Annotated in this window: 52 protein-coding genes, 1 pseudogene and 1 riboswitch (2 of these 54 running past the window's edge); of the genes and pseudogenes, 33 read left to right on the top strand and 20 right to left on the bottom strand. The window is 72.7% G+C overall.

All coding sequences use genetic code 11. The annotated features are described in order from the left end of the window. Positions 1-446 carry the final stretch of an amino acid permease gene (locus ACODT5_RS24145; RefSeq protein ID WP_422521370.1) on the top strand. Its footprint begins 1033 nt before the window's first position, so 446 of the gene's 1479 nt are visible here — the last part of the coding sequence; its start codon lies beyond the left edge, outside the window; the stop codon is at positions 444-446. A gap of 10 nt (positions 447-456) precedes the next feature. Further along, the gene (locus ACODT5_RS24140; RefSeq protein ID WP_243334460.1) at positions 457-912 is read left to right on the top strand and encodes an Lrp/AsnC family transcriptional regulator; all 456 of its coding nucleotides are present in this window, start codon (positions 457-459) and stop codon (positions 910-912) included. 243 nt (positions 913-1155) lie between these two features. Here ACODT5_RS24140 and ACODT5_RS24135 read toward each other — a convergent pair whose 3' ends face one another. From ACODT5_RS24135 to ACODT5_RS24115, 5 genes are all read right to left on the bottom strand, one after another. Continuing rightward, a complete protein-coding gene (locus ACODT5_RS24135; RefSeq protein WP_422521369.1) occupies positions 1156-2289 on the bottom strand; it encodes an LLM class flavin-dependent oxidoreductase in 1134 nt (377 codons plus the stop codon). Positions 2290-2350: 61 nt separating this feature from the next. Further along, a complete protein-coding gene (locus ACODT5_RS24130; RefSeq protein ID WP_422521368.1) occupies positions 2351-3718 on the bottom strand; it encodes an NtaA/DmoA family FMN-dependent monooxygenase in 1368 nt (455 codons plus the stop codon). Positions 3719-3744: 26 nt separating this feature from the next. Then, on the bottom strand, positions 3745-4959 hold the full coding sequence (locus tag ACODT5_RS24125; RefSeq protein WP_422521367.1) for an LLM class flavin-dependent oxidoreductase: 1215 nt from the start codon (positions 4957-4959) through the stop codon (positions 3745-3747). Between the two features lie 61 nt (positions 4960-5020). Beyond that, positions 5021-5131: a putative leader peptide gene (locus ACODT5_RS24120; protein WP_323182381.1), complete on the bottom strand. Its 111-nt coding sequence runs from the start codon at positions 5129-5131 to the stop codon at positions 5021-5023. Positions 5132-5223: 92 nt separating this feature from the next. Continuing rightward, positions 5224-5931, bottom strand: coding sequence for a GNAT family N-acetyltransferase (locus ACODT5_RS24115; RefSeq protein WP_422521366.1), 708 nt, complete (start codon positions 5929-5931; stop codon positions 5224-5226). A 285-nt stretch (positions 5932-6216) separates the two neighbouring features. Between ACODT5_RS24115 and ACODT5_RS24110 the strand changes: the two genes are divergently transcribed. The 3 genes from ACODT5_RS24110 to ACODT5_RS24100 all read left to right on the top strand — a co-directional run bounded on the left by ACODT5_RS24110 (position 6217) and on the right by ACODT5_RS24100 (position 9482). Beyond that, positions 6217-6726, top strand: coding sequence for a glutathione S-transferase family protein (locus ACODT5_RS24110; RefSeq protein ID WP_422521365.1), 510 nt, complete (start codon positions 6217-6219; stop codon positions 6724-6726). Between the two features lie 177 nt (positions 6727-6903). Continuing rightward, positions 6904-7704, top strand: a complete 801-nt coding sequence (locus ACODT5_RS24105; protein WP_422521364.1) for a carbon-nitrogen hydrolase family protein — start codon at positions 6904-6906, stop codon at positions 7702-7704. Between the two features lie 80 nt (positions 7705-7784). Beyond that, on the top strand, positions 7785-9482 hold the full coding sequence (locus ACODT5_RS24100; RefSeq protein ID WP_422521363.1) for a flavin monoamine oxidase family protein: 1698 nt from the start codon (positions 7785-7787) through the stop codon (positions 9480-9482). 370 nt (positions 9483-9852) lie between these two features. On the opposite strand, the gene ACODT5_RS24095 is transcribed toward ACODT5_RS24100, so the two are convergent. The 3 genes from ACODT5_RS24095 to ACODT5_RS24085 form a co-directional block, all read right to left on the bottom strand. Further along, positions 9853-10503, bottom strand: coding sequence for a DUF5995 family protein (locus ACODT5_RS24095; protein ID WP_422521362.1), 651 nt, complete (start codon positions 10501-10503; stop codon positions 9853-9855). A gap of 76 nt (positions 10504-10579) precedes the next feature. After that, positions 10580-11992 carry a uracil-xanthine permease family protein gene (locus ACODT5_RS24090; protein WP_422521361.1) on the bottom strand — a complete coding sequence of 471 codons (1413 nt, stop codon included), beginning with the start codon at positions 11990-11992 and terminating at the stop codon, positions 10580-10582. 80 nt (positions 11993-12072) lie between these two features. Continuing rightward, positions 12073-13290: an MFS transporter gene (locus tag ACODT5_RS24085; RefSeq protein WP_422521360.1), complete on the bottom strand. Its 1218-nt coding sequence runs from the start codon at positions 13288-13290 to the stop codon at positions 12073-12075. A 54-nt stretch (positions 13291-13344) separates the two neighbouring features. Between ACODT5_RS24085 and ACODT5_RS24080 the strand changes: the two genes are divergently transcribed. Continuing rightward, a complete protein-coding gene (locus ACODT5_RS24080) occupies positions 13345-14523 on the top strand; it encodes an ROK family transcriptional regulator (RefSeq protein ID WP_422521359.1) in 1179 nt (392 codons plus the stop codon). A gap of 140 nt (positions 14524-14663) precedes the next feature. Here ACODT5_RS24080 and ACODT5_RS24075 read toward each other — a convergent pair whose 3' ends face one another. Then, positions 14664-17027 carry a chitinase C-terminal domain-containing protein gene (locus tag ACODT5_RS24075; protein ID WP_422521358.1) on the bottom strand — a complete coding sequence of 788 codons (2364 nt, stop codon included), beginning with the start codon at positions 17025-17027 and terminating at the stop codon, positions 14664-14666. 332 nt (positions 17028-17359) lie between these two features. Next, positions 17360-17490: riboswitch (FMN riboswitch) on the top strand. A 151-nt stretch (positions 17491-17641) separates the two neighbouring features. Here ACODT5_RS24075 and ribD point away from each other — a divergent pair. The 11 genes from ribD to ACODT5_RS24020 all read left to right on the top strand — a co-directional run bounded on the left by ribD (position 17642) and on the right by ACODT5_RS24020 (position 27066). Then, entirely contained in the window at positions 17642-18808 is a 1167-nt protein-coding gene (ribD, locus tag ACODT5_RS24070; protein WP_422521357.1) for a bifunctional diaminohydroxyphosphoribosylaminopyrimidine deaminase/5-amino-6-(5-phosphoribosylamino)uracil reductase RibD, read from the top strand. Beyond that, on the top strand, positions 18809-19432 hold the full coding sequence (locus tag ACODT5_RS24065) for a riboflavin synthase (protein WP_422521356.1): 624 nt from the start codon (positions 18809-18811) through the stop codon (positions 19430-19432). It abuts the gene before it with no gap. Continuing rightward, positions 19429-20082: a nicotinamide mononucleotide transporter family protein gene (locus ACODT5_RS24060; RefSeq protein WP_422521355.1), complete on the top strand. Its 654-nt coding sequence runs from the start codon at positions 19429-19431 to the stop codon at positions 20080-20082. The genes ACODT5_RS24065 and ACODT5_RS24060 overlap by 4 nt, the downstream gene beginning before the upstream one ends. Next, positions 20079-21383, top strand: a complete 1305-nt coding sequence (locus tag ACODT5_RS24055) for a bifunctional 3,4-dihydroxy-2-butanone-4-phosphate synthase/GTP cyclohydrolase II (RefSeq protein WP_422521354.1) — start codon at positions 20079-20081, stop codon at positions 21381-21383. The genes ACODT5_RS24060 and ACODT5_RS24055 overlap by 4 nt, the downstream gene beginning before the upstream one ends. A 54-nt stretch (positions 21384-21437) precedes the next feature. After that, positions 21438-21926 carry a 6,7-dimethyl-8-ribityllumazine synthase gene (ribH, locus tag ACODT5_RS24050; protein WP_150520523.1) on the top strand — a complete coding sequence of 163 codons (489 nt, stop codon included), beginning with the start codon at positions 21438-21440 and terminating at the stop codon, positions 21924-21926. Positions 21927-21958: 32 nt separating this feature from the next. Then, complete coding sequence (locus tag ACODT5_RS24045; protein WP_266876437.1) at positions 21959-22237, top strand: phosphoribosyl-ATP diphosphatase; 279 nt, start codon at positions 21959-21961, stop codon at positions 22235-22237. Positions 22238-22359: 122 nt separating this feature from the next. Then, entirely contained in the window at positions 22360-23208 is an 849-nt protein-coding gene (gene hisG, locus ACODT5_RS24040) for an ATP phosphoribosyltransferase (RefSeq protein WP_422521353.1), read from the top strand. Positions 23209-23278: 70 nt separating this feature from the next. After that, positions 23279-23743, top strand: coding sequence for a PH domain-containing protein (locus ACODT5_RS24035; protein WP_385379730.1), 465 nt, complete (start codon positions 23279-23281; stop codon positions 23741-23743). A 199-nt stretch (positions 23744-23942) separates the two neighbouring features. After that, positions 23943-25352, top strand: a complete 1410-nt coding sequence (locus tag ACODT5_RS24030; RefSeq protein WP_422521352.1) for a hemolysin family protein — start codon at positions 23943-23945, stop codon at positions 25350-25352. Then, complete coding sequence (locus tag ACODT5_RS24025) at positions 25349-26428, top strand: hemolysin family protein (RefSeq protein WP_422521351.1); 1080 nt, start codon at positions 25349-25351, stop codon at positions 26426-26428. The genes ACODT5_RS24030 and ACODT5_RS24025 overlap by 4 nt, the downstream gene beginning before the upstream one ends. Before the next feature lie 86 nt (positions 26429-26514). Continuing rightward, entirely contained in the window at positions 26515-27066 is a 552-nt protein-coding gene (locus ACODT5_RS24020) for a hypothetical protein (RefSeq protein WP_422521350.1), read from the top strand. Positions 27067-27114: 48 nt separating this feature from the next. Here ACODT5_RS24020 and ACODT5_RS24015 read toward each other — a convergent pair whose 3' ends face one another. Together ACODT5_RS24015 and ACODT5_RS24010 are read right to left on the bottom strand one after the other, a co-directional pair. Further along, on the bottom strand, positions 27115-29067 hold the full coding sequence (locus ACODT5_RS24015; protein WP_422521349.1) for an AAA family ATPase: 1953 nt from the start codon (positions 29065-29067) through the stop codon (positions 27115-27117). Positions 29068-29466: 399 nt separating this feature from the next. Next, on the bottom strand, positions 29467-30102 hold the full coding sequence (locus ACODT5_RS24010) for a uridine kinase family protein (RefSeq protein WP_422521348.1): 636 nt from the start codon (positions 30100-30102) through the stop codon (positions 29467-29469). A gap of 427 nt (positions 30103-30529) precedes the next feature. On the opposite strand from ACODT5_RS24010, the gene ACODT5_RS24005 reads away from it, so the two are divergent. The 3 genes from ACODT5_RS24005 to ACODT5_RS23995 all read left to right on the top strand — a co-directional run bounded on the left by ACODT5_RS24005 (position 30530) and on the right by ACODT5_RS23995 (position 32748). Then, positions 30530-31960: a C39 family peptidase gene (locus ACODT5_RS24005; protein WP_422521347.1), complete on the top strand. Its 1431-nt coding sequence runs from the start codon at positions 30530-30532 to the stop codon at positions 31958-31960. Between the two features lie 83 nt (positions 31961-32043). Then, complete coding sequence (locus ACODT5_RS24000) at positions 32044-32469, top strand: SPW repeat protein (protein ID WP_250741537.1); 426 nt, start codon at positions 32044-32046, stop codon at positions 32467-32469. Positions 32470-32589: 120 nt separating this feature from the next. Further along, complete coding sequence (locus tag ACODT5_RS23995; RefSeq protein WP_243341628.1) at positions 32590-32748, top strand: SCO1431 family membrane protein; 159 nt, start codon at positions 32590-32592, stop codon at positions 32746-32748. Here the strand turns inward: ACODT5_RS23995 and ACODT5_RS23990 are convergent. The 3 genes from ACODT5_RS23990 to ACODT5_RS23980 form a co-directional block, all read right to left on the bottom strand. Next, entirely contained in the window at positions 32745-33035 is a 291-nt protein-coding gene (locus ACODT5_RS23990; protein ID WP_422521346.1) for a hypothetical protein, read from the bottom strand. The genes ACODT5_RS23995 and ACODT5_RS23990 overlap by 4 nt on opposite strands. A gap of 617 nt (positions 33036-33652) precedes the next feature. Continuing rightward, on the bottom strand, positions 33653-34642 hold the full coding sequence (locus ACODT5_RS23985; RefSeq protein WP_422521345.1) for a DUF6114 domain-containing protein: 990 nt from the start codon (positions 34640-34642) through the stop codon (positions 33653-33655). After that, the gene (locus ACODT5_RS23980; protein ID WP_422521344.1) at positions 34633-35181 is read right to left on the bottom strand and encodes a DUF6230 family protein; all 549 of its coding nucleotides are present in this window, start codon (positions 35179-35181) and stop codon (positions 34633-34635) included. Before ACODT5_RS23980 ends, ACODT5_RS23985 begins: the two co-directional genes overlap by 10 nt. On the opposite strand from ACODT5_RS23980, the gene ACODT5_RS23975 reads away from it, so the two are divergent. From ACODT5_RS23975 to ACODT5_RS23955, 5 genes and pseudogenes are all read left to right on the top strand, one after another. After that, positions 35141-35440, top strand: coding sequence for a hypothetical protein (locus ACODT5_RS23975; protein WP_422521343.1), 300 nt, complete (start codon positions 35141-35143; stop codon positions 35438-35440). The genes ACODT5_RS23980 and ACODT5_RS23975 overlap by 41 nt on opposite strands. Continuing rightward, a pseudogene (locus ACODT5_RS23970) lies at positions 35433-35954 on the top strand (TetR/AcrR family transcriptional regulator); the annotation flags it as partial. The gene ACODT5_RS23975 and the pseudogene ACODT5_RS23970, both read left to right, overlap by 8 nt. 525 nt (positions 35955-36479) lie before the next feature. Beyond that, the gene (locus tag ACODT5_RS23965) at positions 36480-37649 is read left to right on the top strand and encodes an acyl-CoA dehydrogenase family protein (RefSeq protein WP_422521342.1); all 1170 of its coding nucleotides are present in this window, start codon (positions 36480-36482) and stop codon (positions 37647-37649) included. Positions 37650-39552: 1903 nt separating this feature from the next. Further along, complete coding sequence (locus ACODT5_RS23960) at positions 39553-40686, top strand: Rv3169 family protein (RefSeq protein WP_422521341.1); 1134 nt, start codon at positions 39553-39555, stop codon at positions 40684-40686. A 71-nt stretch (positions 40687-40757) separates the two neighbouring features. After that, entirely contained in the window at positions 40758-41861 is a 1104-nt protein-coding gene (locus ACODT5_RS23955; protein WP_422521340.1) for a phosphotransferase family protein, read from the top strand. Positions 41862-41897: 36 nt separating this feature from the next. On the opposite strand, the gene ACODT5_RS23950 is transcribed toward ACODT5_RS23955, so the two are convergent. Beyond that, positions 41898-42353 carry a hypothetical protein gene (locus ACODT5_RS23950; protein WP_422521339.1) on the bottom strand — a complete coding sequence of 152 codons (456 nt, stop codon included), beginning with the start codon at positions 42351-42353 and terminating at the stop codon, positions 41898-41900. 218 nt (positions 42354-42571) lie between these two features. Here ACODT5_RS23950 and ACODT5_RS23945 point away from each other — a divergent pair, with 218 nt between their 5' ends. The 4 genes from ACODT5_RS23945 to fxsA all read left to right on the top strand — a co-directional run bounded on the left by ACODT5_RS23945 (position 42572) and on the right by fxsA (position 46737). Beyond that, positions 42572-43012 (top strand): Lrp/AsnC family transcriptional regulator, encoded by a 441-nt coding sequence (locus ACODT5_RS23945; protein WP_327309536.1) that lies wholly within the window; start codon positions 42572-42574, stop codon positions 43010-43012. A gap of 216 nt (positions 43013-43228) precedes the next feature. Next, on the top strand, positions 43229-44890 hold the full coding sequence (locus ACODT5_RS23940) for an amidohydrolase (protein WP_422521338.1): 1662 nt from the start codon (positions 43229-43231) through the stop codon (positions 44888-44890). 309 nt (positions 44891-45199) lie between these two features. Next, a complete protein-coding gene (locus ACODT5_RS23935) occupies positions 45200-46033 on the top strand; it encodes a polyprenol monophosphomannose synthase (protein WP_422521337.1) in 834 nt (277 codons plus the stop codon). A gap of 110 nt (positions 46034-46143) precedes the next feature. Further along, positions 46144-46737, top strand: a complete 594-nt coding sequence (gene fxsA, locus ACODT5_RS23930; RefSeq protein ID WP_422521336.1) for an FxsA family membrane protein — start codon at positions 46144-46146, stop codon at positions 46735-46737. A 121-nt stretch (positions 46738-46858) separates the two neighbouring features. Here fxsA and ACODT5_RS23925 read toward each other — a convergent pair whose 3' ends face one another. The 3 genes from ACODT5_RS23925 to ACODT5_RS23915 form a co-directional block, all read right to left on the bottom strand. Continuing rightward, positions 46859-47233, bottom strand: coding sequence for an RNA polymerase-binding protein RbpA (locus ACODT5_RS23925; protein WP_007262928.1), 375 nt, complete (start codon positions 47231-47233; stop codon positions 46859-46861). A gap of 330 nt (positions 47234-47563) precedes the next feature. Next, entirely contained in the window at positions 47564-48946 is a 1383-nt protein-coding gene (locus ACODT5_RS23920) for an MFS transporter (RefSeq protein ID WP_422521335.1), read from the bottom strand. A 67-nt stretch (positions 48947-49013) separates the two neighbouring features. After that, positions 49014-49784, bottom strand: a complete 771-nt coding sequence (locus ACODT5_RS23915; RefSeq protein WP_422521334.1) for a glycerophosphodiester phosphodiesterase family protein — start codon at positions 49782-49784, stop codon at positions 49014-49016. 308 nt (positions 49785-50092) lie between these two features. Here ACODT5_RS23915 and ACODT5_RS23910 point away from each other — a divergent pair, with 308 nt between their 5' ends. Continuing rightward, positions 50093-51595: an SCO1417 family PLP biosynthesis transcription factor gene (locus ACODT5_RS23910; protein ID WP_422521333.1), complete on the top strand. Its 1503-nt coding sequence runs from the start codon at positions 50093-50095 to the stop codon at positions 51593-51595. A gap of 27 nt (positions 51596-51622) precedes the next feature. Here the strand turns inward: ACODT5_RS23910 and ACODT5_RS23905 are convergent, their stop codons facing one another. Both ACODT5_RS23905 and ACODT5_RS23900 read right to left on the bottom strand, forming a co-directional pair. After that, positions 51623-53260, bottom strand: coding sequence for a P-loop NTPase family protein (locus tag ACODT5_RS23905; protein ID WP_422521332.1), 1638 nt, complete (start codon positions 53258-53260; stop codon positions 51623-51625). Positions 53261-53311: 51 nt separating this feature from the next. After that, entirely contained in the window at positions 53312-53506 is a 195-nt protein-coding gene (locus ACODT5_RS23900; protein WP_007262923.1) for a hypothetical protein, read from the bottom strand. Positions 53507-53786: 280 nt separating this feature from the next. Here ACODT5_RS23900 and ACODT5_RS23895 point away from each other — a divergent pair, with 280 nt between their 5' ends. From ACODT5_RS23895 to ACODT5_RS23885, 3 genes are all read left to right on the top strand, one after another. Beyond that, positions 53787-54248, top strand: a complete 462-nt coding sequence (locus tag ACODT5_RS23895) for an ankyrin repeat domain-containing protein (protein WP_422521331.1) — start codon at positions 53787-53789, stop codon at positions 54246-54248. Positions 54249-54425: 177 nt separating this feature from the next. Then, entirely contained in the window at positions 54426-54557 is a 132-nt protein-coding gene (locus ACODT5_RS23890) for a hypothetical protein (protein WP_385379524.1), read from the top strand. Between the two features lie 46 nt (positions 54558-54603). Then, on the top strand, positions 54604-55952 hold the 5' portion of the coding sequence (locus tag ACODT5_RS23885) for a HEAT repeat domain-containing protein (RefSeq protein WP_422521330.1). The gene runs 49 nt beyond the window's last position; the window shows 1349 of its 1398 coding nt (coding positions 1-1349); its start codon is at positions 54604-54606; the stop codon falls past the right edge of the window.

Here is a 55952-nt window from a genome sequence, read left to right as displayed (position 1 = left end):
ACGGCCAGACCCGCATCCTCTTCGCGATGTCCCGCGACGGCCTGATGCCCAGGGCCTTCGCCAAGGTCGACCCGAAGACCGGCACCCCCCGCGTCAACACGATCATCGTCTGCCTCTTCTGCGGACTCCTGGCCGCCTTCATCCCGCTGGGCGAGCTGGCGAACGCCACCAGCATCGGCACGCTCTTCGCCTTCGGCCTGGTCAACATCGCCGTCGTCATCCTGCGCTACACCCGCCCGGACATGAACCGCACCTTCCGGGTCATGCTCTTCCCGGTCACCCCGATCCTGGGCTTCCTGTGCTGCGGCTACCTCATGACGGAACTGCCGGGGGTCACCTGGTTGGTCTTCGGTGGCTGGATGGCCGTCGGGCTCGTGATCTACTTCCTGTACGGCATCCGCCGCTCCCGTCTGGCCGTCGCAGACCCGGCCGCAGCAGAGAAGTGATCCACGCGCAGTGCGACTGAACGATCTCGACGAACGCATCGTGCACGCCCTCGCCAAGGACGCCCGCCGCTCCTTCGCGGACATCGGCTCCGAGGTCGGACTCTCGGCCCCCGCCGTGAAGCGGCGTGTGGACCGGCTGCGCGCCGAAGGGGCCATCACCGGCTTCACCGTCCGCGTGGACCCCGCCTCGATGGGCTGGGAGACCGAGGGCTTCATCGAGATGTACTGCCGCCACAACACCTCGCCGGACGACATCCGGCGGGGGCTGGAGCGCTACCCCGAGGTCGTGTCCGCGTCCACCGTCACCGGTGACGCGGACGCCCTCGTCCAGATCTTCGCCTCGGACATGCGGCACTTCGAGCGGGTCCTGGAGCGGATCGCGGGCGAGCCCTTCGTGGAGCGCACCAAGTCCGTACTCGTGCTCTCCCCGCTGCTGCGCCGCTTCACCTCGGGCGCACCGGCGTAGGGCCTGTCGTCACATTCCCGTCTGCCTCCCTTCGGGCGACGACGGGAATGTGACGGCGGCCCGGAGGAGTTCCTCCTCCTCGCCCGCGATGGTGAGGGTGCAGTTCAGTTCGCTCGGGTACTCCCTGCAGTCCAGACCTTGCGCATGATGTACCTCCCGGGATGGCAGGCGCCGGTGGACTCACCTCCCACCGTCCTCCCCCCGGGCCGGGGGCGAAAGCCGGGACCTCACCCCGCCGGGAGCTCACCCCCGCCGGGCCCACTCCCCGGCCAGCAGCTGGTACGACCGCACGCGGTCGGCGTGCTCGTGCGTGATCGTGGTGATCAGCAGCTCGTCCGCGCCCGTCGCGTCCCGCAGCCGCTCCAGCTGGTCGGCGACGGTGGCCGGCGAACCGGCGAACTGCGTCTCCACCCGGTCGGCGACCAGCTCGTGGTCCGCCGCCGACCAGCCCCCGGTCAGCGCACGGGCCTCCTCCGGAGACGGGAAGGGGATCGCCCCCTCGCCGGACCGGATGCTGTGCACCCACGGCGCGTACCCGGTCGCCAGCTCCCGGGCCTCGGCGTCGTCCGGGGCCACCACGACATCGGCGGACACGGTCAGGTGCGGCCGGTCCAGCCCGCCCGGCCCGGCCGAGGGCTTGAAGGCCGCCCGGTAGGCATCGGCGGCCTCCAGCACGCTCGCCGGGCTGACGTGGTAGTTCGCCGCGAACCGCAGCCCGTTCGCGCCCGCCGTCTCCGCGCTCACCCCCGCGCTGCTGCCCAGGACCCACACCTGTACCTCGGCGCCCTCCCCGGGCACGGCATGCGCCTCCACCCCGTCCGGCGAGCGGTACTCCCCGCGCAACAGGGCCAGTACGTCCCCCACTTGCTCGGAGTACTCCTGCGCCGTGGCCCCCGGCAGCTGCAGCAGCCGCTGCTGGAGCGCGATGCGCGGGTGATCGCGCAGGTGCGCGAAGGAGAAGGGCTTCGGTATGCGCAGCCCGTTCTCGGTCGTGTACGCCACCGGCGGCTCGGCCCCGGCACGGCGGGCCGGCGGGCCGCCCGCCGAACGGCCCAGACCCAGGTCGATCCGCCCCGGGTGCACCGCGTCCAGCAGGCCGAACTCCTCGACCGTCGACAAGGCCGTGCGGTGCCCGAGCTGGACCGCCCCCGAGCCGATCCGGATCGTGGAGGTGGCCGAGGCGGTCAGCGCCAGCACGACGGCGGGAGAGGTCCCCGCGACGCCCGGATTCAGGTGGTGCTCGGCGAACCAGTAGCGGGCGTAGCCGAACCGCTCGCTCTGCCGGGCGAGGTCGACGCTGTTGCGGAGCGCCTCGGCGGCGGTGGCGCCGGAGGCGACCGGGACGAGGTCGAGGACCCCGAGCGGGATACCGGGCATGGTGTTCCCCCTTCTTCGTGACGGTTGGAGACGGGCTTCGGGTGCTGTCCTGCGGCGGCCGTCAGCCGCGGGCAGGGGCCAGCGCGCGCGGAGCCGCCAGCCCGAGGTGGTCGCGCAGCGTCGGGCCGGTGTACTCGCGGCGGAACACCCCGCGCTCCTGGAGCAGCGGGACGACGGTGTCCGCGAAGGCGTCGAGCCCGCCGGGGGTCAGGTGCGGGACCAGGATGAAGCCGTCGGCCGCGTCCGCCTGGACCAGGGCGTCGATGCCCTGGGCGACGGTGAGGGGCGAGCCGACGAAGGACTGCCGCTCGCTCGTTTCCATCACCAGCTCGCGGATCGACAGCCCCCCGGCGGCGGCCCGCTCCCGCCACTCACGGGCCACGGCCACCGGATCCCGGTGCATGCGCACGCTCGCCCGGCCCAGCGCGATGGTGTTCTCCCCGGGCACCGGATCGACGTCCGGGAGCGGCCCGTCCGGGTCGTAGCCCGAAAGGTCCCGGTTCCACACGTGCTCCAGGCGCTTGATCGCGGTGGCCCCGCTCACCTGCTGGAGCCGGACCTCGCGGGCCAGTTCCTGCGCCTCGGCATCGGTGTCGCCCAGGACGAAGGTCGCCGCCGGCAGGATCTTCAGCTCGTCGGGGGTGCGCCCGTACCGGGGCAGGCGCCCCTTGACGTCCGCGTAGAAGGCGCGGCCCTCGTCCAGCGTGCCGTACCGCCCGAAGATGGCGTCGGCGGCGGCCGCCGCGAACTCCCGCCCCTCGTCCGAATCGCCCGCCTGGAAGACGACCGGCCGCCCCTGGGGGCTGCGCGGCACGTTGAAGTGCCCGGAGATGTCGAACTGCTTCCCCCGGTGGGCGAAGGCACCGGGGCCCGCGTCCCGCAGGAACTCCCCGGAGACCGGGTCGGCGAGGATCTCGCCACCGTCCCACGCGTCGAACAGCTCGCCGGCGGTGTCCAGGAACTCCCTTGCCCGCTCGTAGCGTTCCTCGCGCGGCAGGAACCCGCCGCGCCGGAAGTTCTCCCCGGTGAAGGCGTCCCAGGAGGTGACCACGTTCCAGGCGGCCCGGCCCCCGGACAGATGGTCGAGGGAGGCGAACTGGCGGGCCACCTCGTACGGTTCGTTGAAGGTGGAGTTGATCGTCCCGGCCAGTCCGAGGTGTTCGGTGACGGCGGCGAGCGCCGCCAGCACCGTGAAGGTGTCGGGGCGGCCCACCACATCCAAATCGTAGATCTCACCGCCCTGTTCGCGCAGGCGCAGGCCCTCGGCGAGGAAGAGGAAGTCGAACTTCGCGCGCTCGGCGGTCCGCGCGAAGTGGACGAAGGAATCGAAGTCGATCTGGCTCCCGGCGGCCGGGTCGCTCCACACGGTGGTGCTGTTGACCCCCGGGAAGTGCGCCGCGAGGTGGATCTGCTTGAGCGGCTTGCTCATGGCTGCTGTCGGTCCTTCCTGGGGAATCAGGCGGCGGGTGAAGCGGCGGGCGAAGCGGTGGCGGCGGGAGCCGCCGGGGCGGCGGCGTACCGGCTCGCCGGGCGCGGCAGCCCCAGCAGGCCGCGGAGCGAGGAGGCCTCGTAGGACCGCCGGAACGCCCCGCGCCGCTGGAGCTCCGGAACCAGGCCGCGGGTGATTGCCGGCAGGTCGTGGGCGAGCACCCCCGGCCGCAGCCGGAAGCCGGTCAGCCCGGCCTCCTGCCCCTCCAGCAGCAGGTCGGCGAGGTCCGCAGGAGTCCCCGCGAAGATGCGGGCGGCACTCGTGTACGCGGCCCCGTGCACGGCGTCCAGCCGCTGGAGCCGTCGCTCCGCCGTCGCGGCCTTGTCGTCGAGGAAGACCGTCAGCTCGCCGAACAGGTGCGGGGTGCCGGGGAGCGCGGCGACGGCGGCGCGGACCTCGCCGGCCCGCGCGGTCACGTAGCCGATGTCGGCCGACCGCGCGAGGAAGGGGTACACGGCGGCGTCGGAGGCCAGCGCGCCGACCGGGGGCAGTCCCTGGGGCGGCCGGGGGGTGATGGACGGGCCCTTCACGCTGAAACGGGGGCCCTCGAAGTCGATGTAGTGCAGCTTGGCGCGGTCGACGAACCGTCCGGTGGCCACGTCGCGGATCTCGGCGTCGTCCTCCCAGCTGTCCCACAGCCGCCGCACCACCTCGACGTGATCGGCGGCCTCGCCGTACAGCTCGGCCGGGTCCAGGGGGTCCGTGCGCCGCCCGAAGTGGGCCACCTCGTCCGGCCGTTCGGAGATCTGGATGCGCAGCCCGGCGCGTCCGCGGCTCACGTAGTCCAGGGTGGCGAGCGCCTTGGAGACGTGGAAGGGCTCGGTGTGGGTGGCCACCACGCTCGGCACCAGCCCGATGTGCCGGCTCAGCGGCGCCACCCGGGCGGCGACCAGCACCGCGTCGAGCCGGCCCCGCACCAGGTCGGTACGGCCGTCGGGCCCGGCCGGATCGGTGGACTGCAGGCTCAGCGAGTCCTCGAAGGTGACGAAGTCCAGCAGTCCGGCCTCGGCCTCGGCGACGAGCGCGGCCCAGTAGCCGGCCGTGAACAACCGGTCGGCGTCCGCGCCCGGTTCGCGCCAGGCGGCGGGATGCCAGCCCGCCCCGTCGAGGGCCACGGCGAGGTGGAGCGCGGGGGAGGGGGCGGAGGACGGGGAAGGAGAGGGAGAAGGGTGCACGGGCATGGCGGAACTGCCTCCTGATCGGACGGCGCGGCGAAGGACGAATCGGATCGCGGAACGCTGATCAGGAACGACAGAGGGAGCCGGCGACGCGCAGGAGGTCGATGTGCGCGCGGGAGTGCAGGTGGACGGCACGGCGCGGGGTGAGGGCGTCACCGGCGGTGCGTACGGTCATGCCCGGCCACCCCCTTCACCTCGTGTTCCGGTCGTCCCTCCGACGCTAGATCAGGGGGGACCGGGCCACAACGGATGGAATGTCAATCCGTGTTAACGCTTCGTGTCGGGCGTGCGAAGCCCGATGAAGACCGGCTCGCGGCGCAGGGTGAACCCCATCGAGAGGTACAGCCCCACGGCCGAGGTGTTCTGCGCCGCGGCGTGGAGGAACGGGGTGTCCCCGCGCTCCTCCACGGCGGCCACGACCGCGCGGATCAGCCGCCCGGCGAGCCCTTCGCCCCGGTGCTCGGGGTGCGTGCACACGGCGCTGATCTCCGACCAGCCCGGTGGCCGCATCCGTTCGCCCGCCATCGCGACGAGCCGGCCGCCGCGGCGGATCCCGAGGTACGTGCCCAGCTCGACGGTGCGCTCCCCGAACGGGCCGGGCCGGGTCAGCTCGACCAGCTCCAGCATCTCGGGCACGTCGGCGGGCCCCAGCAGGACCGCCTCCGGCTCCTCCTTGCCCCGTACCGCCCGGCCGTCGAGCTGTACGCCCGGTATGGACATCAGGGTCTCCCAGCCCGCGGGCGGGGTCGGCAGCCCGGTCACCCAGACCTCCTGCCCCGGGCCGACGAGCTCGGCCAGATCCGCCCAGGCCCGCGGATCCTCCGGGTCGGCGAGCGCGGCGAAGGGCGATACGCCGGCCGGGTACCGGGCGGCGAGTCCGGCGGGACCGCTCTCGGCGAAGCCCCGGTGCGGGCCGTCGAGCGCGGCCCAGACGGGATTGTCGAGGACCGCACCGGGCCGGGACTCACGGGACATGGGCGGGAGCTTCCTTTCCTGGGCATCAAGCACTCTTGCGGGCGGTCTTGACGGCCCCTGACGGTGCCACGAGACTGCGAACGCCAGCCTAATGGGGGCAACGGACAGGAAGGGGGCCCGGTGGACCAGCGCGCCACACCCTCCTCCTCCACCACCCCGCTGCGCCGCTCCTGGCTCACCCGCAGGCTGCACATCGATCTCCTCCGCGTCTGCAGTGCCACGGCCCCGGCCTCCTGAGGCCCCGCCGAGCACGCACGTACATACGCACGCAGACCCAGGAGAGCCATGCCCCAGACCCATGTCCAGGCGCATGCCCAGAGCCATGTCCAGGCCCCTGCGCAGAGCCGCGCCCAGGCCCCGGCCACTGCCCCCGCTCCCGCCCAGCCGTCCGTCCCGTCGCCCGCCCAGCCCCGCCGGCCGGAGCTCCTCCGGGGCCGGATCGGGACCGGGTTCTCGCCCGTACCGCACCGGTACCGGCTCTACGTGGCCGCCGACGACTGTCCGAGCTGCCTCGGCGTCACCGCCGCCTTCGCCGAGCTGGGCCTGCGGGACACCGTGGCCCTGACCGTCCTGCGGCCCGGCTCCGACCCCGCGGGGCACGACGCGCTCCGCCGCGCCTACGAGGCCGCCGGGCACGACCACGACGGCACGCTCACCGTCCCCGCCCTCTGTGACGGCTGGAGCGGCCGGGTGGTCTCCAACCACGCCCCCGACATCCTGGAAGACCTCCGCAGGCTGAGCGTGCACCCGGCCTTCGGACCGGCCTTCGGACCGGCCTTCGGACCGGCCTCGTAGGACCCCGGAATAGGCCTTTCGGACCGTCCGCGCGGACTCCGCGCAACGAATCGCCGCCTTCGCCCGCCCATACGCAACGAATCGATGCGCGGCACGCAACGGTCACGCCTTGTCCCGGTCGAACGCGCGAACGTACCTTTTAAGGACCCCCACCCCTCCTGCCACAGAGGTTCGCCCATGCCCCCGCTGCGCACCGCCCTCCTCCAGAGTTCCGGACGGATCGGCGACACCGCCGACAACCTGAAGGCGCTCGAAGAGGCCGCGACGCGCGCCGCACAGGCGGGGGCCGGGCTCCTCGTGACCTCGGAGATGTTCCTGACCGGGTACGCGCTGGAGATCGAGGACATCGCGCGGCTCGCCGAACCGGCCGACGGCATGTCCGCCCGCGCCATCGGCGAGATCGCCCGCCGGCACGGGCTCGCCGTGCTCTACGGCTACCCCGAGCGGGACGGGGACGCCGTCTACAACGCGGCGCAGCTCGTCGGCCCCGACGGGGAACGGCTCGCGAACTACCGCAAGACCCACCTCTTCGGCGGCTTCGAGCAGGCGGCCTTCACCCCCGGCGACACCCCGGTGGTCCAGGCGGACCTCGGCGGCCTCCGCGTGGGCATCATGATCTGCTACGACGTGGAGTTCCCCGAGAACGTCCGGGCGCACGCGCTGGCCGGCACCGACCTCCTCCTGGTGCCGACCGCGCAGATGCACCCGTTCCAGTTCGTCGCCGAACAGCTGGTCCCCGTACGGGCCTTCGAGAACCAGATGTACATCGCGTACGTCAACCGCACCGGTCCGGAGGGCGAGTTCGAGTTCGTCGGCCTCAGCTGCCTGGCGAGCCCCGACGGGACCACCCGGACCCGGGCCGGCCGCGGCGAGGAGCTGGTGTTCGGCGAGGCCGACCCCGAGCTGCTGCGCGTCTCGCGCGAGACCAACCCGTACCTGCGCGACCGGCGGCCAGGTCTGTACGCCTCGCTCGTCTGACCGCGGTCCCGCGAACCGGCGTCGCCCACCCCCCCCGCTTGCCCTTCCCCCCTGCCCCACCCCGCTAGGAGTCGTACCCCATGACGTCCACGGTGCCCACCACCGCCGTCCCGCACAGCGACGGTCAGATGCCGATCACGATGTTCGGACCGGACTTCCCCTACGCGTACGACGACTTCCTCGCCCACCCGGCGGGCCTCGGGCAGATACCGGCGACCGAGCACGGCACCGAGGTCGCCGTCATCGGCGGCGGGCTGTCGGGCATCATCTCCGCGTACGAGCTGATGAAGATGGGCCTCAAGCCCGTCGTCTACGAGGCCGACCAGATCGGCGGCCGGCTGCGCACCGTGGGCTTCGAGGGCGCGGGCACCGAGGAACTGACCGCGGAGATGGGCGCCATGCGCTTCCCGCCGTCCTCCACGGCCCTCCAGCACTACATCGACCTCGTCGGCCTGGTCACCGAGCCCTTCCCGAACCCGCTCGCCGAGGCCACCCCCTCGACGGTGGTCGACCTCAAGGGCGAGACCCACTACGCCGAGACCATCGCCGACCTCCCGCAGGTCTACCGCGACGTGTCCGCCGCGTGGAACGCCTGCCTGGACGAGGGCGCCGACTTCTCCGACATGAACACCGCGATGCGCGAGCGGGACGTCCCGCGCATCCGCGAGATCTGGGCGAAGCTCGTCGAGAAGCTCGACGACGAGACCTTCTACGGGTTCCTCTGCAAGTCCGAGGCCTTCAAGTCCTTCCGCAAGCGCGAGATCTTCGGCCAGGTCGGCTTCGGCACCGGTGGCTGGGACACCGACTTCCCGAACTCCATCCTGGAGATCCTGCGCGTCGTCTACACCGAGGCCGACGACCACCACCGCGGCATCGTGGGCGGCTCGCAGCAGCTCCCGCTGCGCATGTGGGACCGCGAGCCCGAGAAGATCGTGCACTGGGCCCAGGGCACCTCCCTCTCCTCCCTGCACGGCGGCACCCCGCGCCCGGCGGTCACCCGCCTGCACCGCACGGCGGGCAACCGCATCACGGTCACGGACTCCTCCGGCGACATCCGCACCTACCGCGCCGCGATCTTCACGGCGCAGTCCTGGATGCTGCTGTCGAAGATCGCGTGCGACGACACGCTCTTCCCGATCGACCACTGGACGGCGATCGAGCGCACCCACTACATGGAGAGCTCCAAGCTCTTCATTCCGGTCGACCGCCCCTTCTGGCTGGACAAGGACGAGGAAACGGGCCGCGACGTCATGTCGATGACCCTGACCGACCGCATGACCCGCGGCACGTACCTCCTGGACAACGGCCCCGACAAGCCGGCCGTCATCTGCCTGTCCTACACCTGGTGCGACGACAGCCTGAAGTGGCTGCCGCTGTCCGCGAACGAGCGGATGGAGGTCATGCTGAAGTCCCTCGGCGAGATCTACCCGAAGGTCGACATCCGCCGCCACATCATCGGCAACCCGGTGACCGTGTCCTGGGAGAACGAGCCCTACTTCATGGGCGCGTTCAAGGCCAACCTGCCGGGCCACTACCGCTACCAGCGCCGCCTGTTCACCCACTTCATGCAGGACCGCCTCCCCGAGGACAAGCGCGGCATCTTCCTCGCGGGCGACGACATCTCCTGGACGGCCGGCTGGGCCGAGGGCGCGGTCCAGACGGCCCTCAACGCCGTCTGGGGCGTCATGCACCACCTCGGCGGCGCCACGGACTCCACGAACCCCGGCCCGGGCGACGTCTACGACGAGATAGCCCCGGTCGAACTCCCGGAGGACTGATCTCTTAACGCGCCCCTCGCACCACTCGGCCCTGGCGGGCCTCCTGGGCTTCGCGGCGCTGCGCCGGATTCCGTCCGGCGGTGCCGGGTCGGCCCTGCGGGGCGAAGTCCCCTACCCGCCCTTCGCCCGTTCCCTGGGGCTCCGCCCCAGACCCCGCGCCTCAAACGCCGGCGGGGCTGGGTGTATCCAGCCCGTCCGGCGTTTGAGGACCGGGTCCGGGCGGAGCCCGGGGAACGGTGGAAGGGCGGGTAGGGGACAGCCCCGCAGGGCCCCCGGGGAACGGGGGAGAGGTGGCTGCGCCCCGTCACAGTGGGGCAGGCCGCACCCGGCAGCCGTACCGACCCCGCAGGACGGCTCCGCGCAGCGGGGGTCAGCCCGTCGGCGTCAGCAGGCAGCGGCCGACCAGGCCGACGCCCGCGTCGAGGGACTCGGTGAACTCCTCCGCGAGATCGGGGGAGCGGCGCAGCGACCAGAGGAGGCGCGCCGAGGCCCAGGCCCCCGCGCGGGCCCGCTCCAGACTCCAGGCGCCGAGCAGATGCGTCAGCGGGTCCGCGACCTCCAGCAGGTCCGGGCCCGGCATCAGGTCCTCCCGGATGTGCTCCTCCAGGGAGACCAGGGTGTCACCGACCCGGTCGAAGTCCGCTTCGAGCGCGGCCGGTTCGCAGTCGAGCGAGCGGCAGGTGGCGACCACCGCCAGCGCCAGGTCGTGGCCGATGTGCGCGTTGATCCCGGCCAGCGCGTGCTGGAGCGGCCGGATCCCGGGGTGGCGGCGGTACTGGAGGAGCGGCCGCCAGCACGCCGGGGCCCGGTCGGCCTCCACCGCCGTCAGGTAGCGCTCGGCGAAGCGGACGCTGAGGGCTTCCGCCCGGCGGGGCGAGGGGAACGCGCCGTGCACGATTCCCTCGTGCACGGTCTGCGTCACCGTGAGGTACACCCGGTTGAAGACGGCGACGCCGTCCCGCTCGGGGAGCCGCTCGTCCAGGGCGCGCATTCGCGCCAGCACCGCTTCCATGGGGACCATGGGAGGCAGCGTTGCAGCCGCGGGCCGGGATCAGGGGAACTTGGCCGTACGCTTCGCCGGTTCGGGCGAAACTCCGTCAACCCCGCTTGTCCCCGGGTTCCCCGGCGGGGCTCCCGCCCGCCTCGTCGTACGCCGACGTACCCGAGTCCAGCAGCGGCTCCTGCTGCTTCAGGTGCGCCGGAGCGAAGTACCGCAGCGCGTGGTAGCCCGTGATCACGACGATCGTGCCGAGCGCGATCCCGCCCAGCTCGAAGCTGTCGCTGATGTTCAGCCGGACCCCGCCGACGCCGATGATGATGCCCGCCGCGGCAGGCACCAGGTTCAGCGGATTGCGCAGGTCCACCCGGCCGTTGATCCAGATCTGCGCGCCGAGCAGGCCGATCATGCCGTACAGGATCACGGTGATCCCGCCCAGCACCCCGCCGGGGATCGCGGCGACGACCGCGCCGAACTTCGGGCACAGGCCGAAGAGCAGGGCGAAGCCGGCCGCCGCCCAGTAGGCCGCCGTGGAGTAGACGCGGGTGGCGGCCATGACGCCGATGTTCTCGGAGTACGTGGTGTTCGGCGGGCCGCCGACCGCCGTGGACAGCATCGACGCGGCGCCGTCGGCGGCGATGGCCGTGCCGAGCTTGTCGTCGAGCGAGTCGCCGGTCATCTCGCCGACGGCCTTGATGTGCCCGGCGTTCTCCGCGATCAGCGCGATGACCACCGGCAGCGCGATCAGGATCGCCGACCACTCGAAGGCCGGCGCGTGGAAGGCCGGCAGCCCGACCCAGTCGGCCTTGGCGACCCCCGACAGGTCGAGCCGCCAGTGGTCCACGGCCTCGGGCCCGCCCACCGTCGAGTGGATCTTGCCGAAGACGAGGTCGAAGACCCAGGAGATGCCGTACCCGAAGATCAGGCCGAGGAAGATCGCGATCCGCGACCAGAAGCCCCGCAGGCAGACCACGGCCAGCCCGGTGAACAGCATCGTCAGCAGGGCCGTCCACTGGTCCTGCGGCCAGTACGTGGAGGCCGTCACGGGCGCAAGGTTGAAGCCGATCAGCATCACGACGGCGCCCGTCACCACCGGCGGCATCGCCGCGTGGATGATCCGGGCCCCGAACCGCTGGACCGCCAGTCCCGCCAGGAACAGCGCCGCGCCGACCACGAAGACCGCGCCCGTGACGACCGCGCTGTCCCCGCCGCCCGCCCGGATCGCCGCCGCCACGCCCACGAAGGAGAGCGAGCAGCCCAGGTACGAGGGGACCCGGCCGCGGGTCGCCAGCAGGAAGATGACGGTGGCGACACCGGACATCATGATGGCGAGGTTCGGGTCCAGCCCCATCAGGACCGGCGCCACGAAGCTGGCTCCGAACATCGCCACGACGTGCTGGGCACCGAGCCCGGCGGTCCGCGGCCACGACAGCCGCTCGTCCGGCCGTACCACCGCGCCGGGGGCGGGGGTCCGCCCGTCTCCGTGCAGGGTCCAGCGCACGCCGAGGCCCATGTTCCACCGCTTTTCGTCGTTCTGCGTCGTTCGTCAGGAGCGTGGTCACGCTACGAGGCCGTAGGTGACCAGGCGACATATTACGGCCGGATAGGCGCAGGTTCGTCCCGGTTGGCGGCCGGGGCCTCCGCCGCCACCGGCCGCTGCCGCAGTACGGTCGCTCCCACGATCAGGGCGAACGACAGCAGCGTGACCAGACCGAACGACACCACCAGCGAGGTCGCGTCGGCCACCGCACCGATCGCCGACGGGGCGATCAGACCCGAGGTGTACGTGATCGTCGCGACACCGGCGATGGCCTGCGCCGGGGCCGGACCGCTGCGCGCGGCCGCCGCGAAGGCCAGCGGGACCACCACCGCGATGCCGAGCCCGATCAGCCCGAACCCGGCCAGGGCCGCGGCCGGATGGTGGACCGTGACCACGAGCAGCCCGCCCGCGGTGGCCAGCGCGCCGCCCGCGCGGACCGTGCGGACGGCCCCGAACCGGTCCACGACCTTGTCCCCGACCAGCCGGGCGAGCGCCATCGTCAGCGCGAAGGCGGTGGTCGAGGCGGCCGCGAGGCCGGCGTCCGTGTGCAGCACGTCCCGCAGGTACACCGCGGACCAGTCCAGGCTGGCGCCCTCCGCGAAGACCGCGCAGAAGCCGATCGCGCCGATGAGCAGCGCGGACTTCGGGGGCAGCGCGAAGTGCGGCGGCGCCTCCTCCCCTGCGGTGTCGGTGCGCAGGTCCAGGACGCCCCGTACGGCGATCAGCCCGGCCAGCGTCAGGGCGAGCGCGGCGATCAGGTGGTGCAGGCGGCCGTCCGCTCCGGCGTGCGCGGCGACCGTGCCGGCGGCCGAGCCGATCAGGGCGCCCACGCTCCACATGCCGTGCAGCGAGGACATGATCGAGCGCTTCAGCCGGTTCTCGGTCTCCACGCCCAGCGCGTTCATCGCCACGTCCGACATGCCGGCGGTGGCCCCGTAGACGAAGAGCACGAAGCAGAGCGTCCACAGGTTCGGGGCGAGGCTCGGCAGGATGAGGGCGAGCGTCCACAGGCTCAGCAGCACCCGCAGGGCGGTGCGCGCGCCGAGCCGGTGGTTGATGCGTCCGGCCAGCGGCATCGTCAGCGCCGCGCCGAGCGCGGGGAAGGCGAGGGCCAGTCCCAGGGTGCCCGCGCTGAGCTGCGCGTGGTCCTGGATCCAGGGGATGCGGGTGGCGAAGGAGCCGGTGACTGCGCCGTGTACGCAGAAGACGCCGGCGATGGCGATGCGGGCATGGCGCAGTCGCGCCGGGCTGAGGTCGGTTTCCCCGTTCATGGGGCGTAAACTATCAGGGACCCTGCCTGATAGTTAGCCCCCGGAACTCCTAGGATGGGCGCCGTGACTCCTGCCAAGGCCCTGACCGCCACCGCCCGCGCCGCGACCCCCGCTCCGTCCCCCGCCTCGCCGAGCACGGCACGGGCCATCAACGACCGGCTCGCCCTCCAGCTCCTCCAGGAGGAGGGCCCCCTGACGGCCCCCCAGCTCAAGGAGCTGACCGGCCTGTCCCGCCCCTCCGTCGCCGACCTGGTGGAACGCCTCACCGGGGCCGGGCTGATCGAGGTCGTCGGGGAGTCCGGCGAGCAGCGGCGCGGACCCAACGCCAAGCTCTACGGGATCGTGGCGCGGCGGGCCTACCTCGCGGCGCTCGACGTACGGACGGACAGCGCGACGGCGGTCGTCGCCGACCTCCTCGGCCGGCCGCTGGCGCAGGCGGCCCTGCCGGTGGACGCCGTGGAGGAAGCGGTGGACCGGCTGGAGGAGCTCGCCCGGGAGGCGGGCGCCGACCGGCTCCACACGGTGGTGATCGGAGCGCCGGGGCTGGTGGCCCCGGGCACCGGAGAGCTCCGCGACAGCGCCGGACTGCCCGCCTGGCACCGGGACCTGGTGGCGGCGCTGCAGCGGCGGCTGCCGGCCGTGGTCGTGGTGGAGAACGAGACCAACCTGGCGGCCCTGGCCGAGCAGCGGGTCGGGGCGGCCCGGGACCTGGAGTCCTTCGTACTGCTCTGGCTCGGCGAAGGGGCCGGCGCCGCCGTGGTGCTGGACGGGCGGCTGCGCCGGGGCGCCTCCGGCGGAGCGGGGGAGATCGGCTTCCTGCCGGTCCCCGGGACGGGCGGCCTCCCCTCGGCCACGAACTGCGAGGGCGGCTTCCACGAGCTGGCGGGGCGGGCCGGGGTGGCCGCGCTCGCCGCGGCCCACGGCTTCGACGGGCCGGTCGAGGAGGCCGTCGCGGGCGCCGCCGGACCGGCCTTCCTCGACGCCCTGGCCGACCGGCTGGCCATCGGGGCGGCGGCCGTGGCGGCGATCCTGGACCCGGGCTGCGTCGTGCTCGGCGGGGAACTCGGCCACGCGGGCGGACCGGCCCTGGCCGCCAGGGTCGCCCGCCGCCTCGCCGCCCTGAGCCCGGTCCCGACCGAGGTCCGCGCCGGCACCCTCGGCGGCCCGGCGGTGCTCACGGGGGCGCGGCTGGCCGCCCGCGAGTCGGCGCAGTCCGTCCTCTTCACGGCCTGACGGTCACGTCGGAGGGACTCCACGAGGTCACCGGCCGCTTCCGGGAACGCGAAGACCCGATGGCCGCCGGGCCACCGGGTCCTCACGTCACGTCACTTCACTTCACTGCGACTTCGTCTACGAGGTCACCCCGTGGGGTGTCAGCAGGCGCCCTGGTCCTTCCAGACGCCCCACTCGCCGGTGGTGCCGGGAGTCTCGTTCTGCGTCCACCACTGGGCCTTCCAGTTGCGGCCCTGGTGCGAGACGACGTTGCCGCTGTTGTAGATCGTGCCCGCCACGTACGCCGGGTTGGTGCACGCACCGCCCGTCGGAGGCGTGGTGGTGGGAGGCGTCGTGGTCGGCGGGGTCGTCGTGGGCGGGGTGGTGGTCGGCGGGGTGGTGGTGCCACCCGGCTGGACCACGGTGATGCCGCGCGCCAGGTCACCGGCGAGCGAGTACGTCGTGCCGGAGATGTTCACCGTCCAGTTGGAGGGCGTGGAGACCGGCAGGTAGTAGTTGAAGGCCAGGTCGACCGAGGCGCCCGGGGCGAGCGTCTGCCAGGCCGGGAGCTTCAGCGAGACCCGGTGGAAGTCGCCCTTCAGACCGCCGACGTTGCTGCCGGTGTGGTCGCTCTTGATCACCTTGGTGCCGAAGCCCGACTGGTCCGAGGCGTTGGCCGGAGAGGCGGTCGCGTAGTCGAACTGGAACTCCGTGCCGCCCGGCAGGGTGGCCGTGGTGTTGTTGGTGATCTTGAGCTTCGGGGTGATCGGGTAGTTCGAGTCGCCGAGCTTGAACTCGGTGAACTCCGTCTTGATGTCCACGGCCTGCGTCGGCAGCGCGGTGTTGGACTTCTTGGCGCCGTACGGGGAGGCGGCCTTGAACTTGTCGTACATCAGGGAGGTGAGCGTGTCGCCCATCTCGTACTGGCCCTTGGCGGCGTTCCAGCTGTAGTCGCCCGCCATCTCCCAGACCATGGTGCCGCCGATGCCGCGGTCGATCACGTAGTCGGCCTTGGCCGCCACCGACTGCTCGTCCTCCGTGGAGAGGAAGACCTTCTTCTGCGCGTTCCACAGCCACGGCGCGACCAGGGTCGAGTCGTACTTGCGGGCGTAGGTGCCGGTCAGCGTGGTGTTCGCGGGGAAGCCGTACTTGGTGACGTAGTCGCCGACGATCCCCTTCTCCAGGTTCTTGGCGTGCCACATCGGGTTGGAACCGGCCGGCGACTCGACGCCGTTGGTGTCCTTGTCGTGCCACAGGTTGTCGATGCCGGTCGCGCCGTCACCGCACTTGGTCAGGCCCGCACCGGCCGGGCAGGTGGTCGCGGAGGCCTTGCCCCACAGACCGTCGGTGCCGCCCTGGACGTTCTTGTGGCCGCGGGTGTAGTACGGCAGGCCGATGTTGATGCGGCCGGCCGGCATGGAGCCGCGGAAGTAGTGGTAGGCCCAGTCGGTGTTGAGGTAGCCGATGTTCCCGTACTGGGAGCTGCCGTACACGTTCGCGGCGGCCAGCTCGGCGTCCTTGCCGTCGTCGAAGAGCGAGGCGTTGGGGCCGACGTACTCGTTCCACGCACCGTGCAGGTCGTAGGACATGATGTTGACGTAGTCCAGATACTTCTGCATCTGGAAGGTCTCCATGCCGCGCAGCAGGTAGCCGGAGGAGGGGGCGGCGACGGTCAGCAGGTAGTGCTTGCCGTCGGTGGCGCCGGCCCGGTCCAGCTTCTCGCGCAGGCTCTTCATGAGGGAGTCGTAGCCCTTGACCAGACCGGCGCGGCGGGCGTTGGCCAGCTGCCAGTCCAGCGGGTTGCCCGCGTCCTTCATGGTGGTCGGGTACTCGTAGTCGATGTCGACGCCGTTGAACCCGTACTTGCGGATGAACTCGACCGAGGAGTCCGCGAAGGTGTCGATGCCGGCCTGGTTGACCGAGCCGTCGGCGTTGGTGGCCATCGAGTAGAAGCCGCCCGACGCGACGCGGTTGCCGTCGTCGCCGAAGTAGCCGCCGGTCTCGGCCCAGCCGCCGACCGAGATCAGCGTCTTGACGTTCGGGTTCTGCTTCTTGAATTTGTTCAGCAGGTTGAAATTGCCCTTGTAGGGGAGGGCGGGGTCCATCTCGGCGCCCGCGACGCCCGGCCAGGTCATCCCGGTCGCGGAGTTGTTCGCGTTGTCCGCGCCGACGGAGATCTTGTTGTCGCTGCCCACGTGGGCGAAGGCGTAGTTCAGGTGCGTGACCTTGGACCACGGGATGTTGTGGGGCAGGTAGGCGGGCGTGCCGTCCTTGCCCGTGCGCCAGCCCGTGAAGTAGCCGATGACGCGGCGCTGGTGGTCGGCGCCCATCTTCTCGCGGCCCTCGGTGTCGTACACCGAGCAGTACGGGACGTCCACGCCCGCGGTCTTGTACAGACCGTCGGGGCGACAGGACTCGTTGTCGGCGGCGTGCGAGACGCCCGCCGAGAGCCCGGCCACCAGCAGACCGGCGATTGCGGCGCCGGACGTCAGGAGCATGGCTCTCGTCTTGGTGGGGGACAGCATTGTGCCTCCTGGGGAGGGGAGGATGGCAGGACACAACAGGCTGAAACGTGGTGCGTGTTGGCCCGTGACGTGCGCACATCTGACGGGCTGTCTCCCGGGGAAGATGAAGGGAACGTTAAGAGGACTAGACCAACCCGTCAATAGGTCTGGACCAAAGTGCGCGATCCGGCAAGGTCCGGTGCGCGTATGTGCGCCGATATGGGCCGGGGAGCGAAATGGGCCGAACGGCGCAATCGACGCGCCCGAGAACGACCGAATGTGTGACCCAGGCCACATTGGCTCACCCGCATGGCCGCCGATCACCCGTGGCACACTGGCTTCAGTACCAGTAGCAGCGCACTCCGGGGTCGGTGTAATTCCGAACCGGCGGTTATAGTCCGCGACCCGTCCGCAGCCAGCGGCCGGTTGACCAGGTGAAATTCCTGGACCGACGGTTAAAGTCCGGATGGGAGGCAGTGCGCGGCGGGCCAGTCACCGGTACGCCGCCGTCGGCGGTCCACCGGCACATCCCTCGGGACGTGCCGTCGAACGGACCGTGTTTCCGGCCTCGGCGTCCCCGCGTGTGCTACCCGCTTCATCTGTCGTATCCCGACAGGCCCCGGAGTCCGTGCCCGATGAGGCAGGAGGACCCGGTGGCGACACACGCCGCGCACGCAGCACCCGACGCGGGCACCCGTGCCATGCGCCGAGCCGTCGAGCTCGCCGCCCGCGGACTCGGCTCCACCAGCCCCAACCCGGTCGTCGGCTGCGTCATCACCGACGCCTCGGGCAGTATCGTGGGCGAAGGCTGGCACGAGCGGGCCGGCGGCCCGCACGCCGAGATCCACGCCCTGACCGCGGCGGGCCCGGCGGCCCGCGGCGGCACCGCCTACGTCACCCTCGAACCCTGCAACCACACCGGCCGTACGGGACCCTGCGCGCAGGCCCTGATCGCCGCCGGGATCACCCGCGTGGTCTACGCCGTCTCCGACCCGAACCCGCAGGCCAGCGGCGGCGGCGCCACCCTGCGCGCCGCCGGGATCGACACCGCGGCCGGACTGCTCGCCGAGGAGGCCGAGGCGGGCAACGCCGCCTGGCTGACCTCCGTACGCCTGGGCCGCCCGTACATCCTGTGGAAGTACGCCGCGACCCTCGACGGCCGCATCGCGGCCGCCGACGGCACCAGCCGCTGGATCAGCTCCCCCGAGTCCCGCGCCGACGTCCACCGCCTGCGCGCCGAGTCCGACGCCGTCGTCGTCGGCTCCGGCACCCTGCGCGCCGACGACCCGCACCTCGCGGTACGGGGGATCGACGGCCTCACCGCCGCCGACCAGCCCCTGCGCGTGGTGCTGGACACCCACGCCACCATCCGGCCCACCGCCCGGGTGCTGGACGAGGCCGCGCCCACCCTGATCGCCGTCGCCGAGGACGCGGACACCCGCCACCTCGCCGGAGTGGAGCTGGCCCGGCTCCCGTACGACAAGTACGGGATCTCCGTGGACGCCCTGCTGCGCGAGCTGTACGGGCGCGGCATCCGCTCCGTCCTCCTCGAAGGCGGCCCCACCCTGGCCGGCGCCTTCGTCGCCGCCGGGGCCGTCGACAAGGTCGTCGGCTACCTCGCCCCCGTCCTCCTCGGCGCGGGCCCCGCCGCCCTCGCCGACGCCGGCATCGGCACCCTCGCCGACGCGCTCCGGCTGCGCATCACCGAAACCGTCCGCATCGGCACGGACATCCGCGTCACCGCCGTCCCCGCGCCGGCCCCCTCCGCCCCCACCGCCCTCACAGCCCTCAAGGAGCACTGAGTGTTCACCGGAATCGTCGAAGAACTGGGCGAGGTCGTCGCCGTCGAGGAGCTCGCCGAAGCCTCCCGCTTCCGCCTGCGCGGCCCGGTCGTCACCGAGGACGCCAAGCACGGCGACTCCATCGCCGTGAACGGCGTCTGCCTGACGGTCGTGGAGACCGGTGACGGCGAGTTCACCGCCGACGTCATGCAGGAGACCCTGAACCGCTCCAGCCTCGGCGCCCTCGCCCAGGGCTCCCGGGTCAACCTGGAGCGCCCGATGGAGCTCGGCGGACGGCTCGGCGGCCACCTGGTCCAGGGGCACGTGGACGGAACCGGCGAGATCATCTCGCGGACCCCCTCCGAGCACTGGGAGATCGTCAAGGTCGCCCTCCCGGAGAACCTCTCCCGCTACGTCGTCGAGAAGGGCTCCATCACGGTCGACGGCGTCAGCCTCACCGTGGTCGAGGCCGCCGCCGACTGGTTCACCATCAGCCTCATCCCCACCACCCTCGCGCTGACCACCCTGGGCATCAAGAAGCCCGGCGACCCGGTCAACCTCGAGGTCGACGTCCTGGCCAAGTACGTCGAGCGGCTGCTCGCGGCCGGCGTCGACCCCCTCCACCGTACGGGGGAGTCGAAGTGAGCGCCCTGACCTGGCTCAACACCGAGGCCTTCGAGGTCTTCGGCCAGAAGGTCATCTGGTCCGACATGATCGGCAACCTGATCGGCCTGGGCGCCCTCGCCCTCGGCTGGCGGCGCTCCATATGGACCTGGCCCGCCCAGCTCCTCTCCGGCCTGATCCTCGTCGGCGCCTACGCCTCCGCCCACCTCTCCGGCGGGGTCGGCAAGCAGCTCCTCGTCATCGGCGTGGCCGCCTGGGGCTGGCGCGCCTGGCAGCGCGGCAAGCAGGACGCCCAGGACGGCTCCATCGCCGTCCGCACCGCCTCCTGGAAGGAGCGCGGCCTGCTGCTGGCCGGCGCGGCCGCCGGGACCCTGGCCGTCGGCGGACTGTTCACCCTCTACCCGAACCTGTCGTGGAGCCCGTGGGCCGACGCCTACATCTTCGTCGGCACCATCGTCGCGATGGTCGCCCAGGCCCGCGGCCTGGTCGAGTTCTGGTTCGCCTGGCTCCTCGTCGACCTGGTCGGCGTCCCCCTCGCCTTCAACAGCGGCCTGGCCTTCTCCGGCCTCGTCTACGTCGTGTACTTCGCCCTCGTCGTCTGGGGCGCGTACGACTGGTACCAGCGCTCGCGCACCACCACCGCCCCGGCTCTGGAAGGAGCAACGGCATGACCTCCCCGAACCCCGTCCTGAAGCCCGTGCCCGGCGTCGAGACCGAAGAGACCTTCCGGCTCGACCCCGTCGAGCAGGCCATCCGCGACATCGCGGCCGGCCGTCCGGTGGTCGTCGTCGACGACGAGGACCGCGAGAACGAGGGCGACCTCGTCATCGCGGCCGAGAAGGCCACCCCCGAGATCATCGCGTTCATGATGAGCGAGTGCCGCGGCCTGATCTGCGCCCCGCTGGAGGGCGACGAGCTGGAGCGGCTCGAACTCCCGCAGATGGTCCAGCACAACACCGAGTCGATGCAGACCGCCTTCACCGTCTCCGTCGACGCCGGCGGCGCCCACGGAGTCACCACCGGCATCTCGGCCGCCGACCGCGCCACCACCCTGCGGCTGCTGGCCGACGGGGTCTCGGGCCCCGAGGACTTCGTCCGCCCCGGGCACGTCTTCCCGCTGCGCGCCAAGCCCGGCGGCGTCCTGGTCCGCAACGGCCACACCGAGGCCGCCGTCGACCTCGCCCGCCTCGCGGGCCTGCGCCCGGCCGGCGCCATCGTGGAGATCGCCGGCGAGGACGGCGTCATGCTGCGGCTGCCCGAGCTGATCCCCTTCGCCCGCAAGCACGGCCTGACGATCATCTCCATCGAGGACCTGATCGCCTACCGCCGCTCCGCCGAGCCGACCGTCCGCCGCGAGGCCCAGGTCAGCCTGCCGACCTCCTTCGGCCACTTCACCGCGTACGGGTTCCGCTCCACCGTCGACGGCGTCGAGCACGTCGCCCTCGTCCACGGCGAGATCGGCGACGGCGAGGACGTCCTGGTCCGGATGCACTCCGAGTGCCTGACCGGGGACATCTTCCAGTCGCAGCGCTGCGACTGCGGCCCCCAGCTGCACACCGCCATGGAACGCGTCCAGGCGGCCGGCCGCGGTGTGATCGTCTACCTGCGCGGCCACGAGGGCCGCGGCATCGGCCTGCTGTCGAAGCTGCGCGCCTACGAGCTCCAGGAGCGCGGCCGCGACACCCTCGACGCCAACCTGGAACTGGGCCTGCCCGCCGACGCCCGCGACTACGGGGCCGGCGCGCAGATGCTCGCCGACCTCGGCGTCCACAGCGTCCGGCTGCTGACCAACAACCCCGAGAAGTCGGCGGCCCTCACCAGCCACGGCATCAAGGTTTCCGACAGGGAGCCGATGCCCATGGAGGCGGGCGAGCACAACCTGCGCTACCTGCGCACCAAGCGGGACCGAATGGGCCACGACCTGCCCTGGCTGGACGGGCCCACGACCACGTCCGCCTGCGGCAACCAGTAACAACAACCCCGAGTACCACCCCACACCACACGAATCGCAACGAGGAGCAGAGCTGTGAGCGGCAAGGGCGCACCCGAACTGAGCGTGAAGAACTGCGGAGACCTGCGCGTCGCCGTGATCGCGGCCCAGTGGCACGAGAAGGTCATGGACGGCCTGGTGGACGGCGCCCTGCGGGCCCTGCACGAGCTGGGAATCGACGAGCCCACCCTGCTCCGCGTCCCGGGCAGCTTCGAGCTCCCGGTCGTGGCGAAGGTACTGGCCGGTCGCGGTTACGATGCCATCGTCGCCCTCGGCGTGGTCATCCGCGGCGGCACCCCGCACTTCGACTACGTGTGCCAGGGCGTCACTCAGGGCCTGGTGCAGGTGTCGATCGACACCGGAGTCCCCGTCGGCTTCGGCGTACTGACCTGCGACAACGACGAGCAGGCGCTGGACCGCGCCGGACTCGAGGGGTCGAACGAGGACAAGGGGCACGAAGCGGTCACCGCCGCCGTCTCCACCGCCATGACCCTGCGGACCGTCAGCGAACCCTGGCGCCAGTAGGCAGCCGCCGACCCCGTATTCTGAGGACCATCATGGCGAACAAAACCCCCAAGAGCTTCGAAGAGCTCTTCACCGAGCTCCAGCTCAAGGCCAACGGTGACCCCAGCACCTCCCGTACCGCCGAGCTGGTCGGCAAGGGTGTCCATGCCATCGGCAAGAAGGTCGTAGAAGAGGCCGCCGAGGTCTGGATGGCCGCCGAGTACGAGGGCAAGGAAGCCGCCGCCGAGGAGATCTCCCAGCTGCTCTACCACGTCCAGGTGATGATGGTGGCGCGCGGGATCACCCTCGAAGACGTCTACGCGCACCTCTAGGCCGCACCGGTTCCCAGACCGCAGCAGTTCCGCGCGGGCCCCGGCACACACTGCCGGGGCGTCCGCGCGTTCACCACCCGTACCAGCACACCCTTTCGCACCTACGCACCAAAGGAAGCCCCATGCTGCGCATCGCCGTCCCCAACAAGGGTTCACTCTCCGGACCGGCGTCGGCGATGCTCCATGAGGCCGGCTACCGGATGCGCAAGGAGTCCAAGGAGCTCGTGGTCGTCGACCCCGACAACGAGGTGGAGTTCTTCTACCTCCGCCCCAAGGACATCGCGATCTACGTGTCCTCCGGGAAGCTCGACATCGGCATCACCGGCCGCGACCTGCTGCTCGACTCCGGCGCCAGCGCCGAGGAGATCCTGCCGCTGAACTTCGGCCGCTCCACCTTCCGCTACGCCACCATCCCCGGCACCGCGAAGGGCCCCGAGGACTTCCACGGGATGACCATCGCGACCTCGTACGAGGGAATCGTCGCGAAGCACCTCGCCGACAAGGGCATCGAAGCCTCCGTCGTCCACCTGGACGGCGCGGTCGAGACCGCCATCCAGCTCGGCGTCGCCCAGATCATCGCCGACGTCGTCGAGACCGGCACCAGCCTGCGCAACGCCGGACTCGAGGTCATCGGCGAGCCGATCATGACCTCCGAGGCCGTCGTCATCCGCGGCAACAACACCGACCCCGAGGACCCCCGGGCCCAGCAGTTCCTGCGCCGCCTCCAGGGCGTCCTCGTCGCCCGCAGCTACGTGATGATGGACTACGACTGCCGCGCCGAGCACCTGGAGCGCGCGGTCGCCCTCACCCCGGGCCTGGAGTCGCCGACCGTCTCCCCGCTGCACAACGAGGGCTGGGTCGCCGTCCGCGCCATGGTCCCCGCCAAGGAAGCCCAGCGGATCATGGACGACCTGTACGAGCTCGGCGCGCGCGCGATCCTCACCACCTCGATCCACGCCTGCCGCCTCTGACGGGTCCGCCGGCGCTCCGCCGCGCGGCATCCCCTCACCATCCGGCACCACCCGAAGGCACCTGACGAACATGGCCGACGCCACCGCCCAGCCCGCACCGCCCGCCCTGCCGGTCACCTTCCGGCCGACCCGCACCCGGGCCGTCCTGCTGGGCGTGGGCGCCGCCATGTTCGTCACGATCACCGCGATCGCGCTGGGCCTCGAAACCCTGCACCCCGGTGAGCGGATCGCCTTCGTCTTCACCGCGGCCCTGCTCTCCTCCGTCCTCGTCCTGCTCAGCCGCCCCAAGGTGGTCGCCGACGAGACCGGGGTCACGGTCGTCAACCTCACCACCACCCGCCGCCTGGAGTGGGCGCAGATCCTGCGCGTCAACCTCCGCCCCGGCGACGCCTGGGTGTTCCTCGACCTGAGCGACGGCACCAGCCTGCCCGCCCTCGGCATCCAGCCCGGAGTCGCCAAGGCCCAGGCGATCGGCGACGCCCGCGCCCTGCGCGCCCTGGCCGAAGCCCACGGAACCGGCTCAAAGAACGACTGAGCCCGGCCGACCTAACGCTGCGTCCCATTGCGGCGGCGATCTCAATGACTAACCTGGTGTGGGGGCGCGACCGTGCGCCCTCCCACCGGCCCCGGGACCCCGAGGCCCGTGGGCACCTGCGACTCGAGGAGTGACTCCCTCCAGCAATGGACGGATCGTCCGGTAGTACACGCGCCGCCCTCCCCACGGAGGCGGCGGCATGACCATCCCGCTACTCCTGCTCGTGGCGGCTTTCGCCCTGATCCTCGCCAACGGTTTCTTCGTGGCAGCCGAATTCGGCCTCGTCACCGTCGAGAGACCCGAGGCCGAACGCGCCGCGGCCGAGGGCGACCGCCGTGCCCGCACGGTCGTCGCAGCCCTGCGGGAGCTGTCCTTCCAGCTCTCCGGCACCCAGCTCGGCATCACCATCACCTCCCTCGTGGTCGGCATGCTCGCCGAGCCCGCCCTCGCCGCCCTGCTGGCCGGGCCGCTCGAAGCGACCGGCCTCCCCAAGGGCGCCGTGCCCGGCGCGGCCGTCGTCATCGGCATGCTGCTCGCCTCCGCCGTCCAGATGGTCGTCGGCGAGCTCGTCCCGAAGAACTGGGCCGTCTCCCGGCCGCTCCAGGTGGCCCGTTTCGTGGCCGGCCCGCAGCACGCCTTCTCCCGGGTCTTCCGGCCGGTCATCGCGGGCCTCAACGCCGTCGCCAACCGGCTCGTCCGGGCGCTCGGCGTGGAGCCCACCGAGGAGATGGCCTCCGCCCGCACCCCCGGCGAACTGGTCTCCCTGGTCCGCCATTCGGCCCAGGCCGGCGCCCTGGAACAGGACACCGCCGACCTCTTCGTACGGACCCTCTCGCTGGGCGAGCTCACGGCGCAGCTGGTCATGACCCCCCGGGTCAAGGTCAGCGCCCTCCAGCACACGGCCACCGCGGCCGACGTGCTCAACCTGACCCGCGCCACGGGCCTGTCCCGCTTCCCCGTCTACCGCGAGCGCATCGACGAGATCACCGGGGTCGTCCACCTCAAGGACGCCCTCGCCGTGCCCGAGTCCGAGCGCGCCCGCACCAGCGTCAGCGGGATCTGCGTGGCCCCGATGCTGGTGCCCGGCTCCCTGCCGGTGCAGCCGCTGCTGGAACGGCTGCGCAGCGAACAGCCCATGGCCGTGGTCGTCGACGAGTACGGCGGCACCGCCGGCGTCGTCACCCTGGAGGACATCGTGGAGGAGCTCGTCGGCGAAGTCCGCGACGAGCACGACCTGGCGGAGGACGGCAGCCCCGAACTGGCCGCCGTACCCGCCGAGGACGGCCGCCCCTCCTGGGAGGCCGACGGGAGCTGCCGCGTGCAGACCCTGCGCCGGATAGGCCTGGAGGTCCCCGAAGGCCCGTACGAGACCGTCGCCGGGCTCGTCGCCGACCTGCTCGGCCGCATCCCCGCCCCCGGGGACCGCGCCGAACTGCCCGGCTGGAAGCTCTCCGTGCGCCAGGTCCGCCGCTACCGCGCCGAACGGGTCCGCCTCGTGCGCACCGCTCCCGCGGGCCCCGGCGCACCGGGCTCCGACGGGCGAGGCTTCGACCGGTTCGGTTCCGTACCCGCCGCCCCTGCGGAGCTGGCGCGGGTGGGTGGCCGGTGAACGCGCTCCAACTGCTGTTCGCCCTGCTCCTCGTCCTGGCCAACGGCTTCTTCGTCGGCGCCGAGTTCGCCCTCGTCTCCGTGCGCCGCAGCCAGATCGAACCCCTGGCGGCCGGCTCCAAGCGGGCCCGCCAGGTGCTCTACGGCCTGGAGAACCTGCCGCGCATGATGGCCGCCGCGCAGTTCGGCATCACCATGTGCTCGCTCACCCTGGGTGCCGTCGCCGAGCCCACCGTGGCCCGGCTCCTGGAGCCCGTCTTCCACGCCGCACACGTGCCCGAAGGCCTGATCCACCCGCTGGGCTACGCGGTGGCCCTCACCGCGGTGATCTTCCTGCACCTGGTCATCGGCGAGATGGTCCCCAAGAACCTCGCCATGGCCGCCCCCGAGAAGACGGCCCTGTGGTTCAGCCCCGGACTGGTCGCCTTCGCCCGGGTCTGCGGACCGGTCACCACGGCGCTGGGCGCCTGCGCCACGCTGATCCTGAGGCTCTTCAAGGTGGAGCCGAAGGACGAGGTCGAGGCCGTCTACACCTCCGCCCAGCTCGGCCGCCTGCTCATGGACTCCCGGCAGGCCGGACTTCTGGAGCCGGTCGAACAGGAGCGCCTGGAGGACGCGCTGGAACTGGGCAGCCGCCCGGTCACCGACGTCCTCCTCGCCCCGGACCGGCTGGTCACGGTCGGCCCGGCCGTCACCCCGCGCCAGATCGAGCAGCTCACGGTCCGCACCGGGTACTCCCGCTTCCCCGTCCGCACCGACAGCGGCGCCTTCATGGGCTACCTGCACGTGAAGGACGTCCTCGACCTCGAGGACCGGGAGCGGGCCGTGCCCCAGCGGGTCTGGCGCCGCATGACCACGGTCTGCTCCACGCTCCCGCTGGACGACGCCCTCAGCGTCATGCGCCGGGACGCCACCCACCTCGCCCAGGTCGCCGACCCGGCCGGACGGGTGCTCGGCCTGGTCGCCATGGAGGACGTACTGGAAACCCTGGTCGGCGAGGTCCGCGATCCCGCGCACCGCACGGCTGCGCCCGTGCGCCGGCCCGAACCCAGCTCGGAGGGGGCACTCACCGGCTGACGCCGTCGCCGGACCCGTCGCACGACGGGTCCGGTGGCCGCGCCGGGCCGTCATACTCGCGGTACGGCGTGGGAGGGGGCGGGGCCATGCGGTCCGACGAACGGGACGAACACGGCGAACACGGCGAGCGCGACGAGCGCGACGGGTCCGGCGGGTCCGGTGGGTCCGGTGGGTCCGGTGGGTCCGGTGGGCTTGACGGGCCCGGCGGGCACCGGGACCCGGAGCACCGGGACCCGGAGTTTCTGGATACGGCCCGCGCGGTGCTGGACCTGCTGAGGGAGGATCCCGACGCACCTTCCCCGGTGGCGCGCCGACTGCGCGAGGTGCTCCTCGACGGGTTGCCGGCCGAACGGGTGGGCGCCGTCGCCGCCTTCGAGCGCGAACCCTACGCACCGGCCGCGGCCCTGGCCCTCGAATCGGCCCTGGAGGAACGCGCGGCGGCGGACCCGGAGTTCGTGGTCCGGGTCCGGGCCCTGCTGCGAGGCGAGCTCGGCGCCGCCGAGGCGGACGCGCGGTGGGCCGAGCGGTACGGCGGACGGCCCCTCTCGGCAGTCTGGTTCCTGATCGCCGCGGTCGTCGCCCTCTTCGTCCTCAACGCCTTCGCGGCCTGCGCCGGACCGGTGCCGGACATGCCGTAGCGCGGACGGGGCCGCGGAAGGCCGGCGCGGTACGGGCGCAGGCCCCCCTCACAGAGGCGGCGGCTCCGGCCGCTCCTGGGGGCCCCGGCCCGACAGGACCTCCCCGTAGGCCTGCATCAGGTCGGCCAGCCGCAGCGTGGAGAGGTCCTCCCGGGAGGGGTCGCCGGTGAAGCCGGACAGCCGCAGGTCCCGGTACGCGCAGCTCTTCTCGTACAGCGTGCGCAGGAACCGGCCGTTCCCCAGTTCGTCGATCCAGCCCTGCTCCACCACGTGCCCGCTGATGCTCCGCAGCTCCTCCAGCGCCTCCTCGTCCCACCGGTCGCCGTTGGCGTCCGCCAGGACCCCGCCGATCGAGGTGAGTTCCAGCGGCCGGTAGCTGGGGAAGTCCACCCGCGTGGTGAACCGCGAGGACAGCCCCGGATTCGTGGCGAGCAGCCGGTCCATCCCCGCCGGATAGCCCGCGAGGATCACCACCAGGTGGTCGCGGTTGTCCTCCGCCCGCTTCAGCAGCACCTGCAGGGCCTCGTCGCCGTACGCGTCGCCCTTGCTGTAGCCGGAGTTGGAGAGGCTGTACGCCTCGTCCACGAACAGCACCCCGCCGATCGCCGAGTCGATCAGCTCGTTCGCCTTCACGGCGGTCTGCCCGAGGAACTCGCCGACCAGGTCCGCGCGCCCGGCCTCCACGAGGTGGTCGCCGCCGAGCAGGCCCAGCGCGTAGAAGACCCGGCCCAGGATCCGCGCCACCGTGGTCTTGCCCGTGCCCGAGGGTCCCGAGAAGACGAAGTGCCGTTTCGGCGGCTGCACCGGCAGCCCCTGACCCGTCCGCAGCCTGGCCATGTGCAGCTGCGCGGAGAGCGCCTTCACCTGCCGTTTGACCGGCTCCAGGCCCACCATCCGCTCGAGCTCCGCGAGCGCGTCGGCCAGCGCCGCCGGATCCGCCGGCCCGGCCGGCAGTCCCACCGGTCCCGGCTGCGCGGGCAGCGAGGCCTTGCGCCGTACACCGGCCGGCAGTCCCGTACCGGGCCCCGGCGCCCCCGGCCCGTGGCGCGGCTCCGGCGGGTCGGACGCCGTCAGCGGGTCCGCATCGGGCTGCCCGTCGGCGGCGATGCCCTGGACCGGACCGCCGCCGCCCAGCGCCACTGCCGCGAAGTCCCCGCCCGACGGGGCCGGTCCGTGCCCGCCGAAGGCCTCGTAGCCGGCGCCGCTCGCGTACCCGGCCAGGCCGTCGGCGTCCTCGCTGTCCTCGATCGCCGTCAGCCGGGCCGCCGTGTCCATGAACGCCGGGTCCACCCGGTGCACCGCCCGGTACAGCGGCAGCGCCGCCGCACTGCGCCCGGTCCCCTCGTGCGCCCGCGCCAGCCAGTACCGCAGCTCCTTGCGCTGGGGCTGCTCGCTGCGGCAGCGCATCAGCGAGGCCGACAGCAGCGGCTCGGCCTGCCCGTACATCTCCAGCCGGACCCGGGCCATCCCGCCGAACAGGCCCGCCTCGATGCCCAGGAGCGGATCGTCGACCAGCGATTCGGTGGAGCGGACCAACTGCTCCCAGTCCTTGACCAGGTACGCCCGGCAGGCGTGCAGGAACCGGACGTGCGGGTCGGTGTCCACGGGCGGCAGGGCCGCGAGCGCCTGGTCCAGCTCGGGGACGTGGCGCCCGTCCAGCCAGTGCGAGGCGTGTGCCAGGAGCAGGTCCCGCCTGGTCTCCAGTACCGGCTGCACCCACCAGCCCAGCCAGTACCAGGAGTTCAGCGTCCGCCGGTGGCGGGCCCGCTGTTCCCCGAAGCGGTCCCGGTGGGCGTACATGCGCAGTAACGCGTTCGTGGTGTCGACGCGGAGCGCGTGCAGGCCCAGCCAGGCATCCGCCATCCCGGGATCGAGTCGTACGGCCGTCCGGAACTCCTCCTCGGCCTGCGGGTAGGCGCCCATCGTGCAGGCGTCCACTCCTCGCAGCCAGGCGAGTTCGGCCGGGGCGTGCGCGCTGCTGCCGTGCGCGGCGAAGTCCATCACATCCCCCACAAGCCTGCCCCCGTGGTGCCCAGCAACCCCCGCGATGCGTACGCGAGTTGTCGCTGCGCCGATGAAATCAGGGGTGCATCGTACCTGCGGTTACGCACCTTACGTAGGGTGCGGTGAAGACGGGCCGGGTGCATATCCGGGTGGTCCACGGTGACACAGGGTGAGGAATCGGCCGGGATGTGCCCCGTGCGACGCCGTGACGGAGGAGTGCCTGGCGGGACTTCCCCCGTGATCGGGGACGGCACGAAGCCCCCGATCACGGGGGAACAATCGGGGGCTCCATGTCGCGGCGGCCGGTGAGGGCCGCTTCTTCAGAACGTAAGGCCGTCCCGGCCCCCGGGTCAAGCAGCCCGGAGACGCCCGGGAAGGGGGACTTTCCGCGGCCCTTCAGCCCTGGGGGCCCTCATCACCCTCTGTCACCCAACCGCTGATTCCAGCCGCCCCAGCCGCCCCGGAAGTCCACTCGTATCCCGTACCGCTCTGCCGCACCAGGGTGTCCGCGAAGGGGCGCGAAGGATCATCCGAGAAGTGCGCGAGCTCCGCGCGCTCCCATCCGTCCCAGAAGTCGGAAAGTTCACGCCCGTCCCGGTCGCGCCCGCGCCCCCACGACTTCGCACGCGGGGTCTCCATCCACAGCAGCCGCGCCAGGTGCGGGCGCAGGGCGCGCCGTCCGGCGCCGACCCCCTCCACGAGCAGCACGGGACCCGGCTCCAGCACCCGCTCCGGCCCGAACCGCCGCTCGACCCAGTCGTACGGCGCCCAGTGCGCGGCCCGCCCCGAGGCGAGCGGCTCCAGCACCTGAGCCCGCAGCCGCCCCACCCAGCCGAACAGCTCCTCATGGGTGGCCACATCGTCCAGCCGCAGCACGGGAACCCCGCCCAGGGCTTCGGCGAGCGCCTTGGCGAAAGTCGTCTTCCCGGACCCGGCGTGCCCGTCGATCCCGACGAGGCGGACGGGCCCGAGGGAGGGCGGCAGAGCGAGGATCTCCCGCGCGAGGGACTGAAGCGACACCTGATCTTCCACGCCCCCACCGTATGACCTCGCCCCCCGGCGCGAAGGACGGCCCCCGCGGGGCGAAGTCCCCGCCCCGCCCTTCCTCCGTTCCCCGGGCGCTGCCCGGACCCCCCTGGGGCTCCGCCCCAGACCCCACGCCTCAAACGCCGGCGAGGCTGGATGTACCCAGCCCCTCCGGCGTTTGAGGAGCGGGGGTCCGGGGGCTGGCCCCCGGCAACGGCGCCGCACGCGGCAACGGGTCCGGGCAGCGCCCGGGGAACGGGCGAAGGGCGGGTAGGGGACTTCGCCCCGCAGGGCCCCCCTCCCGGGGATCGGGGGGAGAGGGGGCGGAGTCCCGTCACCCCGACACGGCCCCCCGGCTTCACGGTCCCGCAGGCGGGAACTGGAAGGGTGGGCGGGAGCCGACCCGCCGCACCGACCCCTGGGGGCCACGCCGATGACCGCACCCACACCCCGCCGAGCCCTCCTGGCAGTAGCCCTGGCGGCAGCCGCAGCCACCGTCCCCGGCGGCCGAGCCTCCGCGGCCGGGCCGCCCCCCGCCACCGGGGCACCGGGGCAGGCGACCCCGGCCCCCTCGACCTCGGCCCCCTCGACCCCGGCCCCCTCGACCGGGGCCGCCGCCGGAGCCACCCGCAAGACGGTCGACAACCGCTTCTGGTACTCGTACGCCCACTGGACCGCCGGCCTCCACCAGGGCACCACCGCCATCGGCGGCGCCCGCCCCGGCCTGGAGATCAAGACCCCGACGGGCCGCACCGAGTACAAGGACCCGCACACCGCGAAGAAGAGCACCTGGGAGTACGCCACCTGGACCTCCCCGGTCCACACCTCCACCGTGCCCGCCACCGAGGCCATCGCCTCCTGGAACGCCCGCACCCCGGCCGGCACCTGGATCCAGGCCGAACTGCGCGGCACCTACACCGACGGCACCGCCTCCCCCTGGTACGTGATGGGCCGCTGGGCCTCCGGCGACGGCGACATCCGCCGCACCTCCGTGGACGGGCAGACGGACGGCAGGTCCACCGTCTGGACGGACACCCTGGCCGTGGACACCCCCGCGAGCGGGCTGCGGATCAAGGACTGGCGGATGCGCCTGACCCTGTACCGCAAGCCCGGCGCGAGCCGCGGCCCCACGGTGTGGCTGGCCGGCGCCATGGCCTCGGACGTCCCGGACCGGTTCACCGTCCCCGCCTCCGCCGCCTCCGGCGGGGCCCACGAGCTGAAGGTGCCGAGGTACTCGCAGGAGACGCACGCCGGCCAGTACCCGGAGTACGACAACGGCGGCGAGGCCTGGTGCAGCCCCACCTCCTCGCAGATGATCATCGAGTTCTGGGGCCGCAGGGCCAGCGTCTCCGCCGTGTCCTGGGTCAAGAAGGACTACGCGGACCCGCAGGTCTGCCACGCGGCCCGCTCCACCTACGACTCCGCGTACAAGGGCTGCGGCAACTGGCCCTTCAACGCCGCCTACGCCGCCACCTACCGGCAGCTCGCCGGCGTGGTCACCCGCCTCGCCTCCCTCGCCGACCTGGAGACCCTGGTCCGGGCCGGGATCCCGGTCATCACCTCCCAGTCCTTCACGGCCGAGGAGCTCACGGGTGCGGGCTACGGCACGGCCGGCCACCTGATGACCGTCATCGGCTTCACGGCGGCCGGCGACGTGATCGCCAACGACCCGAACTCGGCCGACAACGCCGCCGTCCGCCGCGTCTACCGCCGCCGGCAGTTTGAAAACAACTGGCTCCGGACCAAGCGTCTGGGCGCCGCCGGGAAGGTCGTCTCCGGCACCGGAGGCGTCTGCTACCTCTACGGCCCGATCCGGCCGAACCCGGCCCAGGTCCTCGCGCTCAAGGCGGTCGGGGTGCTCTGAGATTTCGCATTGCCCCGGACGGCATGTAAGCGGAACATAAAGGGCAAAAGGCAATAGGAGCTTCTCATAGGAGGCAGCCCGCCATGACCACCCAACCGAGAATCGAACACCACCCCGACCTCGCTGAGATGCGCTCGCGGTTCGAGCGGGTCACCAGCACCCCGAGTGCCCAGGTCGTCGAGGCGCTGGCCCTGATGACGGGCCTCTACATCGCCGCTTCGCCGTGGATCGCCGGATTCAGCGGGCTCAGCTCGCTGGCGATCAACAACCTGATCGCGGGCCTGGCGTACTGCCTGTGCATGAGCGGACTCGGCTCCGCTTACGAACGCACCCACGCCATGGCCTGGACGGCGGTCGGTCTCGCCGCCTGGACGATCGTCGCGCCCTTCGTCATCTCCGGCGACGTCAGCACCACCCGCACGGTGTGGAGCAACGTCCTCGCCGGCGGCATCGCCCTGTGCCTGGCCCTGGCCATGGCGGGCATGGCGGGCCGCGACCGCACCACCTGATCCGGCACGCACGCACCCCTCACGCCCCCGGTCCGCACCCCGCGGCCGGGGGCGTGAGACATGCCACCCGTGACCATCGTCTCTACCGCGAGTGCCGCCCCCGCTGTCACATTGGGGGGCATGACCGCACACAGCGCCGCCCTGACCGCCCGCGCCCGCAACCTGGTCCGCACCGGCGGCCCCGAGGACGATTCCTCCTCCTGGCTGGAGCACGTGCTCGGCTGGACCCTGGTCGTGGTCGTGGCCATGTTCGTCACCCAGGTCGGCTGGTTCTTCTAACCTCCGCCTGCGCCTGGACCTCTGCCCGCGCCTGGGCCTCCGCCCCGCCTCCGCTTCCCCTTGGGCTCGGCCTCCGGCTCCACCCGCCAGTGCCGGTCCGGAACGCCCACCAGTCCGTACAGCGCCCGCACGGGCGAGCGCGCCGGCAGCAGCACCACCCCGGCCAGCAGGGCGAACACCCCGATGCCGGCCCACCACCCCAGCAGCCGGACGAGGACGCTCGCGCCCACCGCCCCCGCGAACGGCAGTCCGTAGACCCCCGCCCCGGCGATCGCCACCGCGACCACCCGGGGCACCTTGAGGTCCGCCGCGGCTCCCGGCAGCCGCCGTATGTTCGGTTGCCAGTACCTTGTTGACAGCTGTCCGTGCCGCTTTGGCCACTGCTGGCGGGGTAGCCGAGTCGGCAGCTACGCTTCCCAGCGATCGTGGTTCCAGGCTTCGGCTGCTATCGCGTAGGTGTGACTGTGTGCGACCAGATGGATCGTGCAGAGAGAGCTACCCCGCGGGCCCAGTCAATGGCCACGGCAGGCAGGGACTACCGGACTTGTGAGGATGCCGCGCACCGCAGCAAGCGGACAAGACGCGAGTACGCCGAGCTCGAACCCGGCCCCTGTGCCCCCGAAGACCGTTCGCGGGGCACCAGGCGGAAACGCCTGGCTCGTGGTGCTGCGGCCAGCGATGGCCCAGTGTCCAAGGAACGGTTCTGCCAGAGCAGGTACGTCCCGGCTCGGGGCGGGCAGCGGGGTCGCGTAGAGCACGGTGAGCGCCATTTCGGGCTGGCCGCGCGGCCTCTCAAAGCGTCGGCCCCGGACCGACCGCTCCCACCACTGGAGCTGGCGCCCGGCGGCCACCGCGAAGGTGGCGCCGATGCCGTACGCCCACAGCGGCGCGGCCTGGAGGGGGATCACGAGGCCACCAGCCTGAGGTTGTCGGTCTTGATCACGTCGGAGGTGACGAGCGCCTGCTCCGCGCTCACCCGGGTCATGAAGACGAACGGCGGGATGACCGGGGGAGCGGGCAGCCCGTCCGGGCTGAATGTCACGCAGAGCAGCCCCTCGATGCACCCGCTGAACCGCGTCAGGTACAAGGTCACGTCGCCGCTCAGATCGAGCCTTCTCGCGGCGAGCCTGTACTCCTCGCGGCCGTCGCGGCTGCGCAGCTCGTAGTCGGTCAGCGTGGCGGCCCGCATCCGCAGCACCAGCACCTTCAGCGGGCCGTCCACCGTGGGCACGTGGGTGACCCCCGCGAAGGCGAACCCCTGCGGGGCGAAGAGCGAGGTGGTCACGGTCGGGGGAGTGCGCGCGGCCATCGGCGGACCGGCCGCGGCGGCCCTCGCCTCCCCGGTCCCTGCCACCAGCGAGGCGAGCAGCACCACCGGCAGCGCGGCCGCCAGCGTGCGCGGCCCGCTGCCGTCCAGACTCGGGACTCCCCCAGACTTCGTCCGGGGGTACCCCCGGGGGCCCTCCTCGCCCGCCTCCGGATCGGGCAGCGGGGTCCAGCCGAAGGCCAGCGCGCTGCCGGCGATGCCGAGCAGCATGCCGAGGAGGAAGCCCCCGAGGTTGGTCGCCACGAAGGACAGCACCGAGAGCAGCAGCGCGTGGATGGAGACGTAGGCCCGGGCCTGGGGCAGCAGCCACAGGAACAGGCCGGCGGCGATCAGCGCGATGCCGATCCCGATGGCGGCGATCCCGCCGAGGCCCAGACTGACCAGCACGGTGAGCGGGGAGAGCGGGACCAGCAGCAGCTCGGTCCCGCCCAGGATCACCAGCAGCCCGCCCCAGAAGGGGCGGGTGCGGCGCCAGGCGCGCAGTCGCCGCCGGGGGCCGGGCAGCGGGAGCCTTCGCTCCAGCCATCCGCTGCCCGGCCCCGCGGCCCCGCGCAGGCCTAGAAGCACTTCTTTCCGTCCAGGCTGACGTTCAGCTTCAGGCCCTTGAGGTGGAAGTTGCCGCCGGTCGCCGACCAGGCGTGCGACTTCACGTCCACGACCTCGATGTCCCCGGCCTGGAGGCCGAACTTGCCGGCCTCGCCCTTGATCCCGCCGACCTGGTCGAGGGTGGAGGCGTCGCGGCCGATCTGGGCCGTCCCGAAGACGGCGTCGCCGGCCAGGTCCTCGCCGTCGATGACGAGATTGCTGGCGGTGACGTTGCCGGCCGGGCCGCCGGCGGTCAGCTTGAAGACCACCTTGCCCACCGGGGTGTCCACCTCGGCGGCCTGGCAGATGTCCGTGAGGGTGGCCTCGCCGATGCCGAGCAGTGCGACGGGATGCCCCTTGCCGTCGACGGAGCGGTCGGTGTGCACGTAGGAGGCCAGGCCCTTGCTGCTCAGCTTGGACGAGGAGACCTGGAAGCTGGTTCCCGAGACGGCGAAGGAGGCGGCGAGCGCGCCCTGCGCCATGACCATCGCCATCGCCCCGACCGCGACGACCGCGGGCATCGCGACGGCGGCCGTCCTCTTCCAGTCGACCCGGCCCTCGGGGGTGTTTCTCGCGGTGCTCGACGTGCTCGACGTGCTCGACGTGCTCGACGTGCTCGACGTGCTCGCCGTGCTCGCCGTGCTCGTCCTGCCGTTGCCCATGATGTGTTCCTCCCGTACGTCGTCCGGTGCGCAGGGGGAGTGCAGAGGGGGGTGCACAGGGGTCTGCCATACTGCGGGCTTCCTGTGGCAGTTCGAGGCTAGGGCTGAATTTGAATAATAGTCAACAGCGCGGAACGACCGGACGTTCGCAGGTTCGGCGGGCCGAACTCATAGCGATCGGCCGCAAGTTGTTCGCCGACACCTCGTACGACGCGCTCTCCATGGACGACATCGCCAAGCACGCGGGCGTGGCCAAGGGGCTCATCTACTACTACTTCAAGAGCAAACGCGGCTACTACCTGGCCATCGTCGAGGACTCGGTGGCCGAGCTCGTGGCCCGCGCGGCGGGCGAGAGCGAGCTGCCCAACGCGCAGCGGGTGCGCACCACGATCGACGGCTACCTGTACTACGCCGAGCACCACCAGGCCGCGTACCGCACCATCGTCACCGGCGGCGTCGGCTCCGACTCCGAGGTCCTCGCCATCCGCGACGCCGTCCGCGAGGAACTCATCGCGACCATCGCGGAAGGCGCGTACGGCCGCCGCGAGATCCCGCCGATCGCCCGGCTGGCACTGGTCGGCTGGCTGGCGGGAGTCGAGGGCAGCACCCTCGACTGGATCGGCCCGGCGGAGCCTGCGGCGCAGGTACCGGCGCAGGGCTCTGCGCGGGCCTCCGACCCTGACGGGACCCCCGGCGGGACTGCTGCCCGGGCCCCTGCCGATGCCCTCGCTGATACCCCTGCCGATGCGTCTCCCGAGGCCTCTCCCGAAACGCCTGGCGAGACACCTGGCGAGCGCCCTCGCCCGACGCCTGAGCACGCCCTCGCGAAGGCCCGGGAGGGGCGTGGGCCCGGGGCTCCCGGGGACCCCGGCCATCCCGACCGGGCCGCGTTCGGCGCCCTGCTGGTGCGCACGCTGCGTGCGACCCTGACGGTGATCGAGGAGTTCGCCCCCGAGTGCCCGGCCCCGCCCGTCCCCGAGGAGGATCTCGCGCCCGTGACGGGAAGCCCCTGATCGGGCATACTCAACCGCCGCAGCCCCTTGAACAGGACCTTCCCGCGATCCGGGAGGGCACCATCGGCTGTGAGTCCCGAGACCCGGCGACGCGTACCACCCTCACGCGCCGCCCCGTGCTTGACGAGTGAGGAGAGCGCTGCCATGACCGACCGCGCGCCGCAGGTGGACCGATCGCTGCCGACCGAGGAGTCCCGCGACCTGCTCGCGCTCGTACGCGAGATCGCACAGCGGGAGATCCGCCCCCGGGCCGCCGATGAGGAAGACGCCGGCAGTTTCCCCCGGGAGGTCTTCACCCTGCTCTCCGAGGCCGGACTGCTCGGGCTCCCGTACGCCGGCGAGTTCGGCGGCGGCGACCAGCCGTACGAGGTCTACCTCCAGGTGCTGGAGGAGCTGGCCGCGGCCCGCCTGACCGTCGGGCTCGGTGTCAGCGTGCACTCGCTGGCCTGCCACGGCCTGGCCGGCTACGGAACCAAGGAACAGCAGAGCGCCCACCTGCCCGCCATGCTCGGCGGAGGACTGCTCGGCGCCTACTGCCTCTCCGAGCCCGGCGCGGGCTCGGACGCGGCCTCCCTGACCACGAAGGCGGTCCGGGACGGCGACGACTGGCTGATCAGCGGAACGAAGGCCTGGATCACCCACGGCGGCGTCGCCGACTTCTACACGGTGCTGGCCCGCACCGGCGTGGCCGGCCCGAAGGGCATCACGGCCTTCCTGGTCCCGGGCGACGCGGAGGGCCTCACGGCCGCGGTTCCCGAGAAGAAGATGGGCATGAAGGGCTCGCCCACCGCCCAGCTGAACTTCGACGGCGTACGGGTCCCCGACGCGCGCCGCATCGGCGAGGAGGGCCAGGGCTTCACCATCGCCCTGGCCGCCCTGGACGCGGGCCGCCTCGGCATCGCCGCGTGCGCGGTCGGCGTGGCCCAGGCCGCCCTGGACGAGGCCCTGGCCTACGCGCTGGACCGCAAGCAGTTCGGCCACCCCATCGCGGACTTCCAGGGCCTGCGGTTCATGCTGGCCGACATGGCGACGAAGATCGAGGCGGGCCGCGCGCTGTACCTGGCGGCGGCCCGGCTGCGGGACGCGGGCAAGCCCTTCTCCCGCCAGGCGGCGATGGCCAAGCTCTTCTGCACCGACGCGGCGATGGCCGTCACGACGGACGCGGTCCAGGTGCTGGGCGGCTACGGCTACACGGCGGACTTCCCGGTCGAGCGGCTCATGCGCGAAGCGAAGGTCCTCCAGATCGTGGAGGGCACGAACCAGATCCAGCGCATGGTGATCGCCCGCCACCTGGCGGGCCCGGAATCCCGCTGACGGGCGGTCGCCGAGGAGGTCCGGGCGCGGGCGGTCAGCCGCTGCTGAAGAGGGGGCCGGTCGGCCAGATGGGCGAGGAGGCGATCCGGGACCACTCCGGATCGCGCTGCCCCGGCACCGTCCGGCCGTCCTCCTCCCACCGGGTGAGCAGCGCACGGTAGATGGGCGGGTCGGGGGCCTGCCGAACCGATTCTTCGTACCCTGCGGCCGGCGCCCGCCGTCGGCGCCCCACCCTCGGCGTGGAAGTCTCCATCGTGGTCATACCGGGCCAACGCGCCACCGGACCCACGGGTAACCCCGCCCATCCGTTCGACCTGTCCCCACCCCCCCGTTACGCGCACTCACAGCCCGACGCCACCCAAACCGCGAGGGCGAGCGGGGGCCGACCCCCGCACCGCCGCCGCCCTCGTCAGCGGGCCCGGCGCAAACCCCCGGGGAACGTCGCGATGGCGAGCGGGTCTCGCCCCCGAAACGGCGCCGCACTCGGCAGGCGGTCCGGAGCGAGGCCCCGGGAGGAGTGGGGGCCGGCCCCAGGCCGTGGTGCCGCACTCGGCAGCGAGTACGGGGCGCAGCCCAGACGTGCGTCGCGTGGGCGAGCGGGAGGCTGGCCCCGGAACGGTGCCGCACCCGGCAGCGGGTCCGGGGCAAAGCCCCGGGGAACGTTGCGAGGGTGAGCGGGGGATGCCCCTCGAGACGGCGCCGCATTCGGCAGGTGGTCCGGAGCGAGGCCCTGGGGGGAGTGGGGCTGGCCCAAGGCAGTACTGCCGCACTCGGCAGAGGCTTAGGAGCTAAGCCCCGGGTTGCGTCGCGAGGGCGAGTGGGGGACGGCCGCCGAAGTGGCGCCGCACTCGGCAGGGGTGCGGGGTGAAGCCCAGAGGTGCGTCGCGAGGATGTGCGGGGCTGGCCCTGGAACGGCGCTGCACTCGGCAGAGGGACCGGGGTGGAGTCCCTGGTGGGAGCGAGTGGCGGCCCCGGCGACGGGTCCGGGACGAAGCCCCGGGGCGTGTCGCGGGGAGCGGAGGTTGGCGCCCGACCAGTGCCGCACCCGGCAACCGCGCCGCACCCGGCGAGGGGTCCGGGGCGAAGCCCCGGGGCGTGTCGCGGGGGGGCGGAGCTTGGCGCCCGACCGGCGCCGCACCCGGCAACCGCGCCGCACCTGGCGAGGGGTCCGGGGCGAAGCCCCGGGGAACGGGGGAAGGGCGGGTAGGGGACAGCCCCGCAGGGCACCACCCGGACCCCGCCGGGCCCGTCACCCAGGCCCCCGACTCGGTCACCCAGGACCCCGGGCTTCTGTCACCCATGCACCCATGAACCCATGCGCACAGGCCCCCCCGGCCCCGGCCCCGGCCCCCGGGCCCCTGGCCCCTGGCCCCGGCCCCGGTGCCCCGGCCTCCCCGGTGCCCCGGCCTCCCCGGCCCCCGGCCCCGGCCCCCGGCCTCCCCGGCCCCGGCCCCCGGCCTCCCCGGCCCCGGCCCCCGGCCTCCCCGGCCCCGGCCCCCGGCCTCCCCGGCCCCGGCCCCCGGCCTCCCCGGCCCCGGCCCCCGAGGCCCGGCCCCGGGAAGGCGGCACAGCCGCTCCACCGCACGCCGCCGGCCTGGCGCCCCGCCCCGCCCCGCCCCACAAGCCCCGGCACGAGTCCGGCGCCACCCGAGCGGAGCCCCGAGCCCCCGCCCGCGGCGCCCCCCAGCGGGACCGGTCCGCCGAGCGCCCACCCCGGGCGCCACGGGGGACCCCACGCCCGGGAGGCCCCAGAGCCCCCCGTCGACGGCCCGCCCCAACCGGGCCCCCGCACGACGTGTCTCCCCGCCAGTTCGTGCCACAACCCTGGCCCCAGCCCCGCAATCTGACGTACCGTCATCTCCGCCCAGGTGTCACCCCTCGCACCCGTATCCGGAGGTTCGCCATGCCCGCCGACCGGCCCGTTCCGCTCGACGAATACCCCATCCACCAGGCCCCGCTGTCGATGAAGCACCTCGTCACCGGCGACCGCAACGCCTACGACCGCTGCATCTTCCACGTCTTCGACCACGCGGGCCGCGCCGTCCTGATCCTCGGCCTCGGGGTCTACCCCAACGCCGGCGTCATCGACGCCTACGCCACCCTCCGCGTCGGCGACGAACTCCTCGCGGTGCGCGCCTCCGACGCCCTCACCGACGACCGCATGAACCTCTCCGTCGGCCCGCTCCGCATCACCGTCGACGAACCCCTCCGCCGGCTCACCCTCTCCTGCGCCGCCGACCCCGAGGACCCCGACGGGCTCTCCTACGACATCACCTGGACCGCAGAGTTCCCCGCCGTGTGGGAGCCGCACCACACCCAGCGCCGCGGCGACCGGCTCATCCTCGAAGGCCGCCGCTTCGTCCAGGCGGGCAGCGTCACCGGCACCATCCGCGCCAAGGGCGAGGAATTCACCCTGGACGCCGACTGGACCGGCACCCGCGACCGCAGCTGGGGCGTGCGCCCGATTCCCGGCGAGGAGGGCGGCCGCGCCGCCGAGGAGCACCGGCCCGACGGCTTCCACTGGCTCTGGATCCCCGTCCGGTTCGAGGACCGCTTCCTGATGGTCATCGCCCAGGAGGACGCCGACGGCCACCGGGCCCTCAGCGAGGCCGTCCAGGTCTTCCCCGAGGGCAGCGGCCGCCACGACGTACAGCTCGGCTGGCCGCACACCGACATCCGCTACCGCCCGGGCGGCCGCCACCCCGAGAGCGCCGTCGTCCACCTCACCGACCCGGCCGGCCGCAAACCCCTGGAACTCGGCGTGGAGATCCTGAACTCCTCCCCGCTCGCCGTCGGCGCCGGCTACCCGCCCGCCTCCGACTGGCAGCACGGCACCTGGCAGGGCCGCGGCTGGACCGACCGCCGCACCTACGACCTCTCCGACCCCGCCGCCCACCCCATGGCCGCCTTCGGGGTCACCGACCACTCGGCCCGCTTCACCCTCGAAGGCCGCACCGGCTACGGCATCTTCGAGCACGGCAGCTTCGGCCGCCACGACCCCAGCGGCTTCGCCGACTACAGCTCGGTGGCCCCGTAACCCCGGAGGAAACGCCCACCACCAGCACCACAACCACAACCACAACAGTCAAGCCAGAGAAGGGGTTTCCCATGGCAGGACCGGCACCGCGCCCCCGTACCTCCACCCGCGAACCCGAGGAGCTGGGCCGGCGCCTCGCCGCCTGGCTCGACACCGCGCTCCCCGGCGCGAAGGTCACCAACATCTCCGTCCCCGGTTCCAACGGGATGTCCAGCGAGACCCTGCTCTTCGACATAGAGCACCCCGACGCCCCGATCCGCGCCTGCGCCCTGCGCCTCGCCGCCGACCCGGCCGCCTACACCGTCTTCCCCACCTACGACATGCCCCGCCAGCACCGGGTCATGAGCCTGGTCGCCGCCCACACCGACCTCCCGGTCCCGCGCGTGCAGTGGCTGGAAGAGGACCCCGGCCCGCTCGGGGCCCCGTTCTTCGTGATGGCCCGCGCCGAAGGGCGCGTACCGCCCGACGTGATGCCCTACACCTACGAGGGGAACTGGCTGCACTCCGCGACCGACGCGCAGCGCGCCGCGCTCCAGGAGTCGAGCATCGCGCTGCTCGCCCGCCTCCACGACCAGTTCCCGCCCGAGGAGGCGCGGTTCCTCCTCCCGGAGGGCGACGGAAGCCCGCTGCGCCGCCACGTCGAGTCCCAACGCGCCTACTACGACTGGGTGGTGGCGGGGAAGTCCCGATCACCGCTGCTGGAGCGGGCGTTCGCCCGCCTCGAAGAGCTCTGGCCGGAAGACGAGGGCGGCCCGGCCGTCCTCAACTGGGGCGACGCGCGCATCGGCAACGTCATCTACCAGAGCGACGGCTTCGAACCGGTGGCCGTACTCGACTGGGAGATGGCGGCCTGCGCCCCGCGCGAGGTCGACCTGGGCTGGACGGTCTACCTGCACTGCTTCTTCCAGGACCTGACCGTCAGTTTCGGCCAGCCGGGCCTGCCGGGCTTCCTGCGCCGGGCGGACATCGAACGCCGGTACGCCGAACTCACCGGGCACACGCCTCGGGACATGGAGTTCCACACGCTCTACGCCGCCCTGCGGCACGGGATCGTGATGCTGCGCATCGCCTACCGGCAGGCGCACTTCGGCGAGGTCGAGATCCCGGCGGATCCCGACAGTTTGATCCTGCACCATGCCAGCCTCACGGCCATGGTGCAGGGAACGTACTGGTAAACCCCTTGAACCCCCGGCAGCCGCTCGGCCCGGGGATCAGGCGGCCTGCGCGTGCTGGCGCATCTGCGGCAGCGCCGCGGGCGCCGGCATCCGCACGGGACGCGAGCCGGGGCCGCCGACGTGCGAGAAGGGCTGCGTGCGCCAGTCCAGCCCCTGGGGCAGTGCCAGGTGGACGACGGGCTCCAGTTCGAGCTCCTGGGCGAGCTCGTCGTCGCCGAAGCCGAGGGTGGGCAGCGCGTCGGAGGCGGGCCGCCCGGTGCCCGCGCACACCGTGAGCCCGAAGGGGTTCCACGGGGTGAGGCAGAGGGCGTGCTCCGGCAGGAACTCCTCGTCCGCGACGAGGGCGATCGACTGGCCGCAGTCGGGGCAGGTCGCGTGGTGGATCTCGAAGCCCTCGGCGTATTCGAGGTACTCGTCGTCTTCGGCGTAACCGCCCTCGACGCTTTCCAGGGGCTCCGGTTCGGTGCGACCGGCGCGCTTGGTGTTCAGCATGGATGTACTCCCCCTTGGGTGGGCCGGGCGGGCAGGTTCTTCGGCCACGGCCACCCCAAGCACTTCCCGTCGCGCGGCACGAGTAACCACATCCGGCCGCCGTACGCCCGCTCACCCCTGTGGCCTTGGTCACATGCCTGCCGCAGGTGCCACCTCAATCCGTGGACACGGCTGGGCCTGAACGGTTCGGGGCCGTAAGTTGTGCGGCTATGAGCGCAATGGAGGAGCTGGACCGCCAGATCGTGGATCTGCTCGTGCGGGACGGGCGGATGAGCTACACGGACCTGGGCAAGGCCACCGGACTGTCCACGTCGGCGGTCCATCAGCGAGTACGCCGGCTGGAGCAGCGCGGTGTCATCCGCGGGTACGCGGCCGTCGTGGACCCGGAGGCCGTCGGCCTGCCCCTCACGGCCTTCATCTCGGTCAAGCCCTTCGACCCGAGCGCCCCCGACGACATCGCGGACCGGCTGTCCGGGGTCCCCGAGATCGAGGCCTGCCACAGCGTCGCGGGCGACGAGAACTACATCCTCAAGGTCCGCGTGGCCACCCCCCTGGAACTGGAAGACCTCCTGAGCCGCCTGCGCGCCCTGGCCCACGTCTCCACCCGCACGACGGTGGTCCTCTCCACCCCCTACGAGGCCCGCCCGCCCCGGGTGTAGATCAGCTGTAAATCAGCCTCGCCGGCCAACTCCAGCCCCGCCGGCGTTTGAGGCGCGGGGTCCGGGGCGGAGCCCCGGGAGCGCCGCCGCACGTGGCAACGGGGTCCGGGGCACAGCCCCGGGGAGCGGGGAGGGGCGGGTAGGGGAATCCCCCCTTCTGGCCCCGGCGGAGGGCCTGTGTTCAGGGAGGCGGCACACACCCGCCAGACTGTCGGCATGACAGACCGCACCGCCGACTCCGCCAACGCCGCCGGAGGCCACCGCACCGCCGACTCCGCCCCCACCGCCGGAGGCCCCCGTACGGTCCTCCTGCGCGGCGGCGAGGTCCACAGCCCCGCCGATCCCTTCGCCACCGCGATGGTCGTGGAGCGCGGCCACATCGCCTGGGTCGGCTCCGAGGGCGCCGCGGACGCCTTCGCGCAGGGCGTGGACGAGGTCGTCGACCTCGGCGGGGCGCTCGTCACCCCCGCCTTCACCGACGCCCACGTGCACACCACCTCCGCCGGCCTCGCCCTGACCGGCCTGGACCTCTCCACGGCCGCCTCCCTCGCCGAAGCCCTCCAGCGCGTGCGCGCGTACGCGGACGGCCGTCCCGGCGACCGGGTGCTGCTCGGCCACGGCTGGGACGCCGCCCGCTGGCCCGAACGCCGCGCGCCCCGCAGGCAGGAGCTCGACGAGGCCACCGGCGGCCGCCCGCTCTACCTCAGCCGCATCGACGCGCACTCCGCCGTGGTGACCACGGCACTGCTCCGGCTCGTACCCGAGGCGAGCGCGGCGGCCGACGAGCCGCTGACCCGTGACGCCCATCACGCCGTACGCCGCGCCGCGCTCGGCGCGCTGACCCCGGCCCAGCGCGCCGAGGCCCAGCGGGCCGCCCTGGACCGGGCCGCTTCCCTCGGGATCGGCTCCGTCCACGAGTGCGGCGGCCCGGAGATCTCCTCCCCGGAGGACTTCGCGGCCCTCCTGGAGCTGGCCCGGACCCACCCCGGCCCCCGGGTCTTCGGCTACTGGGCCGACCGGGACCTCGCCCTGGTCAAGGAACTCGGCGCCGTCGGGGCCGCCGGCGACCTCTTCGTCGACGGAGCCCTCGGCTCGCACACCGCCTGCCTGCACGCCCCGTACGCCGACGCGGACCACACCGGCACCGACTACCTCGACGCGCGGGCCGTCGCCGAGCACGTCGCCGCCTGCACCGAGGCGGGCCTCCAGGCGGGCTTCCACGCCATCGGGGACGCCGCGATCACCGCCGTGGTCACCGGGGTCCGGGCCGCCGCCGACAAGGTCGGCCTGGACCGGGTCCGCGCCGCCCGGCACCGCGTCGAGCACGCCGAGATGATGACCCCGGCCACCATCGCCGCCTTCGCCGAGCTCGGCCTCACGGCCTCCGTGCAGCCCGCCTTCGACGCGCTGTGGGGCGGCGAGCAGGGCATGTACGCCGACCGGCTCGGCGCCGAGCGCGCCCGTACCCTCAACCCGTACGCGGCCATGCTCAAGGCCGGCGTCCCGCTCGCCTTCGGCTCCGACGCCCCGGTCACCCCGCTCGACCCCTGGGGGACCGTCCGGGCGGCCGCCTTCCACCACACGCCCGCCCACCGCATCTCCGCACGGGCCGCCTTCGCGGCCCACACCCGGGGCGGCTGGCGGGCCCTGGGACGCGACGACGCGGGCATCCTGGTCCCCGGCGCCCCGGCCGACTACGCGGTCTGGGACACGGCCGAACTGGTGGTGCAGGCGCCCGACGACCGGGTCGCCCGCTGGTCCACGGACCCCCGTTCCGGCACCCCCGGACTGCCGGACCTGACCCCCGGCGGCGAGCTGCCGGTCTGCCTGGCCACCGTGGTCGGCGGCCGGGAGGTATTCGTACGGCCACAGGGGTGATCCGGGTGGCCGTGGTTCGGTGAGGGCGGCCGGACCCGGATAGGTTCGGCCGGGTCCACCAGCGGACGTCCGAACCGGACGGAGCCGATCGCACAGCCGCGCCCGCGCCTCGGGGGCGAGGGAAGGTTTCGCCGCAACGGTGTCCCCCCTGCTTCGCAGGAGGTTGGGGGCGGGTGGCCTCAGATCGGGGCCCTGCGGTCCAGTAGACAACGGTCAGGCGGCCCGCAGCCAGCGGGAGCCGGTCCGGCCCGAAGGACCGCGGGCCCCGATCGCTGTTCTAAAATCATCCTCTGCGACACGACGTACAGGATGTACGAGAACGCAAAAGGGGAATCAGTGAGCGACGGCGGACAGCGAAGCTACGGACCGCTCGGCACGGCCTTGGTGATCATTCCGACCTACAACGAGGCGGAGAACATCGGGCTGATCGTCGGCCGCGTCCGCGCGGCTGTACCCGGGGCCCACGTCCTGGTCGCCGACGACAACAGCCCGGACGGCACCGGAAAGCTCGCCGACGAGCTGGCCGCCGGGGACGACCAGGTCCACGTCCTGCACCGCAAGGGCAAGGAAGGGCTCGGGGCCGCCTACCTGGCGGGCTTCGGGTGGGGCCTGGAGAACGGCTACGGCGTCATCATCGAGATGGACGCCGACGGCTCCCACCAGCCCGAGGAGCTGCCCAGGCTGCTCACCGCCCTGGAGGGCGCCGACCTGGTGCTGGGCTCCCGCTGGGTGCCGGGCGGCCGGGTCGTCAACTGGCCCAAGAGCCGCGAGTTCCTCTCCCGGGGCGGGTCCACGTACTCCCGGCTGATGCTGGGCGTCCCGATCCGCGACGTGACCGGCGGCTACCGCGCCTTCCGCCGCGAGACCCTCGAGGGGCTGGGCCTGGCCGACGTGGCCTCCGCCGGCTACTGCTTCCAGGTCGACCTGGCCCGCAGGGCCGTGCAGAAGGGCTTCCGCGTGGTCGAGGTGCCCATCACCTTCGTCGAGCGCGAGTTCGGCGACAGCAAGATGAGCAAGGACATCGTGGTGGAGGCCCTCTGGCGGGTCACTCAGTGGGGCATCAAGGAGCACGCCGGCAAGCTCTCGGGCAAGGTGTCGGACACCCTGACGGGCAAGCGGACGGTCAAGGACCGGGACAAGTAGCCCGCCGGCGGGCCGGCCCGCGGGGGCGCCGGGGCGGTCCGCCACCCCTAGGGGATGTCCGGTACCTCCGGCTGAGGACGTCTTTACGCCGGCCCAGGCACACTGGGGATATGACGACCGGAGTTCCGACCTCTACGGCCCCCCGGCGGCGTTCGCCCGCCCGTACGTACCTTCCCCTGGCCATCGCGGCCTGGTTGATCCTTGAGATCTGGCTGCTCGGCCAGGTCGCCGGACTGATCGGCGGCGGGGGCGTCGCCCTGCTGCTCGCGGGCGGCCTCGTGCTGGGTGCGGTGGTCATCAAGCGTGCCGGGCGCCGCGCCTTCAAGAACCTGACGGACACCTTCCAGCAGGCCCAGGAGGGCCGTCAGCCGACTCCGCCGCAGCCCGGCAAGCCCGGCACGGGCAACGGCCTGACCATGCTGGCGGGCCTGCTCCTGATGATGCCGGGCCTGATCTCCGACGCGGCCGGTCTGCTGCTCCTGCTCCCGCCCGTCCGCGCCCTGATCGGCCGCAGGGCCGCCCGCTCCCTGGAGCGGAAGATGGCCTCCGCGCCGGCCGGTTCCTTCGGGGACGCGTTCCAGCAGGCCCGGATCCACTACCCGGACGGCAAGGTCGTCCCGGGCGAGGTCATCCACGGTGAGGTCATCCGCGAGGACGGACCGCAGCGGCCCGACAACGGCTACCGGCCGCCGCTGACCCCCTGACGAACAGCACAGCACAGGACAAAGCCGAGGGGCCCCATCACACACTGTGTGATGGGGCCCCTCGGCTTGGTGCTGTCTTACGGTGCTGCGGTGGTGCTTGCCGCTGTGCTGCGTCCGGCTGTCAGGCGGACTTGCGGCTGTCCCGCGGATGCACGGCAATGTTCATGGCGCCGGAACGAAGGACCGCGAGCCTCTCGGCAAGCACTTCCTCCAGCTCCTCGCGGGTGCGCCGCTCCATGAGCATGTCCCAGTGCGTTCGCGCAGGCTTGCCCTTCTTCTCTTCGGGCCCATCCCCGTCAACCAGGAGTGCCATGGCGCCACACGCCTTGCACTCCCACTCCGGCGGAATTTCTGCCTCAACCGAGAACGGCATCTCAAATCGATGTCCGTTCTGGCATGCGTACTCCACCGCCTGGCGCGGGGCCAGATCGATGCCGCGGTCCGTCTCGTAGCTGGTAACCACGAGCCGCGTACCGCGGAGAGCTCGCTCACTCATGAATCGTGCCTCCCGGGCTTGTCGCCCACAGGACAGGTGTCGCTGTCGTCGTCATCCGGTCAACGTCCGGTCGGCGGTATAGATTCCCGCTCCGGGTCATGCGTCGCCCGTCGTACCGCCCCTTGTTGTACCCACCAGTGCCCGTTTTGTCACATCTGGCAGCAGATGTCACCCAACGTCTTCACTTCATAAGCACGCAGTAACGGTCCGCCTGGCAGGCCAAAGGCGTACACTACCGGCCCTTAGCTTGAACGTCGAAATTCGTTCCGAATTCGTGCGGCCGCGGTTCCGCCGGAGCCGGCGGAACCGTTGGATCCGCAGGTTCCCCGGTCAGATCCGTTCGGGTACAGGATTCCCCGCCGCCTCCACCGCACGCCGCACCGGCACTCGGGCGAGCAGCACGAAACCCAGTGCGAAGAAGACCACCAACGAGATGATCGCGTCCCGGTAGCTGCCCGTGACCTGGTACGTGAGCCCGAAAACGAGCGGTCCCACCCAGCTCAGCCCCCGGTCGCTCATCTCGTACGCCGAGAAGTACTCGGCCTCCTTGCCCGCCGGGACCAGGTGCGAGAACAGCGAGCGCGACAGCGCCTGGCTGCCGCCCAGCACCAGCCCGATCATCGCGGCGAGTGCGAAGAACCACACCGGAGTCCGGGCCGGCAGGAAGTATCCGGCGGCCAGTGTCACGGTCCAGGCGGCCAGCGATCCGAGAATCGTCCGCTTGGCGCCGTACCGGAGGGCCAGCCGGCCCATCCCCAGCGCACCCGCCACCGCGAGGACCTGGACGAGCAGGATCGCCCCGATGAGGGTGGACTGTTCCAGCTTCAGCTCCTCCGACCCGTAGATCGAGGCCTGGGAGATCACCGTCTGCACGCCGTCGTTGTAGATCAGGTACGCCAGCAGGAACGACAGGGTCAGCGGGTAGCGCCGCATGTCCTTCAGGGTGGCGACGAGCTGCTTCCAGCCGCTGACGGCCGGGGCCGCCCCCGGCTCCCGGACCACGGCGCGGTCCCGCAGCCGGCGCAGCGGGATCAGCGCGAAGGCCCCCCACCACAGGCCCGCGGAGGCCAGGCAGATGCGGATCGCCATGCCCTCGGTGAGACCGAAGGAGTCGTGGCCCATGTAGAGCGCCAGGTTCATCACGAGCATCAGCGAGCCCGAGGTGTACCCGAAGGCCCAGCCGCGCGAGGAGACCGTGTCCCGCTCGTCCGGCGTGGAGATCTGCGGCAGATAGGCGTTGTACAGCACCATCGAGACCGACAGCGAGGCGTTCGCCACGATCAGGAGCAGCCCGCCCAGCAGGTAGCGCTCGCCGGCCAGGAAGAACATTCCGGCCGTCGCCGCGGCCCCCGTGTACGCGGCCACGGCCAGCAGCGGCTTCTTGCGGCCGGTCCGGTCGGCGACCGCCCCCGCCAGCGGCATGAGCAGCACGGCCAGGATCACCGAGGCCGACACCGTGTAGGCGAAGAAGGAACCGGCACGCACCGGGATGCCCAGCGGATGCACGAAGCCCTCGGCGTCGGCCGCGGCCTTGGCGATCGAGGTGAGGTACGGCCCGAGGAACACGGTGAGCACGCTCGCCGAGTACACGGACACCGCGAAGTCGTAGAAGTACCAGCCGCGCTGCTCGCGCTTGCGCGCGGCCGTCGCCGCCGCGGCGGCTCTGCCGTCCTCGGCCCCCGGTTCCGCCTCGTCCGTCGTCTGCGCACTCATCGGTGCCCCCTCGCTGTCCCCGTACCGCTGCGGCCACCGCCACCTGGCGCGCAGCCGAACGGGCCGGTCAGGCCCAGGCTCCGCGCCGGTCCAGCACCGTGCGCAAGATGTCGATCCGGTCGGTCATGATGCCATCGACTCCCAGGTCCAGGAGAGCCTCCATGCGTTCCGGTTCGTTCACGGTCCACACGTGCACCTGCAGCCCCCGCTCGTGGGCCGTCCGCACGAACCTCCGGTCGACCACGCGGATGCCCGCCTGGGTCTCCGGCACCTGCGCCGCCACCGCGCCCGCGCGCAGCGCGGCGGGGATCGCGTACGACCGCAGCCGCAGCCCGAGCACCCCCGCCACCCCGTACGAGGTCGCCAGCCGGGGGCCGGCGATCTTCTGGGCCCGGGCGACCCGGCGCTCGGAGAAGGAGCCCACGCACACCCGGTCCCAGACCCCGGTCCGTGCGATCAGGCCGACCAGCGGGTGCACGGCGGACTCGTCCTTGAGGTCCACGTTCCACCGGGCGTCCGGGAACTCCTCCAGGAGGTCCTCGAAGAGCGCGAGGGGCTCGGTCCCGCCGGCCCGGACCTCGCGGATCCGTTTCCACGGCAGCTCCCGGATGCGTCCCTGCCCGTCGGTGACCCGGTCCAGGGTGGCGTCGTGGAAGGCGACCAGCTTCCCGTCGGCGCTGGCGTGCACATCGGTCTCGAAGTACCGGTAGCCCGCGGCGGCGGCCCGCCGGAAGGCCGCGGCGGTGTTCTCCAGCCCGTCCGCGGCCCCGCCGCGGTGCGCGAAGGGGATGGGACCGGGGTGGTCGAGGTAAGGGTGGGGTAGGCGTGCATGCGTCACCGCGGCAGTATGCCCCCTGCTCCCGCCGGCGCGGGAGCGGCCCGGTGGCCGCCCGGTGAACGGCCCGCCGGCTCAGGCCCGCAGCGCCAGGGAATCGAGGCCGGATTACACGTACGCGGTCCGGTAGCCCGGGGCGGAGCGGGGGAAGAGGCCGAGGGCCACCTTCCGGACGCCACCGGCGGGCCCGATCCCGGGGCCTCCCTATGTCGCGCGGAGCCCTCCGTGGCACCCTGGACCCCGCAGAACCAATCCAATGCAGGCCCCCGCGGGTCGACAGGGGCCAATTCGACGAAGGTGGACCGGACGTCATGGCGCAGTGGACCTCGGCCGTAGGTGCCGCACAGCTCGGCCGGCTCATCACCTCCCAGCAGGGCCGGACCGCCGCGCCCGGCGGGCGCAAGCTGCCCGCGTACCGCACGCTCGCCGACGGCATCCGCATGCTCGTCCTCGAAGGCCGCATCCCCGTGGCCGCCCGGCTCCCCGCCGAGCGGGAGCTGGCCGTCGCGCTCTCCGTCAGCCGCACCACCGTCGCCGCCGCCTACGAGGCCCTGCGCGGCGAGGGGTTCCTCGAATCCCGCCGGGGCGCGGGCAGCTGGACCTCGGTGCCCGCCGGCAACCCCATGCCGGCCCGCGGCCTGGAGCCCCTGCCCCCCGAGTCCCTCGGCTCGATGATCGACCTCGGCTGCGCCGCCCTCCCGGCCCCCGAGCCCTGGCTCACCAAGGCCGTCCAGGGCGCCCTGGAGGAGCTCCCGCCGTACGCCCACACCCACGGGGACTACCCGGCCGGCCTGCCCGCGCTGCGCCGCATGCTCGCCGACCGCTACACCGAGCGCGGCATCCCGACCATGCCCGAGCAGATCATGGTCACCACGGGCGCGATGGGCGCCATCGACGCCATCTGCAGCCTCTTCGCTGGGCGCGGCGAGCGGATCGCCGTCGAATCCCCCTCCTACGCCAACATCCTCCAGCTCATGCGCGCCGCCGGGGTCCGCCTCGTGCCCGTCGCCATGGGGGAGGGGCTGACCGGCTGGGACATGGACGTCTGGCGCCAGGTGCTGCGCGACTCCGCCCCCCGCCTCGCCTACGTGGTCGCCGACTTCCACAACCCGACCGGGGCCCTGGCCTCCGACGAGCAGCGCCGAGCGATGGTCGAGGCGGCCCGCTCGGCCGGTACCGTCCTCGTCGCCGACGAGACCATGGTCGAGCTCCAGTTCGACCCGGCGATGGAGATGCCCCGCCCCGTCTGTTCCTTCGACCCGGCCGGTTCCACCGTCATCACCGTCGGCTCCGCAAGCAAGGCCTTCTGGGCCGGGATGCGCATCGGCTGGGTCCGCGCGGCCCCCGACGTCATCCGCAGCCTGGTGGCGGCCCGCGCCTACGCCGACCTGGGCACCCCCGTGCTGGAACAGCTCGCGGTGGACTGGCTGATGCGCACCGGAGGCTGGGAGCAGGCCGTGGAGATCCGCCGCGACCAGGCCCGCGAGAACCGGGACGCCCTGGTGGCGGCGGTCCGCCGGGAGCTGCCGGACTGGGAGTTCCGGGTCCCGCTCGGCGGCCTGACGCTGTGGGCCCGCGCGGGCGGGCTCTCCGGGTCCCGGCTGGCCGAGGTGGGGGAGCGGGTGGGAGTACGGGTCCCCTCGGGGCCCCGGTTCGGTGTCGACGGGGCCTTCGAGGGCTACGTCCGGCTCCCCTTCACCGTCGGCGGCCCGGTGGCCGAGGAGGCGGCGGCCCGGCTGGCCGCCGCGGCCCGGCTGGTGGCCACCGGAGCGGGCGGCGGCGGGGCGGAGCCGCCGCGCACCTTCGTCGCGTAGGAGCGGGAAGGATCCGGAAGGGACGGCCTACGGGGCGTCCGCCGGGACCTCGGGGATCTCCGAGGCGTCGATCGCCGGGGCCTGCGCCTGGGCGGGCGGCTGGACGATGTGCAGCGGCTTGCCCAGGGTGACGTGGTCCGGGACGGGCTTGGGCGGCGCCTGCCGCTCGGGCAGCAGGTCCAGTACCGCCTGCCGGTGTCCCGGGTGGGTGGCGTCGTCGTACGGGTCCGGCGTGGCCGGCACCTGGAGCCGGTGCACGGGACCGGCGCCGAGCCGGGCGTACCCGCGCCCCGGCGGCAGTACGGCCGTCGGCGTGGTGTGCGGGGGCAGCCCCAGCACATCGGCGATCTGCTGGATCGTGGCGGCTCCGAGCACCACGCGGGCCCTCGTGTGCTGCCAGACGGAGTCGTTCAGCAGCTCCAGGTGGTCGAACTGCTCGGCCACCACCACGGTGACGTGCGCGGCGCGCCCGTGCCGCAGCGGCACCTGGAGCTGCGCGATCGGATCGGGGGCGCCCTCGGCGACGGCCAGGTGGGCCAGCACGCTGGGCCGGTCGAGCAGGATCCACAGCGGGCGGCGGGTGTCCTCGGGCGCGGGCCGGCCGGCTTCGCGGGCCCGGTGGGTGGCGATCAGGCGCCGCTCGGTCTCGCGGGCGGCCCATTCCAGGGTGGCCAGCGCCCCGGCCGGCCCGCACTCCACGGCGAGGACGCCGGCGCGGCCCAGGAGGCAGGAGTACTCGCCGGTGCCGCCGCCCTCCACGATCAGGACGTCGCCCCCGTGCCGCAGGGCCTGCAGGGCGATGGAGCGCAGCAGTGTGGACGTACCGCTGCCGGGCTGGCCCACGGCCAGCAGGTGGGGCTCTGCGGAACGGGCGCCGGTGCGCCAGATGACCGGCGGCATGTCCCGGGGCTCGTCGCCGTCCAGGACGGGCAGGGTGCGCTGCACGCTGCCGGTGTCGGTGAAGCCGAGCACGGTCTCACCGGGGGAGGTGACGAAGGGCTGGGCGGCGATGCCCGTGGGCAGCGCCGCCAGCACGCTCAGGTCGAGCTGGTTTCCCTCCTCGTCCCAGTCGAAGAGATACTCCCGTCCGCGCCCGGACTTGGCGTGCAGCAGTGCCTCGATCCGGGCCCTGGAGGTGGCCTCGCCGTCGGTGAAGTAGGCCGGGTAGCGGATGTGGAGCCGGGTGACGCGGCCCGCCTCGTCGAACTCGTAGCCGCTGAAGGCCTTGTCCCACTCCCCGCCGTGGGCGAAGAGGGGGCTCGGGTCCTCCGGGATGGAGAAGTACGGCACGAGGGCTTCGTAGAGGGAGCCGAGCCGTTCGGTCTCGGCATCGCTGGGCCCGGTCTTCACCGGGGTGCGGTCGCGTCCCTGCCAGGCCGCCGCCGCCATGAGGGTGATCAGGGCGGTGAGGGGGCCGTAGGGGACGAGCGCGACCACGAGGACGCAGGCGGCTCCCAGGAACAGCGCGGGACCACGCTTGTCCTTGGGGGTGTCGCACCACTTGCGCCGTCCGGCCGAGGCCAGGACGCGCAGGCCCCGTCCGATGGTGAGGAGCGGATGGAGGACGTCCGTGGCGCTGTCGGCGGCCGTGCGAGCGAAGTCGCGGCCCCGGGTCAGCGACACGGTGCCGCTGCTGAGGATGCGGGGAAGTGGGCGCCGGGCCACGGGCGTCTCCTGGAGTTGTGGATGCTTCGGGGTGGGTGCCGGGGCCGGGCGCTAGAGCTTGATCCCGCCGAGAAGGCTCGCGAGGCTCGCCGTGCTCGCCGTGATGCTGGGGGCGATGGCGGAGCCGGCGAGGAAGAAGCCGAAGAGGGCGCACACGAACGCGTGCGTCAGCTTCATGCCGTCCTTCTTGAAGAACAGGAAGCAGATGATGCCGAGCAGGACGACACCTGAGATGGACAGGACCATGAGTCAGTTCTCCTGGTGGGTGGGGACAGTCACCATCAGTTCTTCCAGGCTCACAGCAAGTATCAATGCGATAAAAGGTGCATATGGGTGAATCCAGTAATTTTTCACTTGACCGGCCCATCCCGGCTGGCGCGCCTGGCGGGATGGGGGCACGGGGGCCGCAGGGTGATCATTGCCTCGGCCCGCGCCGCTCATGTGCAGGTCCGGGCGTTACTCTGACGCTTCACCCGTACGGACGCAGTGCCGTGCGCAGCCCTGCCCGTGAAAGGCGGTACGACCGATGAGTGAGCACGTCGAGAACGGCTCCCAGGACTCCCGGGACTCCCAGGACCCCCAGGCCGTCCAGGACTCTCCGGGCGTTCCCGACGAGGACGTCGTCGAGCTGGCCACCAAGATCTTCGACCTCGCCCGCCGGGGTGAGACCGAGACCCTCGCCGCGTACGTCGACGCGGGCGTCCCGGCGAACCTCACCAACGACCGCGGCGACACCCTCGTCATGCTCGCCGCCTACCACGGTCACGCCGACGCCGTCACGGCCCTGCTGGCCCGCGGAGCCGAGGCCGACCGCGCCAACGACCGCGGCCAGACCCCGCTCGCCGGCGCCGTCTTCAAGGGCGAGGAGGCCGTCATCCGCGCGCTGCTCGCCGGAGGCGCCGACCCGAACGCCGGAACGCCCTCCGCCGTGGACACGGCCCGCATGTTCGCCAAGGCCGACCTGCTGGAACTTTTCGGAGCCAAGTAGTCCGCTTTTGCCGGTCCCCAGGCCGGTTCCGGGCCCGGTTCCTGACCGGTCCAGACCTCACGGGTTGGTCACGGAGGCCTTAAATGTGGTCGCGGTGCACAAACCGCCTGGGTCATCATGGCGTCGGATTCGATTCGCGGACAGGACGGACGGGCAGGAGCGGGCAGGACACAACGGGTGTCCGACCCCCACTCCTGCCGGGGGACCGCCGCCCTGGCCGAGAACACCGACGAGAGTGAGAAGGCAATGGTCTACATCGAGCGGAACCAGACGGCGGACGTCCTCACATGCTGTTACGCGGCCCTGTGAATTCCGATTCCCGGTTGCGTCCCCAGCTTGATTTGAGGCCATTCCCATGTTCGAACCAGTCATAGCGCCGAGCGGCACCCTGCTCGGTCTCCTCCAGCGCGGCCGCGGCGACGGCACGCTGCACGCACTCGCGGCGCCCAGGGCCGAGGCCCTCGCGGCGCTCAACCTCTGCGTGGCCGGCGATCCGCGCCAGGACTGGCAGGTCGAGAACCGCTCCCTGTACTACGCACGCCTGTACCTGGACCTCGACGGCCCCCTGGGCGAGATCGAGGCCCACCTCTTCAGCGTCGACGACCTCGTCGACGAGGACGACCGCCGCACGGGCCTCGCCCTGTCCGTCCTGGGCCACCTGGCCTCGTACGGCCGCGACGACGCGCTCATGCTGCTGCGCCGGTACGCCGCCACGGGCGCCAACTGGGCCTGGGCCCTCGACGAACTCGCCCTGCGCGACGACGACGAGGGGCTGCGCTCCCTGGGCGCCCCGGTCCTCGCCCGGTTCCCCGCCACCGCCGAGGGTGAGGCGCGGCTCGCCGCCGCCGTCCGCGACGCCTACGAGCCCAGGCCCTGGTGCCTGTGGGAGGAGGACCCCGCCTATGGCGAGCGGCTGCGCGCAGCCCGCCAGCAGGGCTCCTTCGACCGCTGGCAGCGCCAGCTCACCCCGCGCGGCCCCCAGCCCGGCTGGGGCGTCCAGGCCGTCTTCGACTGGGCCGCCGACGGACTGCGCCGGGGCACCCCCCTGCACGTCCCGGCCGCCCGCTGCCTCGCCGCCGTGGCCACCCCCGAAGACCGCTCCGCGATCCTGGCGGCCGCCGCCGGCGCGTCCGGAGAGGCCGCCCGCGCCACCGCGCTGCACCACCTGGTCCTCGCCGAGCCGGAGAACCCGGCCGTACTGGACCTCATCGAAGCCGCCGGCGACGAGCCGGCCGTAGCCGCCTACGAGCGCATGTGCGGCCCCGCCGCCGTCGAGCGGGCCCGGCGCTGGGTCCAGCGCCCCGATGCCCTCGGAACGGCCGCAGGGACCCTCCTGGCCGCCCGGGGCGGCGCCGAGGACGCCACCCTGGTCCTCGGAGCCCTGCGCTCCACCGTCCGCGGCTCCGGCCCGGACTCGACGCCGCTGTTCACCCTGGTCGACGGAGCCGGCAGGCTCCGCATCGACTGCGCGGCGCCGGTACTGCGCCACATCTACCGCGAGACGGCCTCCTCCCACCTGCGGGGCCGCGCCGCGCGGGCCCTGGCGGCGACCGACCCCTCCTTCGCGGCGGGCTTCGCCGTCGAATGCCTGTGGGACTGCGAGGAGACCACCCGGGAGGTGGCCGCCCGCCACGCCGAGACGGCCGACGCCCGAGTGGCCCCGCGCCTGCGCCGCCTGGCCGCGGACCCGGCCGAGGAAGAGGA

Origin of the sequence: Streptomyces tatrensis (genome assembly GCF_049310065.1) — a bacterium.
GTDB lineage: Bacteria > Actinomycetota > Actinomycetes > Streptomycetales > Streptomycetaceae > Streptomyces.
This window is presented reverse-complemented; position numbering and strand designations above follow the sequence as displayed.

Bases quoted from the DNA above. Each gene is read 5' to 3' on its own strand.
- ACODT5_RS24135 (WP_422521369.1), bottom strand. From the start codon at position 2,289: ATGCCCGGTATCCCGCTCGGGGTCCTCGACCTCGTCCCGGTCGCCTCC.
- ACODT5_RS24130 (WP_422521368.1), bottom strand. From the start codon at position 3,718: ATGAGCAAGCCGCTCAAGCAGATCCACCTCGCGGCGCACTTCCCGGGG.
- ACODT5_RS24125 (WP_422521367.1), bottom strand. From the start codon at position 4,959: ATGCCCGTGCACCCTTCTCCCTCTCCTTCCCCGTCCTCCGCCCCCTCC.
- ACODT5_RS24120 (WP_323182381.1), bottom strand. From the start codon at position 5,131: ATGACCGTACGCACCGCCGGTGACGCCCTCACCCCGCGCCGTGCCGTC.
- ACODT5_RS24115 (WP_422521366.1), bottom strand. From the start codon at position 5,931: ATGTCCCGTGAGTCCCGGCCCGGTGCGGTCCTCGACAATCCCGTCTGG.
- ACODT5_RS24110 (WP_422521365.1), top strand. From the start codon at position 6,217: ATGCCCCAGACCCATGTCCAGGCGCATGCCCAGAGCCATGTCCAGGCC.
- ACODT5_RS24105 (WP_422521364.1), top strand. From the start codon at position 6,904: ATGCCCCCGCTGCGCACCGCCCTCCTCCAGAGTTCCGGACGGATCGGC.
- ACODT5_RS24100 (WP_422521363.1), top strand. From the start codon at position 7,785: ATGACGTCCACGGTGCCCACCACCGCCGTCCCGCACAGCGACGGTCAG.
- ACODT5_RS24095 (WP_422521362.1), bottom strand. From the start codon at position 10,503: ATGGTCCCCATGGAAGCGGTGCTGGCGCGAATGCGCGCCCTGGACGAG.
- ACODT5_RS24090 (WP_422521361.1), bottom strand. From the start codon at position 11,992: ATGGGCCTCGGCGTGCGCTGGACCCTGCACGGAGACGGGCGGACCCCC.
- ACODT5_RS24085 (WP_422521360.1), bottom strand. From the start codon at position 13,290: ATGAACGGGGAAACCGACCTCAGCCCGGCGCGACTGCGCCATGCCCGC.
- ACODT5_RS24080 (WP_422521359.1), top strand. From the start codon at position 13,345: ATGGGCGCCGTGACTCCTGCCAAGGCCCTGACCGCCACCGCCCGCGCC.
- ACODT5_RS24075 (WP_422521358.1), bottom strand. From the start codon at position 17,027: ATGCTGTCCCCCACCAAGACGAGAGCCATGCTCCTGACGTCCGGCGCC.
- ribD (WP_422521357.1), top strand. From the start codon at position 17,642: ATGAGGCAGGAGGACCCGGTGGCGACACACGCCGCGCACGCAGCACCC.
- ACODT5_RS24055 (WP_422521354.1), top strand. From the start codon at position 20,079: ATGACCTCCCCGAACCCCGTCCTGAAGCCCGTGCCCGGCGTCGAGACC.
- ACODT5_RS24045 (WP_266876437.1), top strand. From the start codon at position 21,959: ATGGCGAACAAAACCCCCAAGAGCTTCGAAGAGCTCTTCACCGAGCTC.
- hisG (WP_422521353.1), top strand. From the start codon at position 22,360: ATGCTGCGCATCGCCGTCCCCAACAAGGGTTCACTCTCCGGACCGGCG.
- ACODT5_RS24035 (WP_385379730.1), top strand. From the start codon at position 23,279: ATGGCCGACGCCACCGCCCAGCCCGCACCGCCCGCCCTGCCGGTCACC.
- ACODT5_RS24030 (WP_422521352.1), top strand. From the start codon at position 23,943: ATGACCATCCCGCTACTCCTGCTCGTGGCGGCTTTCGCCCTGATCCTC.
- ACODT5_RS24020 (WP_422521350.1), top strand. From the start codon at position 26,515: ATGCGGTCCGACGAACGGGACGAACACGGCGAACACGGCGAGCGCGAC.
- ACODT5_RS24015 (WP_422521349.1), bottom strand. From the start codon at position 29,067: ATGGACTTCGCCGCGCACGGCAGCAGCGCGCACGCCCCGGCCGAACTC.
- ACODT5_RS24005 (WP_422521347.1), top strand. From the start codon at position 30,530: ATGACCGCACCCACACCCCGCCGAGCCCTCCTGGCAGTAGCCCTGGCG.
- ACODT5_RS24000 (WP_250741537.1), top strand. From the start codon at position 32,044: ATGACCACCCAACCGAGAATCGAACACCACCCCGACCTCGCTGAGATG.
- ACODT5_RS23995 (WP_243341628.1), top strand. From the start codon at position 32,590: ATGACCGCACACAGCGCCGCCCTGACCGCCCGCGCCCGCAACCTGGTC.
- ACODT5_RS23975 (WP_422521343.1), top strand. From the start codon at position 35,141: ATGACCATCGCCATCGCCCCGACCGCGACGACCGCGGGCATCGCGACG.
- ACODT5_RS23980 (WP_422521344.1), bottom strand. From the start codon at position 35,181: ATGCCCGCGGTCGTCGCGGTCGGGGCGATGGCGATGGTCATGGCGCAG.
- ACODT5_RS23965 (WP_422521342.1), top strand. From the start codon at position 36,480: ATGACCGACCGCGCGCCGCAGGTGGACCGATCGCTGCCGACCGAGGAG.
- ACODT5_RS23960 (WP_422521341.1), top strand. From the start codon at position 39,553: ATGCCCGCCGACCGGCCCGTTCCGCTCGACGAATACCCCATCCACCAG.
- ACODT5_RS23955 (WP_422521340.1), top strand. From the start codon at position 40,758: ATGGCAGGACCGGCACCGCGCCCCCGTACCTCCACCCGCGAACCCGAG.
- ACODT5_RS23950 (WP_422521339.1), bottom strand. From the start codon at position 42,353: ATGCTGAACACCAAGCGCGCCGGTCGCACCGAACCGGAGCCCCTGGAA.
- ACODT5_RS23945 (WP_327309536.1), top strand. From the start codon at position 42,572: ATGGAGGAGCTGGACCGCCAGATCGTGGATCTGCTCGTGCGGGACGGG.
- ACODT5_RS23940 (WP_422521338.1), top strand. From the start codon at position 43,229: ATGACAGACCGCACCGCCGACTCCGCCAACGCCGCCGGAGGCCACCGC.
- ACODT5_RS23935 (WP_422521337.1), top strand. From the start codon at position 45,200: ATGTACGAGAACGCAAAAGGGGAATCAGTGAGCGACGGCGGACAGCGA.
- fxsA (WP_422521336.1), top strand. From the start codon at position 46,144: ATGACGACCGGAGTTCCGACCTCTACGGCCCCCCGGCGGCGTTCGCCC.
- ACODT5_RS23925 (WP_007262928.1), bottom strand. From the start codon at position 47,233: ATGAGTGAGCGAGCTCTCCGCGGTACGCGGCTCGTGGTTACCAGCTAC.
- ACODT5_RS23920 (WP_422521335.1), bottom strand. From the start codon at position 48,946: ATGAGTGCGCAGACGACGGACGAGGCGGAACCGGGGGCCGAGGACGGC.
- ACODT5_RS23910 (WP_422521333.1), top strand. From the start codon at position 50,093: ATGGCGCAGTGGACCTCGGCCGTAGGTGCCGCACAGCTCGGCCGGCTC.
- ACODT5_RS23900 (WP_007262923.1), bottom strand. From the start codon at position 53,506: ATGGTCCTGTCCATCTCAGGTGTCGTCCTGCTCGGCATCATCTGCTTC.
- ACODT5_RS23895 (WP_422521331.1), top strand. From the start codon at position 53,787: ATGAGTGAGCACGTCGAGAACGGCTCCCAGGACTCCCGGGACTCCCAG.